The 56,521-nt window shown below is 62.4% G+C and carries 50 protein-coding genes, 1 tRNA gene, 2 rRNA genes and 1 pseudogene (2 of these 54 only partly in view); 36 read left to right on the forward strand and 18 right to left on the reverse strand.

All coding sequences use genetic code 11. The features are described from left to right. The 3 genes from I6L33_RS05785 to I6L33_RS05795 form a co-directional block, all read left to right on the forward strand. Window positions 1-2,590 (forward strand): 23S ribosomal RNA (locus tag I6L33_RS05785) (it extends 299 nt beyond the left edge of the window). A gap of 84 nt (window positions 2,591-2,674) precedes the next feature. Then, window positions 2,675-2,789: ribosomal RNA gene (gene rrf / locus I6L33_RS05790) — 5S ribosomal RNA — on the forward strand. 95 nt (window positions 2,790-2,884) lie between these two features. Then, window positions 2,885-2,961 (forward strand) — tRNA-Asp (locus I6L33_RS05795). A gap of 90 nt (window positions 2,962-3,051) precedes the next feature. On the opposite strand, the pseudogene I6L33_RS22180 reads toward I6L33_RS05795, so the two are convergent. The 6 genes and pseudogenes from I6L33_RS22180 to I6L33_RS05820 form a co-directional block, all read right to left on the reverse strand. Then, window positions 3,052-3,183: pseudogene (locus I6L33_RS22180) on the reverse strand (phosphoribosylaminoimidazole carboxylase); the annotation flags it as partial. Window positions 3,184-4,279: 1,096 nt separating this feature from the next. Beyond that, a complete protein-coding gene (locus tag I6L33_RS05800) occupies window positions 4,280-5,266 on the reverse strand; it encodes a YafY family protein (RefSeq protein ID WP_005308002.1) in 987 nt (328 codons plus the stop codon). 304 nt (window positions 5,267-5,570) lie between these two features. Continuing rightward, window positions 5,571-5,957: a SirB2 family protein gene (locus tag I6L33_RS05805; protein WP_042005460.1), complete on the reverse strand. Its 387-nt coding sequence runs from the start codon at window positions 5,955-5,957 to the stop codon at window positions 5,571-5,573. Continuing rightward, window positions 5,954-7,810, reverse strand: coding sequence for a monovalent cation:proton antiporter-2 (CPA2) family protein (locus tag I6L33_RS05810; RefSeq protein WP_005308005.1), 1,857 nt, complete (start codon window positions 7,808-7,810; stop codon window positions 5,954-5,956). The genes I6L33_RS05805 and I6L33_RS05810 overlap by 4 nt, the downstream gene beginning before the upstream one ends. 70 nt (window positions 7,811-7,880) lie before the next feature. Next, window positions 7,881-8,480, reverse strand: a complete 600-nt coding sequence (locus tag I6L33_RS05815; RefSeq protein ID WP_216973692.1) for an NAD(P)H-dependent oxidoreductase — start codon at window positions 8,478-8,480, stop codon at window positions 7,881-7,883. A gap of 56 nt (window positions 8,481-8,536) precedes the next feature. Further along, window positions 8,537-9,382, reverse strand: coding sequence for a LysR family transcriptional regulator (locus I6L33_RS05820; RefSeq protein WP_026141732.1), 846 nt, complete (start codon window positions 9,380-9,382; stop codon window positions 8,537-8,539). A gap of 143 nt (window positions 9,383-9,525) precedes the next feature. Between I6L33_RS05820 and I6L33_RS05825 the strand changes: the two genes are divergently transcribed. The 6 genes from I6L33_RS05825 to I6L33_RS05850 all read left to right on the forward strand — a co-directional run bounded on the left by I6L33_RS05825 (window position 9,526) and on the right by I6L33_RS05850 (window position 17,553). Then, entirely contained in the window at window positions 9,526-10,248 is a 723-nt protein-coding gene (locus I6L33_RS05825) for an SDR family oxidoreductase (protein ID WP_216973693.1), read from the forward strand. Window positions 10,249-10,335: 87 nt separating this feature from the next. Then, on the forward strand, window positions 10,336-10,659 hold the full coding sequence (locus tag I6L33_RS05830) for a hypothetical protein (RefSeq protein ID WP_005308010.1): 324 nt from the start codon (window positions 10,336-10,338) through the stop codon (window positions 10,657-10,659). Between the two features lie 47 nt (window positions 10,660-10,706). Further along, window positions 10,707-11,138 (forward strand): DUF411 domain-containing protein, encoded by a 432-nt coding sequence (locus I6L33_RS05835; RefSeq protein ID WP_017778467.1) that lies wholly within the window; start codon window positions 10,707-10,709, stop codon window positions 11,136-11,138. Window positions 11,139-11,362: 224 nt separating this feature from the next. After that, on the forward strand, window positions 11,363-13,516 hold the full coding sequence (locus tag I6L33_RS05840; protein WP_216973694.1) for a S9 family peptidase: 2,154 nt from the start codon (window positions 11,363-11,365) through the stop codon (window positions 13,514-13,516). 416 nt (window positions 13,517-13,932) lie between these two features. Next, window positions 13,933-14,904 (forward strand): TAXI family TRAP transporter solute-binding subunit, encoded by a 972-nt coding sequence (locus tag I6L33_RS05845; protein WP_206219285.1) that lies wholly within the window; start codon window positions 13,933-13,935, stop codon window positions 14,902-14,904. Window positions 14,905-14,991: 87 nt separating this feature from the next. Next, entirely contained in the window at window positions 14,992-17,553 is a 2,562-nt protein-coding gene (locus I6L33_RS05850; protein ID WP_216973695.1) for a TRAP transporter permease, read from the forward strand. A 184-nt stretch (window positions 17,554-17,737) separates the two neighbouring features. Here I6L33_RS05850 and I6L33_RS05855 read toward each other — a convergent pair whose 3' ends face one another. Further along, on the reverse strand, window positions 17,738-17,878 hold the full coding sequence (locus I6L33_RS05855) for a hypothetical protein (protein WP_216974157.1): 141 nt from the start codon (window positions 17,876-17,878) through the stop codon (window positions 17,738-17,740). A 188-nt stretch (window positions 17,879-18,066) separates the two neighbouring features. Between I6L33_RS05855 and I6L33_RS05860 the strand changes: the two genes are divergently transcribed. After that, window positions 18,067-18,693 carry a lysoplasmalogenase gene (locus tag I6L33_RS05860; protein ID WP_005308018.1) on the forward strand — a complete coding sequence of 209 codons (627 nt, stop codon included), beginning with the start codon at window positions 18,067-18,069 and terminating at the stop codon, window positions 18,691-18,693. Window positions 18,694-18,755: 62 nt separating this feature from the next. On the opposite strand, the gene I6L33_RS05865 is transcribed toward I6L33_RS05860, so the two are convergent. Together I6L33_RS05865 and I6L33_RS05870 are read right to left on the reverse strand one after the other, a co-directional pair. Further along, window positions 18,756-20,309, reverse strand: a complete 1,554-nt coding sequence (locus tag I6L33_RS05865; protein WP_017764707.1) for a DHA2 family efflux MFS transporter permease subunit — start codon at window positions 20,307-20,309, stop codon at window positions 18,756-18,758. Next, the gene (locus tag I6L33_RS05870; protein WP_216973696.1) at window positions 20,309-21,361 is read right to left on the reverse strand and encodes an HlyD family secretion protein; all 1,053 of its coding nucleotides are present in this window, start codon (window positions 21,359-21,361) and stop codon (window positions 20,309-20,311) included. The genes I6L33_RS05865 and I6L33_RS05870 overlap by 1 nt, the downstream gene beginning before the upstream one ends. Before the next feature lie 96 nt (window positions 21,362-21,457). Between I6L33_RS05870 and I6L33_RS05875 the strand changes: the two genes are divergently transcribed. Both I6L33_RS05875 and I6L33_RS05880 read left to right on the forward strand, forming a co-directional pair. After that, on the forward strand, window positions 21,458-22,360 hold the full coding sequence (locus I6L33_RS05875; RefSeq protein WP_005308024.1) for a LysR family transcriptional regulator: 903 nt from the start codon (window positions 21,458-21,460) through the stop codon (window positions 22,358-22,360). A 55-nt stretch (window positions 22,361-22,415) separates the two neighbouring features. After that, complete coding sequence (locus tag I6L33_RS05880; protein WP_005308027.1) at window positions 22,416-22,730, forward strand: DUF2007 domain-containing protein; 315 nt, start codon at window positions 22,416-22,418, stop codon at window positions 22,728-22,730. A 14-nt stretch (window positions 22,731-22,744) separates the two neighbouring features. Here I6L33_RS05880 and I6L33_RS05885 read toward each other — a convergent pair whose 3' ends face one another. Then, on the reverse strand, window positions 22,745-24,028 hold the full coding sequence (locus I6L33_RS05885) for a dicarboxylate/amino acid:cation symporter (protein WP_005308029.1): 1,284 nt from the start codon (window positions 24,026-24,028) through the stop codon (window positions 22,745-22,747). 208 nt (window positions 24,029-24,236) lie between these two features. On the opposite strand from I6L33_RS05885, the gene I6L33_RS05890 reads away from it, so the two are divergent. Together I6L33_RS05890 and I6L33_RS05895 are read left to right on the forward strand one after the other, a co-directional pair. Then, window positions 24,237-24,482: a YecH family metal-binding protein gene (locus I6L33_RS05890; RefSeq protein WP_017785721.1), complete on the forward strand. Its 246-nt coding sequence runs from the start codon at window positions 24,237-24,239 to the stop codon at window positions 24,480-24,482. A gap of 100 nt (window positions 24,483-24,582) precedes the next feature. After that, window positions 24,583-25,182 carry a YhgN family NAAT transporter gene (locus I6L33_RS05895; protein ID WP_010635400.1) on the forward strand — a complete coding sequence of 200 codons (600 nt, stop codon included), beginning with the start codon at window positions 24,583-24,585 and terminating at the stop codon, window positions 25,180-25,182. A 140-nt stretch (window positions 25,183-25,322) separates the two neighbouring features. On the opposite strand, the gene I6L33_RS05900 is transcribed toward I6L33_RS05895, so the two are convergent. After that, a complete protein-coding gene (locus I6L33_RS05900) occupies window positions 25,323-26,291 on the reverse strand; it encodes a LysR substrate-binding domain-containing protein (RefSeq protein ID WP_017408788.1) in 969 nt (322 codons plus the stop codon). 273 nt (window positions 26,292-26,564) lie between these two features. On the opposite strand from I6L33_RS05900, the gene tatA reads away from it, so the two are divergent. From tatA to I6L33_RS05915, 3 genes are all read left to right on the forward strand, one after another. Then, on the forward strand, window positions 26,565-26,726 hold the full coding sequence (tatA, locus tag I6L33_RS05905) for a twin-arginine translocase TatA/TatE family subunit (RefSeq protein ID WP_005308036.1): 162 nt from the start codon (window positions 26,565-26,567) through the stop codon (window positions 26,724-26,726). 14 nt (window positions 26,727-26,740) lie between these two features. After that, window positions 26,741-27,043, forward strand: a complete 303-nt coding sequence (locus I6L33_RS05910; protein WP_005308037.1) for a YfcZ/YiiS family protein — start codon at window positions 26,741-26,743, stop codon at window positions 27,041-27,043. Window positions 27,044-27,256: 213 nt separating this feature from the next. After that, on the forward strand, window positions 27,257-28,681 hold the full coding sequence (locus I6L33_RS05915; RefSeq protein ID WP_026141109.1) for a lytic transglycosylase F: 1,425 nt from the start codon (window positions 27,257-27,259) through the stop codon (window positions 28,679-28,681). Between the two features lie 7 nt (window positions 28,682-28,688). Here the strand turns inward: I6L33_RS05915 and I6L33_RS05920 are convergent, their stop codons facing one another. Beyond that, a complete protein-coding gene (locus tag I6L33_RS05920; protein ID WP_216973697.1) occupies window positions 28,689-28,835 on the reverse strand; it encodes a hypothetical protein in 147 nt (48 codons plus the stop codon). Between the two features lie 77 nt (window positions 28,836-28,912). Between I6L33_RS05920 and I6L33_RS05925 the strand changes: the two genes are divergently transcribed. Beyond that, on the forward strand, window positions 28,913-30,166 hold the full coding sequence (locus I6L33_RS05925; protein ID WP_216973698.1) for a phospholipase D family protein: 1,254 nt from the start codon (window positions 28,913-28,915) through the stop codon (window positions 30,164-30,166). Window positions 30,167-30,642: 476 nt separating this feature from the next. Here the strand turns inward: I6L33_RS05925 and I6L33_RS05930 are convergent, their stop codons facing one another. Continuing rightward, window positions 30,643-31,761 (reverse strand): fatty acid desaturase, encoded by a 1,119-nt coding sequence (locus I6L33_RS05930; RefSeq protein ID WP_139752476.1) that lies wholly within the window; start codon window positions 31,759-31,761, stop codon window positions 30,643-30,645. A gap of 149 nt (window positions 31,762-31,910) precedes the next feature. Here I6L33_RS05930 and fabR point away from each other — a divergent pair, with 149 nt between their 5' ends. Further along, entirely contained in the window at window positions 31,911-32,531 is a 621-nt protein-coding gene (gene fabR / locus I6L33_RS05935) for an HTH-type transcriptional repressor FabR (protein ID WP_005308043.1), read from the forward strand. A 20-nt stretch (window positions 32,532-32,551) separates the two neighbouring features. Continuing rightward, entirely contained in the window at window positions 32,552-32,917 is a 366-nt protein-coding gene (locus I6L33_RS05940) for a YijD family membrane protein (protein ID WP_005308044.1), read from the forward strand. A 38-nt stretch (window positions 32,918-32,955) separates the two neighbouring features. On the opposite strand, the gene I6L33_RS05945 is transcribed toward I6L33_RS05940, so the two are convergent. Both I6L33_RS05945 and rsmD read right to left on the reverse strand, forming a co-directional pair. Next, window positions 32,956-33,267 (reverse strand): DUF1145 domain-containing protein, encoded by a 312-nt coding sequence (locus I6L33_RS05945; RefSeq protein ID WP_201882157.1) that lies wholly within the window; start codon window positions 33,265-33,267, stop codon window positions 32,956-32,958. 121 nt (window positions 33,268-33,388) lie between these two features. Continuing rightward, window positions 33,389-34,018: a 16S rRNA (guanine(966)-N(2))-methyltransferase RsmD gene (gene rsmD / locus I6L33_RS05950; RefSeq protein ID WP_201882155.1), complete on the reverse strand. Its 630-nt coding sequence runs from the start codon at window positions 34,016-34,018 to the stop codon at window positions 33,389-33,391. A gap of 110 nt (window positions 34,019-34,128) precedes the next feature. On the opposite strand from rsmD, the gene ftsY reads away from it, so the two are divergent. The 10 genes from ftsY (at window position 34,129) to hutH (ending at window position 46,238) form a co-directional block, all read left to right on the forward strand. Next, the gene (gene ftsY / locus I6L33_RS05955; protein WP_201882152.1) at window positions 34,129-36,030 is read left to right on the forward strand and encodes a signal recognition particle-docking protein FtsY; all 1,902 of its coding nucleotides are present in this window, start codon (window positions 34,129-34,131) and stop codon (window positions 36,028-36,030) included. Between the two features lie 90 nt (window positions 36,031-36,120). Further along, window positions 36,121-36,789 carry a cell division ATP-binding protein FtsE gene (gene ftsE, locus I6L33_RS05960; RefSeq protein ID WP_005308049.1) on the forward strand — a complete coding sequence of 223 codons (669 nt, stop codon included), beginning with the start codon at window positions 36,121-36,123 and terminating at the stop codon, window positions 36,787-36,789. Next, the gene (gene ftsX, locus I6L33_RS05965) at window positions 36,789-37,745 is read left to right on the forward strand and encodes a permease-like cell division protein FtsX (protein WP_005308051.1); all 957 of its coding nucleotides are present in this window, start codon (window positions 36,789-36,791) and stop codon (window positions 37,743-37,745) included. The genes ftsE and ftsX overlap by 1 nt, the downstream gene beginning before the upstream one ends. 451 nt (window positions 37,746-38,196) lie before the next feature. Then, entirely contained in the window at window positions 38,197-39,051 is an 855-nt protein-coding gene (rpoH, locus tag I6L33_RS05970; protein WP_005308053.1) for an RNA polymerase sigma factor RpoH, read from the forward strand. A gap of 197 nt (window positions 39,052-39,248) precedes the next feature. Beyond that, window positions 39,249-39,908, forward strand: a complete 660-nt coding sequence (can, locus tag I6L33_RS05975) for a carbonate dehydratase (RefSeq protein ID WP_005308055.1) — start codon at window positions 39,249-39,251, stop codon at window positions 39,906-39,908. An 11-nt stretch (window positions 39,909-39,919) separates the two neighbouring features. Then, window positions 39,920-40,624, forward strand: a complete 705-nt coding sequence (hutC, locus tag I6L33_RS05980) for a histidine utilization repressor (protein ID WP_017783162.1) — start codon at window positions 39,920-39,922, stop codon at window positions 40,622-40,624. 155 nt (window positions 40,625-40,779) lie between these two features. After that, a complete protein-coding gene (gene hutI / locus I6L33_RS05985) occupies window positions 40,780-42,015 on the forward strand; it encodes an imidazolonepropionase (protein WP_025202367.1) in 1,236 nt (411 codons plus the stop codon). Then, window positions 42,008-42,946: a formimidoylglutamase gene (hutG, locus tag I6L33_RS05990; RefSeq protein ID WP_216973699.1), complete on the forward strand. Its 939-nt coding sequence runs from the start codon at window positions 42,008-42,010 to the stop codon at window positions 42,944-42,946. The genes hutI and hutG overlap by 8 nt, the downstream gene beginning before the upstream one ends. 45 nt (window positions 42,947-42,991) lie before the next feature. Continuing rightward, on the forward strand, window positions 42,992-44,701 hold the full coding sequence (gene hutU, locus I6L33_RS05995) for a urocanate hydratase (RefSeq protein WP_216973700.1): 1,710 nt from the start codon (window positions 42,992-42,994) through the stop codon (window positions 44,699-44,701). A 4-nt stretch (window positions 44,702-44,705) separates the two neighbouring features. Then, on the forward strand, window positions 44,706-46,238 hold the full coding sequence (gene hutH, locus I6L33_RS06000; protein ID WP_216973701.1) for a histidine ammonia-lyase: 1,533 nt from the start codon (window positions 44,706-44,708) through the stop codon (window positions 46,236-46,238). A 73-nt stretch (window positions 46,239-46,311) separates the two neighbouring features. Here the strand turns inward: hutH and I6L33_RS06005 are convergent, their stop codons facing one another. After that, complete coding sequence (locus I6L33_RS06005; protein ID WP_005308064.1) at window positions 46,312-47,409, reverse strand: calcium:proton antiporter; 1,098 nt, start codon at window positions 47,407-47,409, stop codon at window positions 46,312-46,314. 214 nt (window positions 47,410-47,623) lie between these two features. Further along, complete coding sequence (locus tag I6L33_RS06010; RefSeq protein WP_162518840.1) at window positions 47,624-49,153, reverse strand: EAL domain-containing protein; 1,530 nt, start codon at window positions 49,151-49,153, stop codon at window positions 47,624-47,626. Between the two features lie 547 nt (window positions 49,154-49,700). On the opposite strand from I6L33_RS06010, the gene I6L33_RS06015 reads away from it, so the two are divergent. After that, complete coding sequence (locus I6L33_RS06015; protein WP_005308066.1) at window positions 49,701-51,629, forward strand: RNase E specificity factor CsrD; 1,929 nt, start codon at window positions 49,701-49,703, stop codon at window positions 51,627-51,629. 89 nt (window positions 51,630-51,718) lie between these two features. Here the strand turns inward: I6L33_RS06015 and I6L33_RS06020 are convergent, their stop codons facing one another. Further along, window positions 51,719-52,666 carry a 1-aminocyclopropane-1-carboxylate deaminase/D-cysteine desulfhydrase gene (locus I6L33_RS06020; protein ID WP_216973702.1) on the reverse strand — a complete coding sequence of 316 codons (948 nt, stop codon included), beginning with the start codon at window positions 52,664-52,666 and terminating at the stop codon, window positions 51,719-51,721. A gap of 69 nt (window positions 52,667-52,735) precedes the next feature. On the opposite strand from I6L33_RS06020, the gene mshI reads away from it, so the two are divergent. From mshI to mshL, 5 genes are all read left to right on the forward strand, one after another. Then, a complete protein-coding gene (gene mshI / locus I6L33_RS06025; RefSeq protein ID WP_216973703.1) occupies window positions 52,736-53,599 on the forward strand; it encodes an MSHA fimbrial biogenesis protein MshI in 864 nt (287 codons plus the stop codon). Next, a complete protein-coding gene (locus I6L33_RS06030) occupies window positions 53,599-54,192 on the forward strand; it encodes a PilN domain-containing protein (RefSeq protein ID WP_216973704.1) in 594 nt (197 codons plus the stop codon). The genes mshI and I6L33_RS06030 overlap by 1 nt, the downstream gene beginning before the upstream one ends. Further along, window positions 54,192-54,839 (forward strand): MSHA biogenesis protein MshJ, encoded by a 648-nt coding sequence (locus I6L33_RS06035; protein ID WP_017778489.1) that lies wholly within the window; start codon window positions 54,192-54,194, stop codon window positions 54,837-54,839. The genes I6L33_RS06030 and I6L33_RS06035 overlap by 1 nt, the downstream gene beginning before the upstream one ends. Next, complete coding sequence (locus tag I6L33_RS06040) at window positions 54,832-55,158, forward strand: MSHA biogenesis protein MshK (RefSeq protein WP_005308073.1); 327 nt, start codon at window positions 54,832-54,834, stop codon at window positions 55,156-55,158. Before I6L33_RS06035 ends, I6L33_RS06040 begins: the two co-directional genes overlap by 8 nt. A 70-nt stretch (window positions 55,159-55,228) precedes the next feature. Beyond that, window positions 55,229-56,521, forward strand: partial view of a pilus (MSHA type) biogenesis protein MshL gene (gene mshL, locus I6L33_RS06045; RefSeq protein WP_216973705.1) — the 5' portion only. 438 nt of this gene lie beyond the right edge of the window; 1,293 of the gene's 1,731 nt are visible here — the first part of the coding sequence; the start codon lies at window positions 55,229-55,231; the stop codon falls past the right edge of the window.

Consider the following 56,521-nt stretch of genomic DNA (forward strand, 5'->3'; position numbering starts at 1 on the left):
CCTGGAAAGGCCGGCGATACAGGGTGATAGCCCCGTACACGAAAACAACCTTGATGTGAAATCGAGTAGGGCGGGACACGTGACATCCTGTCTGAATATGGGGGGACCATCCTCCAAGGCTAAATACTCCTGACTGACCGATAGTGAACCAGTACCGTGAGGGAAAGGCGAAAAGAACCCCTGTGAGGGGAGTGAAATAGAACCTGAAACCGTGTACGTACAAGCAGTGGGAGCCCTTCGGGGTGACTGCGTACCTTTTGTATAATGGGTCAGCGACTTACATTTTGTAGCGAGGTTAACCGTATAGGGGAGCCGTAGGGAAACCGAGTCTTAACTGGGCGTCTAGTTGCAAGGTGTAGACCCGAAACCGGGTGATCTAGCCATGGGCAGGTTGAAGGTTGAGTAACATCAACTGGAGGACCGAACCCACTAACGTTGCAAAGTTAGGGGATGACCTGTGGCTGGGGGTGAAAGGCCAATCAAACTCGGAGATAGCTGGTTCTCCCCGAAAGCTATTTAGGTAGCGCCTCGGACGAATACTACTGGGGGTAGAGCACTGTTTGGGCTAGGGGGTCATCCCGACTTACCAACCCCATGCAAACTCCGAATACCAGTAAGTAATATCCGGGAGACACACGGCGGGTGCTAACGTCCGTCGTGAAGAGGGAAACAACCCAGACCGCCGGCTAAGGTCCCAAAGTTCTGGTTAAGTGGGAAACGATGTGGGAAGGCTCAGACAGCTAGGATGTTGGCTTAGAAGCAGCCATCATTTAAAGAAAGCGTAATAGCTCACTAGTCGAGTCGGCCTGCGCGGAAGATGTAACGGGGCTCAAACCAGGCACCGAAGCCGCGGATTCACGCTAAGCGTGAGTGGTAGGGGAGCGTTCTGTAAGTCTGCGAAGGTGTGTCGAGAGGCATGCTGGAGATATCAGAAGTGCGAATGCTGACGTAAGTAACGATAAAGGGGGTGAAAAGCCTCCTCGCCGGAAGACCAAGGGTTCCTGTCCAACGTTAATCGGGGCAGGGTGAGTCGACCCCTAAGGTGAGGCCGAAAGGCGTAATCGATGGGAAGCAGGTTAATATTCCTGCACGACTTGTAATTGCGATGGGGGGACGGAGAAGGCTAGGTGGGCCAGGCGACGGTTGTCCTGGTGAAAGTGCGTAGGTGGTGTTTCTAGGCAAATCCGGAGACACAACACTGAGACACGAGACGAACACACTACGGTGTGGAAGCCATTGATGCCCTGCTTCCAGGAAAAGCCTCTAAGCTTCAGATTACAAGTCATCGTACCCCAAACCGACACAGGTGGTCGGGTAGAGAATACCAAGGCGCTTGAGAGAACTCGGGTGAAGGAACTAGGCAAAATAGTACCGTAACTTCGGGAGAAGGTACGCTCTTGTTGGTGAAGTCCCTTGCGGATGGAGCTGACGGGAGTCGCAGTGACCAGATGGCTGGGACTGTTTATCAAAAACACAGCACTCTGCAAACACGAAAGTGGACGTATAGGGTGTGACACCTGCCCGGTGCCGGAAGGTTAATTGATGGGGTTAGCGCAAGCGAAGCTCTTGATCGAAGCCCCGGTAAACGGCGGCCGTAACTATAACGGTCCTAAGGTAGCGAAATTCCTTGTCGGGTAAGTTCCGACCTGCACGAATGGTGTAACCATGGCCATGCTGTCTCCACCCGAGACTCAGTGAAATCGAATTCGCCGTGAAGATGCGGTGTACCCGCGGCTAGACGGAAAGACCCCGTGAACCTTTACTACAGCTTGGCACTGAACATTGAACCTACATGTGTAGGATAGGTGGGAGGCTTTGAAGGCGTGACGCCAGTTGCGCTGGAGCCGTCCTTGAAATACCACCCTTGTATGTTTGATGTTCTAACGCAGGGCCCTGAATCGGGCTCGCGGACAGTGCCTGGTGGGTAGTTTGACTGGGGCGGTCTCCTCCCAAAGAGTAACGGAGGAGCACGAAGGTTGGCTAATCCTGGTCGGACATCAGGAGGTTAGTGCAATGGCATAAGCCAGCTTAACTGCGAGACGGACAGGTCGAGCAGGTACGAAAGTAGGTCATAGTGATCCGGTGGTTCTGAATGGAAGGGCCATCGCTCAACGGATAAAAGGTACTCCGGGGATAACAGGCTGATACCGCCCAAGAGTTCATATCGACGGCGGTGTTTGGCACCTCGATGTCGGCTCATCACATCCTGGGGCTGAAGTCGGTCCCAAGGGTATGGCTGTTCGCCATTTAAAGTGGTACGCGAGCTGGGTTCAGAACGTCGTGAGACAGTTCGGTCCCTATCTGCCGTGGGCGTTGGATGATTGAAGGGAGTTGCTCCTAGTACGAGAGGACCGGAGTGAACGAACCTCTGGTGTTCGGGTTGTCACGCCAGTGGCACTGCCCGGTAGCTAAGTTCGGAATCGATAACCGCTGAAAGCATCTAAGCGGGAAGCGAGCCCTGAGATGAGTCATCCCTGACCCCTTGAGGGTCCTAAAGGGCCGTTGGAGACCACAACGTTGATAGGTGGGGTGTGTAAGCGCGGCGACGTGTTGAGCTAACCCATACTAATTACCCGTGAGGCTTAACCATACAACACCCAAGAAGTGTTCGAAGGCTTGTAGCAGATACCGAGAACGAAGAATTAAATCAGCTTTTTCAGATTGAAGATTTTTGCCTGGCGGCAATAGCGCAGTGGAACCACCTGACCCCATGCCGAACTCAGAAGTGAAACGCTGTAGCGCCGATGGTAGTGTGGCATTCGCCATGCGAGAGTAGGACACTGCCAGGCACCCAATTAAACGGTGATGTGAAAGACATGACCGGCTGCGAGGATGACACCTCATCAAGAAGCGGCAAAAGATTTAGCGAAAGCTAACCGAATGCGGAGCGGTAGTTCAGTCGGTTAGAATACCGGCCTGTCACGCCGGGGGTCGCGGGTTCGAGTCCCGTCCGCTCCGCCACTAACAAGAAGCCCAGTCGACAGACTGGGCTTTTTTCGTTTCCGACACCGTCCTAATTTCCCCCGAAATGCCTCTTTTTCCTCAAGCGACTCAGTAAAACACGCAGAGCCAGACAGTGGTCATGTCGGGATGGGTCCACTCGACCCTGTGCTTCTGGCGGGCAGGGATATTGATGTGATCCCCCGGACCCTGCTGGATCAGCTGCTAGCGCTGTCTCTCTTGCCTGCAATGAAATGAGAGGAGAACGACACTCCACTGAGTGTCGTGGAAGACTGCAGAGTGCCTCTATGCTCCGTCACGCATACGAAGTGCAGTTTGAATGTCTCGGCGCTTCTTTCAGGCCTTTAGAGAGGTCTTGTCGAAAGACTCAGTCAAGGTATGGACGAGAGTGACGAGCAGCAGGAACAAGCGCAGGGAAGTGGCATGCACAACATCTGCAGCGTGAGTGATGTGATTGGGTTGTTCCTAATAAAAAGCGCAAAAAGAAAAGGGGACGGCAGCTGCCGTCCCCTCGAGTCATTTCGTCCAGTCCCTGAACTGCAACGCTCCCTGCAATCCCTGACTTTATCCTGATCCTTCGGAATATCCCCTTCCCAATCCGTTGAGGTGTCCTGTGGCCATCCTAGCCTGGCAATCGGTCCTGATTGCTGCACTCTCTCCATCCTGGAGGTGTCCGTTACCACATCCCGTGGTGTTCCTTGCGTCATCCTGACAGATAACCATCCGGGTTATCTCGCTTCATCCTGAAGCTGTCCTGCTCGCCTCCAGCGAGGTTCCTGTTCGTCCTGAAGAGCAACCATCCTGCTGCTCTGCCTCATCCCGAGGTGTCCTCAACCACGTCCCGCAGTGTCCTGTATTCCCTTTGATAACCATCCTGGCTATCGGCCTCATCCTGAGGTGTTCCCTGCCCACGTCCTGTGGTTTATTCCCTGCTTATGCGCTGCTTCTGCATCCTGCCGAACCAGCTTCGTCCTTGTGAGACCCATATTAAGGGAACCAGAGGGCGGAACAAGGGAGGATCCGGCGTTGTCGGCGTGATGGGAACGCTTAAACGATCATTGTTGTGATAATAAATTCATATTAATCATGCTGTTAGTTTGTTTCACGGGAAAGCATAAGGATTCAAAGATGGCTTCGCGTACGGTTCGACACAGTGGCCTCTTACAGCGGCGATGGCTGATCTCTCACACGCAAAAACAGGACGAAAACGATGGTAAAAACAGGCTCAATTCGGAGGGTAAGGCTTAAAAATTAGTTGAATAAATATGCTCAAAAAGAATACAAAAAGCCGGGCTTGGCCCGGCTTTTTGAGAAGGTGTCAGCTGACGCGACTACCCGGTGTCGGATATGCCTTGCGCAAGGATTCTGGCGCCAGCACTTCCAGGTTCCCGCTCATGTTGTTGAGCCAGGTACGGAACTCCGGAGTGTCCTGCACCTCGGTTTCCACCACCACGCTGCGCTTGTCGTAGCGGGTCATGCGCGGGTTGTGGCCGGGGATCTGGCCGTCGACCAGGGTCGGGCAGTTGGCATCGATGCGGCCGACGAAGCGGATCGGCCCGCTGACATCCTGGTACCCCTGATCGCGGATCAGTTTCTGGATATTGAAATCCTTCGGCTGGGTCGCGCTGAAGTTGGTCAGCTCCACGTTCTTGATGTGGTCGAACGGGATGCCGTAGACCTTGGGATCCAGCTCGGAGAGGGTGCAGAGCAGGGTCGGCCCCTCTGCCTGGTTCAGAATGCCGAGCGGATTGATGCGGTCATAGCAGAGCCACACGGTGCGCTCCTTGATGACACGCTGGATCTCGGCGCTGAACTTGCGGCCACGCCACAGAGCATCGCGGATCAGGGTGCTGCGGCGGATCTCCGGATTGCCGGCAAACGGACGCGGTGACTGGTGCACGCTCTCGAGCCAGCGTTCCGCCAGTTCGCTCTGGCTGTCACGGATCACCTGGCTGGCCTTGTCGACCAGCGGGTTCAATTCGGTCAGGACACTGGCGGGCAGCAGCTGGCTGGCCTGGTCGCTCCAGGTTTTCAGCGCCACTGCCAGCGACAGCGGCATGATGTTGGCAAAATCGTTGAGGCCATGGCGCTCGAAGCACCAGCCGTGTGGTTTGCTGCGTTCATCCGAGGTGAGATCGAACAACCCCATGCCGGACATCTCTTCCAGGTCCCGTTGCACGGTACGCAGACTGACATGAATGCCTTCTTCTTCCAGTTTTACCTGGAGTTGGCTGGCGGTCAGCTTGTAAGGGCGGTGCGGGATGCAACGCGCCAAGGTCAGTTGTCGTAACAGCTTCTTACTCATGGTGCATGCCTTCACTGGTTTAGCGTTGAGTGTATCCTAGCCATGCCTTGCGACAGTCTATGTCGCAAGTTTTGCTGCGACAACTGTCGCCATTTTCATACAAACCAAGCTAACTGCATGATCATAAAAGAGAACGCTCTCTTTTCTGGCAGCAATTGAGGCTAAAAAATGATGAAAATTCGCCAAATGAAAGTGCTGTCTTACGGATTTGGCATAGAAGAAAAAACAGAAATGATGGGTAAGCGCAGAATATGATGTGGAGGAGAGGACTCTCCTCCACCGGGCGGGGATTTTTGCTGTCGGATCAGGCCAACCAGGACCAGGCCGACTTGGTGATGGCGGCGCCCACCATGTAGCCGAATACCGCCAGGGCAGCGAGGCCGGCCACCAGCTTCTGACTGCGCGCAGGGCGCTTGAGCGCCATGACGCCGAGGCCGATGTAAACCACCAGCGCGATCAGCTTGGCCATCAGCCAGGGCTGCTGACCCGGGCTCATCTGCAGGGTCACCGCCAGCAGCACCCCGAACAGCAACAGTAAGGTGTCGTTGACATGGGGCAGGATCTTCAGCCACTTCTGCTGCAGGCGGGCACTGCCCCCCAGGGCCAGCAGCCAGCGATAGAGGAACAGCAGCACGCTGACCAGTGCCAGCGTCATGTGCAGGTGTTTGAGCAGGGGGTAATAGGCAATCATATTGCTTCCTTGTCGTTGTCGGGCAGACCGCTGTTCCAGTTGTGGGCGTGAATGCGCTCCTGTCCTTCCTGATCGTCTTGCAGCAGATCGGAGAGGATGTCCCGGTATTGCAGGCTCTTGTTGATATAGGTGTGTTCGTCGTCCAGGTAGTTGACCTGCTCCCGCAGCAGCCAGTTGTCGTGCTGCTTGAAGGTCTGCCCGGCCCGCCAGGCCTGGTTGGCCCGAAAACCGAGCTGGGTCAGGGCTTCCACCCCCAGATCCACGGCGGAACCCAGGGTTTCCCGATACACGCTGCCCACGCCCTGACGCAGGATCTCGTGAGCGTGGGGACGATCCTGGGCTCGCGCCAGTATCTTAAGGTGCGGGAAGTGTTTCTTCACCATTTCAATCACTTCGAGTGACGTTGCAGGGTCGTTGATGGAGAGCACCAGCAATTTGGCCTTGTGGGCACCGGCGGCGTGCAGCAGGTCGAGCCGGCTGGCATCCCCGTAGAACACCTGATAGCCATACTTGCGCAGCATCTCGATCTGGCTGGCATCCTGTTCGAGGATAGTGGTACCTATGCCGTGGCCGTGCAGCAAACGTCCCACTATCTGACCGAAGCGGCCGAAGCCGGCGATGATCACCGGGTGCTCCACCAGCTCCGGCTGCTCGTGCTGCGGGACCTCGCTCTGGTTGCGGTAGTCGAACCAGGGCTGGATCACCCTATCGTTGAGGATCAGCAGCAGCGGCGTCAGCGCCATGGAGAGCGCCACCACCAGGGTCAGCAGGGCGATGGTATCCCCCGGCAACACCCTATTCTGGGCGGCGAACGAGAACAGCACGAAGGCGAACTCCCCCCCCTGGGCCAGCGCCAGCCCGAAGGTCCAGCGCTGGCTCGGCGAGATGCGGATGATGAAGCCAAGCGCCATCAACACCAGCCACTTGAGCAGCATCAGGCCGACCACCAGGGCCGGGATCAGCAGCGGATGTTCGGCAAACAGCCCGAAGTTGATACCGGCGCCCACCGACATGAAGAAGAGGCCGAGCAGCAGCCCCTTGAACGGCTCTATATCCGCCTCCAGTTCGTGGCGGTATTCGCTGTCCGCCAGCACCACCCCGGCGAGGAAGGAGCCGAGGGCGGGGGAGAGGCCGACCGATTCCATCAGCACGGCGATGGCGATCACCAGCAGCAGGGCAGCGGCGACGAAGATCTCCCGCATGTGGGACTGGGCGATGGCGCGAAACACCGGGCGCATCAGGTAATGACCACCCAGTACTATGCCGGAGATGGCGGCCACCACCAGCAGGCCGTGTTGCCAGCCGGCCAGCTCAGAGCTGCCGCTGCTGGCCACCGGCGCAATGGCCAGCAGCGGCAGGATCGCCAGGATGGGGATGACGGCGATGTCCTGGAACAGCAGCACGGCGAAGGCGGAGCGGCCGCTCTCGCTCTGCATCAGTTTGCGCTCCTGCAGGCTCTGCAGCACGATGGCGGTGGAGGAGAGCGCCAGGATGAGGCCGATGGCCAGCCCCTGTTGCCAGGGCAGGCCAATGAGGTGGGCCACGCCGGTCAGGGCTGCCGTGGTGAGCAGCACTTGCAGGCCGCCGGTGCCGAGAATGGGCCCCTTCAGCTGCCACAGCAGCGCCGGCCTGAGTTCCAGCCCGACCAGAAACAGCATCAGCACCACCCCGAACTCGGCGAAGTGCATCACATCTTTTTGCTCACCCACCAGCCCCAGCAGGAAGGGGCCTATGATGATCCCCGCCAGCAGGTAGCCGAGCACGGAGCCCAGCCCCCAGCGCTTGGCCAGCGGCACCGCGATCACCGCGGCTGAGAGGTAGATGAAGGCATCGAACAGCAAACCGTGTCCCATCAGCGGATCCTCCGCGCTGTGGTGGAGGCCGATGAAGGCAGGCCGGGACTACGCCCGGATCGGGATCGGGTCATGGGAGTACCTCCAGCAGATCGCGCAGATAGGGGGTGCCGCCGAGTTGTTCCGGGGTCAGCTGTTCGTCGCGCAGGGCGCACAGCAGCTGGCGATAGTCCTGGCCGCAGCGGCGCAGCGCCTCCGGGTCCCGGATCTTGTGAAAGGAGTGCAGCACGAACGGGGGCAGCCAGCTCATGCCACACAGCTGGGCCGTCTGCTGAAAGGGGAGCAGGAAGTCGAGCAGCGGGCGCTGGTTGTAGCCAGCGCTGCAGTAGGATTCGGGGGCACCGCCGGTGGTGATGGCCGACAGCCACTGCTTGCCGTTGAGGGCGTGGGCTTCCGGGCCATAGGCGTAGCCGTACTCCAGCACCAGATCCATCCATTCCTTCATGATGGCCGGACAGGAGTACCAGTAGAAGGGGTGCTGGAAGACGATGATGTCGTGTTCAGAGAGCAGGGCCTGCTCCCGCTTCACGTTGATGAACATGTCCGGGTAGTGCAGATAGAGGTCGTGCAGGGTGACGCCCTCCAGCCCGTCGATGGCCTGCAGCAGCTGCTTGTTGGCCCGGGAGCTCTGCAGCGCCGGGTGTGAGAAGATGACCAGAATGCGTTTCATGGGGTCCTGACCTGAAGAGGAGTGGATGCCGGCAAAAGATGCATTGCGCAGCGACGTTAGCAAGAAGCGCCGTGGCCCGCCAGCTCCGGGATCAGCTCGCGCAGCGCCGGATTGAGGGTCTGGTGGGCGGGATAGCAGAGACCGATGCGCCGGAACATCCGGGGCCCGCTCACGGGCACGGTGCACAGCCCCGCCTCGTCCTCCACCAGCCCGTCCGGCAGGAAGCTGATGCCGATCCCGGCCAGTACCAGCGCCATCACCAGCCCCTTGCTTTCGGCCTTGGCCACCAGATTGAGGGTGAGCCGATCACAGGCCAGCAGGCCTATGGTCTGCTGATGGGCCTCGCAGGGTGGGCACTCAATAAAATCATAATGTTGTAGCTCGGCCAGTTCGAGTTGCCGGCGGCCGGCGAGGGGATGGTCGCGGCGCACGCACAAGACATAGTCCTCTTCCCACAGCGGCAGAAAGATCTCGTCCTCCCGGCGCAGGGCATCCAGGGTCAGCCGACAGTCGGCAGGCGTCCCGTAATCGGAGAGGGTGAGATCCAGCTCGGGCAGCACCGCCTGTACCTGCTGCAGCAATCCCGCCAGCCGGCGCCGGCTCAGGTCCGGCATGATGGCAAGATTGAGCCGCGCACGCGTCGCCTTCTGGCGAAACAGCTCGGGCAGACGGCGCGCCTCCTCCACCAGCTTGACTGCGTGGGGATAGAGGTAGTGGGCCGGGTCCTTCGCCTCCACCCCCTTCTTGCCCCGAATGAACAGGCTGTCACCCAGGGTCTCTTCCAGCTGGCGCAGCCCCGCCGAGAGGGAGGGCTGGCTGACGTGGCAGCGTTCGGCCGCCGCCGTGATGTTCTTCTCTTCATAGATGGCGATGAAGAAGCGCAGCAGTCTCAGATCCAGCATAAGCCCAACCATAGTTTTTTCAGATGATAACCAGCGGAAAACAATATTTATCACTGATGGATGCAGTGACTATAGTGATCCCGTTCCGTGCTGGCCAGCCGCTTGTTTGCTCAAACCGACTCTTGAATCAGAAGGAAAACATCATGTCCAAGCCTCTCGTCGTGATCACCGGTGCCTCCGCCGGGATCGGTGCCGCCATCGCCCGCGCCTTCTCCGCCGCCGGCCATCCGCTGCTGCTGTTGGCCCGCCGGGTCGAGCCCATGCGGGCGCTGGGCCTGCCCGATACCCTCTGCATCGGGGTCGACGTGACCGACACCGCTGCCATGAAGGCCGCCATCCAGCAGGCCGAGGCGCAATTCGGTCCGGTCGGCTGCCTGGTCAACAACGCCGGCGTCATGCTGCTGGGCCAGGCCGACGTGCAGGACCCGGCCGAGTGGCAGCAGATGCTCAACATCAACGTGATGGGGGTGTTGAACGGTGTTCACGCCGTGCTGGCCGGGATGAAGGCGCGCCGCAGCGGCACCATCATCAACATCAGCTCCATCGCCGGTCGCAAGACCTTCCCGAACCATGCCGCCTACTGCGCCACCAAGTTCGCGGTACACGCCCTGACCGAAAACATCCGGGAAGAGGTGGCCGATGTCGGCGTGCGGATGGTGACCATAGCCCCGGGCGCGGTGGAGACCGAGCTGCTCAGCCACACCACGGACGAGAGCATCAAGGCCGGCTACCACGACTGGAAGGATCAGATGGGCGGCGTCATTGCGCCCGAGGTGATCGCCGAGGCCGTGCTCTATGCATGGAACCAGCCGGCCAATGTCTGCGTGCGCGAGATCGTGCTGGCGGCCACCCGTCAGCAACCTTGATGGAGGCTGACTGGAAGAGGGGGAGGGCTTGACCCTCCCCCTGGGCCAGGGGTTACCATAGGCCACCTTTCGTCAATGAGTCGTCTCATGGTTCTGACCCGTCGCCAACTCGCTCGCGCCCGCCGCTGGCTCCCCCTGTGGAGTCTGCTGATGGTGCTGATGTCGTTTGGCAGCAGGGCGGCGACCGATCTCTGTACCCTGACGCCTCATTGCAGCCAGAGCGAACGCACCCTGGAGAAAGCCATGCCCTGCGGCAGCTTCACCTCGGCGCTCGCCATGACGGTACTCAGCAGTGACAGCCTGACGGTTGCCATGCTGGAGCCCGATGCCCCGGATTTCATCTCCCCTTCCCAGTTCATGCCGGATGTCCCGACCGACCGGCTGGAGCGTCCTCCCCGCACCCTGGCTTGAATCTGACCCCCGTTCCCGGGCATGTTTCATTCAATCTGAGGTGAGTTATGTACAAATCCCTGCTACTGGCCGTGCTGGCCGGTACCGTCAGCTTTTCTGCTCTCGCGGCCGAGAAGATGACCGTCTACAAATCCAAGTACTGCGGCTGCTGCCAGGCCTGGAACAAGCACATGGAAGAGAATGGCTTCGAGCTCGAGGTCATCGAAACCGAACAGCTTGCACCGGTCAAACAGCAGTACGGCATCACTCCGCAGCTGGCCTCCTGCCACACCGGCGTGGTCAACGGCTATGTGATCGAGGGACACGTGCCCGCCGCCGATGTGCAGAAACTGCTCAAGGAAAAACCGGCGCTCCGCGGCCTGACCATTCCGGGCATGCCCCAGAGTGCGCCGGGCATGGATATTCCGGGTCAGCCCTATCAGGTGCTGAGCATCAGCAATGAGGGCGCGACCAGGGTCTGGTCGAGCTACCCCGGCTGATGAAGACTGGCCGTGAGCGGACACACTTCCATCATGTGAGGCACACCTGAGCGAGCCTGTGTTGCTCACGGTCAGGTATGGGGGCCGCCATCGCGAGATGGCGGCCCTTTTACATCCCGGCGCGGGAGAACTTGCAACTGAAGGCGACAAGGGGCAGATTGGTCCCCTGTCCAAGGAGCCAAGGCTCAGGTCCGCCAACCCTTTTAAAGCGCAAAGGATGCGACATGTTCACCTTTTCCCGAGGGCTTCTGCTGCTGGCTTGTCTGGCCGCCGTTCCCTGTTCATATGCCAATGATGAGTCCGCCATGCCCACACGCGACACCCAGATCCAGCCTCCCGTGGCCGCCAAACACCCTCACGCCATCAAGAAACACGGGGATACCAGGGTCGACAACTACTACTGGCTGCGCGATGACGAGCGCCAGAAACCCGAGGTGCTGGCTTACCTGGAGGCCGAAAACGCCTACACCGACGCCATGCTCAAACCGGTCAAGCCGCTGCGCGACCAGCTCTATCAGGAGATGGTTGCCCGCATTCCCCAGCAGGACGAGTCGGTGCCCTATGTGAAGAACGGCTATCGCTACCAGACCCGCTACGAGCCGGGCAAGGAGTACGCCATCTATTCACGCAGCAAAATTGGTGAAGAGGCTACAAGCCTGCTGCTGGACGGCAACCAGCGCGCCGAGGGCCACGAGTTCTACGCTCTGGGGGCGCTCGAGGTGAGCCGCAACAACCGCTGGCTGGCGGTGGCGGAAGATTTCCTCTCCCGCCGCCAGTACCAGATCCAGTTCTTCGATCTGGAGAGCGGCAAGTGGGCCGCCGATACGCTTCCGAACACCTCCGGCAATCTGGTGTGGGCCAACGACAGCAAGACGGTGTTCTACGTGCGCAAGCACCCCAAGACCCTGCTGCCCTACCAGGTCTATCGCCACGAGCTGGGTACGGATCCCGCCAAGGACACCCTGGTCTACGAGGAGAAGGACGACACCTTCTATGTGAGCCTCTATGCCACCACCTCGGAAGATTTCATCGTCATCGCCCTCTCCAGCACCACTACCGGCGAGGCGCGCCTCATCGATGCCAACGTGCCGACCCAGGCGCCGCGGCTGTTCCTGCCGCGCCAGGTGGATCACGAGTACAGCCTGGATCACTACCGCGGCCGCTTCTATGTGCGCTCCAACAAGGACGGCAAGAACTTCGGCCTCTACGAGACCAAAGAGAGCCCGGTGGAGCGCTGGAAGGCGGTGATCGCCCCCAATCCGGATGTACTGCTGGAGAGCTATGCCCTGTTCAAGGAGTGGCTGGTGCTGGAGGAGCGCAGTCAGGGGCTGACCCGGCTGCGCCAGGTCAACTGGCAGAGCGGCGAGCAGAAGGAGATCGCCTTCGACGATCCCGCCTATGTCACCTGGCTTGCCTACAACCCGGAGCCGGACACCAGCGCCCTGCGCTATGGCTACTCCTCCATGACCACGCCGTCTTCCACCTACGAGCTCGACTTGAACAGCGGCAAGCGCACCCTGCTCAAGCAGCAGTCGGTGGCGGGCTTCAAGGCCGATCAATATGCCAGCGAGCGGCTCTGGATCGCCGCCCGTGACGGCGTGGCCGTGCCGGTGTCGCTGGTCTATCGCAAGGACCAGTTCAAGAAGGAGGGGACCGGCGCAGGCACCAATCCGCTGCTGGTCTACGGCTATGGCTCCTATGGCGCCAGCATGGATCCGGACTTCAGCAGCGCCAGGCTGAGCCTGCTGGACCGCGGCTTCGTCTACGCCATCGCCCACATCCGGGGTGGCGAGGAGCTGGGCCGCCACTGGTATGAGGATGGCAAGCTGCTGAAAAAGCAGAACACCTTCAATGACTTCATCGACGTGACCGAGGCGCTGGTGGCGCAGGGCTATGGTGCCAGGGATCAGGTCTACGCCATGGGCGGCAGCGCCGGCGGCCTGCTGATGGGGGCCGTCATCAACCAGGCGCCCCAGCTCTATCGCGGCGTGGTGGCCCAGGTGCCCTTCGTCGACGTGGTCACCACCATGCTGGACGAGTCCATCCCCCTCACTACCGGCGAGTATGACGAGTGGGGCAACCCGAATCAGAAGCGCTACTACGACTACATGAAGGCCTACAGCCCCTACGATCAGGTCAAGGCGCAGGCTTACCCGAATCTGCTGGTCACCACGGGTCTGCACGATTCCCAGGTGCAGTATTGGGAGCCGGCCAAGTGGGTGGCCAAGCTGCGCGAGCTGAAGACGGATGATAACAAGTTGTTGCTGAGTACCGACATGGACGCCGGCCACGGCGGCAAGTCGGGCCGCTTCAAGGCCTACGAGGATATCGCGCTGGAGTTTGCGTTTATCCTGGATCTGGCCAAGCCAAAAGCATAAGTCACCAAGGTCGCAGCCCTTGCCAGACAAGGGCTGCAAAAGAATCTCCTTTCTCTCTTCCCGCCTGCCGTCCGGTAGCACAACCAATTAATCTTCGATCGGCAAATTAATGATCGGCTTCAAACTTCTGGCGCCTGATATTCCTGATTTTGTGTTTTTTGTTTGATTTATGTTGGCGCCGTGTGCTTAATCGATGCCGTTATAACTCTTTAATTGGCACCCTCGGTGCCAATTATCTCTGGTTGGCATGAAGCCGACTGTCTCACCACAGGATGCTGGTGGCTTTTTGGGGAACGCTGGTCGTTCACCCATTTCCTCATCGCGAGGTCACGGACGACCGCCGACGCAGCACGGCGGTTTGTCTTGCATTCGCCCGTGGAACGGGCGAGCTGAATCAATCAAAAAGGATGAACAACATGAAAGGATTATCCCTGGCGTGTGCCCTGTCGGCAGCTCTGGTCGGCGTTTCGTTTGGTGGTCCGGTACAGGCGCAGGAGCGCTTCGTGACCATAGGCACCGGCGGTCAGACCGGTGTCTACTACGTGGCGGGCCAGTCCATCTGCCGCTTCCTCAACCGCGGCGCCGCCGATCACCAGATCAAGTGCAACGCCCCGGCCAGTGGCGGCGGTGTTGCCAACGTCAACGGCATCCGCTCCGGCGAGTTCAACTTCGGCATCATGCAGTCCGACCACCAGTACAAGGCGATGAAGGGCGTCGAGCCGTTCAAGGCCGAGGGTCCGATGGATGACATCCGCGCCGTCTTCTCCCTGCAGAGCGAAGTGTTCACCATCCTGGCCCGCAAGGACGCCAAGATCGCCGGCTTCGACGATCTGAAGGGCAAGCGCGTCAACATCGGCAACCCGGGCTCCGGCCAGCGCGACACCTTCGAAGAGATCATGGCCGTCAAGGGTTGGGACAAGTCCGCCTTCAGCCTGGTTTCCGAGCTGAAACCCGCCGAGCAGGCCTCTGCCCTGGGTGACAACAACATCGACGCCATGAGCTACTTCGTTGGCCACCCGAACGGTGCCATCCAGGAAGCCTCCACCACCACCGACACCGTGCTGGTGCCGGTGACCGGCCCCGAGATCGACAAGCTGCTGGCCGAGAAGAGCTACTACAGCAAGGCCGAGATCCCGGGTGGCCTGTACAAGGGCAGCCCGAACCCGACCCCGTCCATCGGTGGCAAGGCCGTACTCTCCACCAGCGCCAAGGCCGATCCGGAAGTGGTCTACCAGCTGGTCAAGTCCGTGTTCGACAACCTGGATCGCTTCAAGCGCCTGCACCCGGCCTTCGCCGACCTGAAGGAAGCCGACATGATCAAGGTGGGTCTCTCCGCCCCGCTGCATGAAGGCGCGGTGCGCTACTACAAGGAACGTGGCTGGATGTAATCCGGTTGCGGTTTCGGATGTGCCCCAGACTCGCTCCTCCCTCGGGGGGGCGAGTCTCATTTATTGCAGTACCAACAGAGCCACACTATGCAGCAAACACAACAACAAGAGGCGCTCTCGGCCGAGGAGCTGATCGCCCAGGATGTGGGAGCCCGCCTGCCGGTGGGCACCATGAGCTGGATCATCGCGGGTCTTGCGCTGATCTGGTCCCTGTTCCAGCTCTGGATCGCTTCGCCGCTGCCGTTCTCTCTCGGCATCGGTGTTCTCAACGACACTGAAACACGCTCGATTCACCTGGCTTTCGCCATCCTGCTCGCCTATCTGGTGTTCCCGGCCATGCGCAGCTCGCCGCGCGACCGGGTGCCGCTCGGTGACATCGCCCTTGGCCTCATCGGCGCCGCCGTCGCCAGCTACCTGTTCATCATGTATGAGCAGCTGGCCCAGCGCCCCGGCAACCTGACCACCATGGACTTCGTGGTCGCCTGTATCGGCATTCCGCTGCTGCTGGAAGCCGCCCGCCGTGCCCTCGGCCCGGCCCTGGCGGTGATCGCCATCGTCTTCCTGGCCTACAGCCTGGCCGGCCCCTGGATGCCCTCCCTGCTGGCCCACCGTGGGGTGAGCCTGCACGCGCTGGCCAACCACCAGTGGATCACCACCGAAGGGGTGTTCGGTATCGCCCTCGGGGTCTCCACCAGCTTCGTCTTCCTGTTCGTGCTGTTTGGCGCCCTGCTCGAGCGCGCCGGTGCGGGCCACTACTTCATCCAGCTCGCCTTCAGCCTGCTCGGCCACCTGCGCGGCGGCCCGGCCAAGGCGGCTGTGGTGGCCTCGGCCCTGACCGGCGTCATCTCCGGCTCCTCCATCGCCAACGTGGTGACCACCGGCACCTTCACCATCCCCATGATGAAACGGGTCGGCTTCTCCAAGGAGAAGGCCGGCGCGGTGGAAGTGGCCTCCTCGGTCAACGGCCAGATCATGCCCCCGGTCATGGGGGCCGCCGCCTTCCTGATGGTGGAGTACGTCGGCATTCCCTACGTCGACATCATCAAGCACGCCTTCCTGCCGGCGGCTATCTCCTACATCGCCCTGCTCTACATAGTGCACCTCGAGGCACTCAAGCTCGGCATGCAGCCCATCGGCAACCGTCAGCCGCGGCCCTGGTTGCGCCGCCTGACCGGCTTCGCCTTCGGTGCCGCCCTTATCAGCGGCCTCTCCATGGCAGTCTACTATGGCCTGGGCTGGCTCAAGCCGGCGCTGGGCGACTACGCCCTGCCGGGGATCAGCGTGCTGCTGGCCGCCGCCTATCTGGGACTGCTGAAGATCGCCGCCAGCAACGAGCCGTTGCCATCGGAAGATCCGGACAAGCCGCTGGACGAGCTGCCGGAGACCCGCGCCGTGCTGCTCTCCGGCCTGCACTTCCTGCTGCCGGTGGTGGTACTGGTGTGGTGTCTGATGGTGGAGCGCCTTTCCCCCGGCCTGTCGGCCTTCTGGGGCTCGGTGATGCTGATCATCATACTGCTGACCCAGCGCCCGCTGCTGAACTGGCTGCGCACCGATGGCAAGCATGACTACGGCAGCTTCACCGACGGTATGGTGGATCTGCGCGAGGGGCTGATCGCCGGTGCCCGCAACATGATCGGCATCGGCATCGCCACCGCCACCGCCGGCATCATAGTCGGGGCCGTCTCCCAGACCGGCGTCGGCCTGGTGCTGGCGGATCTGGTGGAGTTCCTCTCCATGGGCAACCTGCTGCTGATGCTGCTGCTGACCGCCCTGCTGAGCCTGATCCTCGGCATGGGCTTGCCCACCACCGCCAACTACATAGTGGTGTCGAGCCTGCTGGCGCCGGTAATCGTCACCCTGGGGCAGCAGAATGGCCTCATCGTGCCGCTCATCGCCGTACATCTGTTCGTCTTCTACTTCGGCATCATGGCCGATGTGACCCCGCCGGTGGGGCTGGCCTCGTTCGCCGCGGCCGCCGTCTCCAAGGGAGATCCCATCAAGACCGGGATCACGGCGTTCTACTACAGCCTGCGCACCGCGGCGCTGCCGTTCCTGTTCATCTTCAACACCGACCTGCTGCTCATCAACGTGGACTTCGCCCACGGCGTGCTGATCTTCATCGTGGCCACCATCGCCATGCTGATCTTCGCCGCCGCCACCCAGGGTTACTTCCTGGTGAAGAGCCGCTGGTACGAGAGCGTGCTGCTGCTGCTGGTGGCCTTCACCCTGTTCCGTCCCGGCTTCTGGATGGACATGCTGCACGACCCGTATCGCGACGCCGCGCCGGCCGAGTTGGCCCAGACCATGGGCCAGGTGGAGGCCGAAAGTACCCTGCGCCTGCGGATGGAAGGGGAAGATGCGGTGGGCAAGCTGCGCCGCTTCACCGTGCTGCTGCCGGTGCCGGATGGCGCGAGCGGTGAGGATCGTCTGACCAAGCTGGGGATCCAGACCTATGAGCAGGATGGCAAGATCCTGATCGACAGCATCACCTTCGGCAGCCAGGCCGCCGAGCTGGGGCTGGAGATGGATCAGCAGATCCTGAGCGTCAAGGCGCCCACCGAGCGCTGGCCCAAGGAGCTGATGTGGCTGCCGGGCTTCCTGCTGTTCGGTGCCGTGATCTGGCTGCAGCGGCGCCGTCAGGCACGCTGATCCCGCACCCAATAAAAACGGCGCCACGATGGCGCCGTTTTTATTTACCCCGTGTGGGGTTATTCCTGCGGAGCTTGCTTCTGCGGCAGGTTGAAAGGCTGTTGCTTCACCTGGCTCAGTTCCGGCTGCTCTCAGACCTATTCAACTCGGCACATCATGATATCTATACGGGCCGCGGGAGGGCTTATTCTTGCGGATCCTGCTCCTGCAGCAGGCTCAGGATCTGTTGCTCCACCTGGCTCAATCCCAGCTGCTCACAGGCCTGCTCAAAGCTGATTCCCAAGTGGCACATCATGATGTCGATGGCGGGCAGATAGTTTCTCATTGCTTCTTCCATGGTGATCCTCCGAACCCGTTCCTTATGCCCGAACCGGGTGTGCGGGACAATTAGACTTTAGGCGTAGAGTGCTCGTTTGCTGAGCGCCTCTGCCACTGGCCGGGGGAATTTGTTACTCTCCCTGTCAGCAAGAAGATGTTGCCGTATGACTGCGAGCGACACGTGAGGAGCAGGGCATGTTATTGAGTTTCTTGATCATCGCATCGGGCTGGTGGCACATTCGTGCGGCCTACGGCTCAGACTCCCGTCAGTTCTACATCAGCAAGCCGCTGACCATGCTGCTCATCATAGCGCTGGCGTTCGGCTATCAGGGCTATGACCACGACGGCTCCCACGCCTGGATCCTGCTCGGTCTCTGCCTGTCGCTGGCCGGCGATGTGCTGCTGATGCTGCCGAGCGACCGCTTCATCCAGGGGCTGGCGGCATTTCTTGTCGCGCACCTCTGCTACATCGTCGGCTTCGCCCAGGGGCCGCTGGTGCTGAACCTGGTGGATGGCCTGCTGTTGCTGCTGGTGGCCGGCATGGTGTTCGGCCTGTTGTGGGGCAAGCTCGGGGAGATGAAGATCCCCGTCTTCTGCTACATGCTGGTGATCATCGGCATGGCCTGGGTGGCCGCCGGTGCCTGGCACGCCTCCCTCACCGCCGGCAGCGCCGCTGCCCTGGTGGGGGCGCTGATGTTCCTCTTCTCCGACAGCATGCTGGCGCTGGACCGCTTCCGTCGCCCCTTCCCCCATGCCACCGCCTGGGTGATGAGCAGCTACTTCGCCGCCCAGTTCCTGATCGCCGCCTCGCTGGCGGGTTGACCGGCGGGCCGCAATAAAAAACGGGCCTGCCGGCCCGTTTTGCTACTCCCTTCTCACTCTTTTCACGCCTCGACCGGTTCGGCATCCGGCGCCCTCGGGGCCGGCTGCTTGAGCAGCAGCATCAGGGCGCTGGCGATCAGCAGGAAGATACCCATCACGAAGAACACCTGGTTGTAGGCCATGATGGCCGCCTCGCGGCTGATGGTGTTCGACAGCATGGCCTGAGCCTGCAGACGGGCCAGCTCGGGGCCGGAGCCCTGGGCCATCATGCTCTGGGCCAGCTGCAGCAGATAGGCCTGTCCCTCTATGCTGGTGGCGGCCAGGGTACTGCCGATCTGGCTGACGTGGGTGCGGGTATCGTTGTCGATCAGGGTCGCTATGATGGCGATGCCGAAGGCCCCCCCCAGGTTGCGCAGCACGTTGAGCAGGGTGGAGGAGGAGGGGATCTCGTCCGGCGTCAGGCTGGCGGTCGCCACCAGGGAGAGCGGCACCATGATGAAGGGTTGTCCCAGCGCCCGCACGATGAGCGACTGGATCAGCTGGGGCCCGGCGTAGTCCGCGCTCATGTTCATGTTCATGAAGCAGCTGACGGCGAACACCAGAAAACCGAAGCTGACCAGATAGCGCGGGTCTATCTTGTGGGTCAATTTGGGCACCAGTGGCAGTACCAGCAGCTGGGGCAACCCCATCCACATCAGCACCTCGCCGATTTCCAGCGCGTTGTAGTTGTGGATCTGGGTCATGTAGAGGGGCAGCACATAGATGGAGCCCATCAGAGCCATGCCGAGTACCAGGTAGGCGAAGCAGGCCAGCGCGAAGCGCGGGTTGTGCAGCAGCCGCAGGTTGACCAGCGGGTGGCGGCGCAGCAGCTGGCTGATGACGAAGAACACCAGCGCCACCACCGAGATGACGGTGAGCCGCACGATGAAGCTGGAACCGAACCAGTCCTCCCGGTTGCCCTCTTCCAGCACCACTTCCAACAGGCCAAGCCCCACCGCCATGGTAAGGATGCCGATGAGATCCACCCGCTTGATCACTTCCCAGTCCACCGGCTTCTTGTCCAGCCCGTGGGCCAGCATGGCCATCACCAGCAGTCCCGGCGGCACGTTCAGGTAGAAGATGTAGTGCCAGGACATCTGCTCGGTCAGCCAGCCGCCCAGGGTCGGGCCGATGGCAGGGGCGAAGGTGGCGCACAGGCCGAACAGCGCCATGCCGGTGGCTCGCTTGTGCAGCGGCAGCAGGCTGACGATGAGGGAGAAGGCCATGGGGATCAGCGCCCCGCCGGTGAAGCCCTGCAGCGCCCGAAAGACGATCATGCTGGTGAGGTTCCAACTGAACGAGCAGAGCACGGAGGCGACGATGAAGGCGCCGGTGGTCCACAGCAGGTAGCGCCGCACGCTCAGCCCCCGGCTCAACCAGCCGCTCAGCGGGATGGCGATCATCTCCGCCACCAGATAGGAGGTGGAGATCCAGGAGCTCTCGCTCAGGGTGGCCGACAGAGCCCCCTGAATGTCCTTCAGGGAGGCGTTGGTGATCTGGATGTCGAGGATGGCCATGAAGGCGCCGATGAGGCCCCCCATGACCGCGATCCAGTTGCGGCGTGGTATGGCGTCCATCAGTTGGCGGCGACCACGGGATCAGGGCTGCGGGTGTCGACGATCACCTCGGTGGAGAGGCCTGGCAGCAGCTTGCCTGCCAGCGCGCCCGGATCCGGAATGCGGATCTTCACCGGTACCCGTTGCACGATCTTGGTGAAGTTGCCGGTGGCGTTCTCCGGCGGCAGCAGGGCGAACTTGGCACCGGTGGCCGGCGCCAGGCTGTCGATGATCCCCTCGACCGGTTGATCCGGATAGGCATCCAGGATCACCTCCACCTTCTGGCCGGGCTGCATGTGGAGCAGCTGGGTCTCCTTGAAATTGGCCTCGACCCACACCTGCTGCAGCGGCACCAGACTGGCCACCTGCATGCCGGACTGGACGTAGAGCCCGGCCCGCAGGCTGCGCTTGCCGATGATGCCGTCGGCCGGTGCCCGCAGCTCGGTGTAGCCAAGCTCCAGCCTGGCTTGTTCAAGCTGAGCCTCACTCAGGGCCAGCTTGGCCTGGTTCTGCTTGGCCTCGGCATCCAGCACCAGCAGCCGCTCGCGGGCGGCCTGCAGGGCCGCTTTGGCCTCCTGCTCCTGGGCCTGATTGACCTGCAAACCGGCACGCACCTCGTCCAGGCTGTCCTGGGAGCTGTAGTGGCGCTGGTTGAGCTGGCTGACGCGGCGCACCTGCTGCTGGGCCCGGACCTGTTCGGCATTGGCCGAGCTGACCTTGGCCTCGGCCTGGCGAATGAGGCTCAGCTGCTGGGTGCGGGTGGCGGCGAGATTTTCCGCCGTCGCCTGGTTGAGACGCAGGTCGGCTTCGGCCTCGGCCACCTTGGTCTTGTACTCCCGGTCGTCGAGACGGGCGATGAGCTGGCCGGCCTTCACCGGCTGGTTGTCGGTCACCAGCACTTCGCTGATGTAGCCGGAGAGCTTGGAGCCGATGCCGGTCACCTCGCTCTGCAGGTAGGCGTTGTCGGTGCTCTCGAAGTAGCGGCCGTGCAGATACCAGTAACCGGCAAACAGCAGGCCGAGCAGGGCCAGTATCATGGCGGCCAGCAGGGGGATCTTCTTGTGTTGACTCATGTGGGGGATTCCTGAACTTAAGAGAGGCAGGCTAACACTGGCCAACTGTTTCGATTAGTATCCATTTATGAGATATACAGTTTCACTGGTGCAACAATGGATCTGAACGCTGCATTGATTCTAGTGCGGATCGTCGACAAGGGTTCCTTCACGGCGGCCGCCCAGGAGCTGGGCATGACCAAGGCGACGGTGAGCCGGCGCATCGCCGAGCTGGAGCAGCGCCTCGGCGTGCGGCTGCTCTACCGCTCGACCCGCCAGCTCACCCTGACCGAGGCCGGCGAGCAGTACTATCTGCGTTGCAGCAAGGCGGTGGACGAGCTGGCCCAGGCCGAGCTGATGGTGAGCGCCAGCCAGCAGGAGGTGACCGGCACCCTCAAGCTGGCGGTGCCTATCGAGGCAGGGCAGCTGGTGGTGGGCCGACTGGTGGCGGAGTTTCTGCAGGCCTATCCCGGCCTGCAGGTGGAGCTGGAGCTGACCAATCGCATCGTGGATCCCATCAACGAGGGGCTGGATGCGATCGTGCGGATCGGCGACATGAGCGATTCGAACCTGGCGGCGCGGCGGCTGTGGAGCAATGCCCGCCTGATCTGTGCCAGTCCGGCGTACCTGGCACGCAGCCCCGCCATCACTCATCCCGAGGATCTGGTACAACATGAGCGGGTGGCGGTGACCAGCGGCTTTCTGGCCTCGCACTGGTGCTTCGAGCGGGATGACAAGGAGGTGCTGGTTGACCCTCCCTCCCGCTTTCGGGTTAATAATATAACCTGTGCCAGAGAGGCGGCGAAGGCCGGGTTGGGGCTCGCCTCTCTGCCCGCCATGCTGTGCCACGAGGAGCTGGCGAGCGGGACCTTGGTGTCCGTGCTGCCCGAGTGGCAGCAGCCTCGGGTGCCGATTTACCTGCTGTTTCCGGAGCGGCGGCTGATGCCGCGAAAATTGCGGGTGTTCATCGATTTCATCGTGGCCAAGGGGGCCGACTACGGCATAGACACCCTGCTGTAGCCGGCCAGAGTCGGTGCCGTGGTAACGGCATCGCGGGGGATCTAAGGGGGAAGACATGGATCACTGGATCAATCTGTATCGGGCTTCCCATTCGCTGGAGGCCCACGCCCTGAAAGGGGCGCTGGAAGTGGAAGGAGTGCCGGTGCGGCTCAATGGCGAGGCGCTGTCGGGCGCCCTGGGCGAACTGCCGGTGGACATGCTGCAGGTGACCCTGATGGTGCGCGAGCAGGATCGCAGCAAGGCGGGGCGGGTCATCGAACGCTATCAGCAGCGTCAGGGCAACGGCTGGCTGTGTGGTCAGTGTGGGGAGGAGAACGGCGCCAACTTCGATGTCTGCTGGCGCTGCCACCACGATCCCCACGAAAATTAATCGCTCGCCCTGCCTCAGCGCAGGGTGAAGTCGATGTCCTCCCCTGCGCTGGCGTCGTGATAGGTCGCCAGATCCAGCTCCCGCTCGCTGCGGGCAATCAACACGGAAACCAGAATATCGCCGGAGACGTTGACCGTGGTGCGCGCCATGTCGAGGATCCGGTCGATCCCGGCGATCAGTGCCACCCCCTCCAGCGGCAGTCCCACTGCGGTCAGGGTCAGCGTCAGCAGCATCAGGCCGGTGCCCGGCGTGCCCGCCGTGCCGATACTGGCCAGGGTGGCGATGCTGATGATGGTCAGGTAATCCACCAGGTGCAGATCCACCCCGAAGGCCTGAGCCACGAACAGGGCGGTCACCCCCTGATAGAGGGCGGTACCGTCCATGTTGATGGTGGCGCCGATGGGCAACACCTTGGCGGTGATGGCGGGGGAGACCCCGAGCCGGCGCTCGGCGCAGGCCAGGCTGATGGGCAGGGTGCTGTTGCTGGAGCTGCTGGTGAAGGCCACCGCCTGGGCATCGACGATGCTCTTGAAGTAGTGCAGCGGATTGAGGCGGGCCAGCAGGATCAGCAGGCTGCTGTAGACGCCGAGCACGTGCAGCAGGCAGCCGAGGTAGACGGCGCCGATCACCTTGAGCAGCGGCAGCAGCAGGCTCATGCCGTACTTGCCGGTCATCCAGGCCATCAGGGCGCAGACACCGTAAGGGGCCAGCGCCATTACCATCTGGGTCAGCTTGAACATCCCCTCCGCCAGCGAGGTGAAGAAGAGGATGGCGGGGCGGCCGCGCCGACCGGTGGCGTTGAGGGCGAGGGCGAGGGCCACCGCGAACACGATCACCTGCAGGATCTTGCCATCCACCATGGCCTGCACCGGGTTGCGCGGCACCAGGTGGCTCAGCACGCTGGCCAAGGTGGGGGACTCCGCCATGCCGACCCGCTCATAGGGCCCCATATTGGCACCCATGCCGGGTTCCAGCAGCCAGCCCATCATCAGGCCGATGCAGATGGCGACAGCGGTGGAACAGAGGTAGAGGCCGATGGCCTTGCCGGCGATGCGGTCGAGGGCCTTGCCTTTGAGCAGCGAGGTGAGGCCGGCGATGACCGAACAGAAGATGAGGGGCACCATCAGCATCTGGATGGTGTTGACGAACAGCACGCCAATGGGTTTGAGCAGCAATGCCTGTTCGCTGAAAAGGGCGCCGAGCCCGATCCCCGTCAGCATGCCGAGCAGGGTCTTCAACCAGAGCGGACGGCGGGTCCAGATCCGCCAGGGTTTGAAAGCCAGTCCATGGAACAGCATGACGCCAATGTCCTTATATTCGGTCTGCGGTGGCAAAAAGGGGCGTTAGTGTAGCCATCCCCTGCTCAGGTTGCCACATTATCGACAAAGCCGTGACCATCACCAGTACGGGGGCAGGGAAATCGGCAATTTGTTGGCCTATATCAAGGTCGTCGGCAGTGGGGCCGGATTTAATAGGCATCAAATATGTCTATTAAAGAGGTTTGCAATGACTCAATCGGTACACGGTCACGAAGTGATGGAGATGATGTTGGCGCAGGGCGGCCAGTTCACCCGGGCCAGCCTCAAGCAGGCCATAGATGCACGCTTCGGGGCGGATGCCCGTTTCCACACCTGCAGCGCCAGCGAGATGGATGCCGAGGCCCTGATCGACTTCCTGGCCAAGCGCGGCAAGTTCGTCGAATCGGAGCAGGGTTTCCAGACCCGCGCCGACAAGATCTGCAACCACGGTTGATCCCCGCCGGCGAGCGCCTGCTGCGCTCGCCGAATCCCGCCGCCTTTGTTATATTCGCCCTCTTTCCCCTCCTCTGTTGAAGGCTTGGCCTGGGCGTTGTATGGATACTTTCTCCGCTGCCGTCATGTTGTTTCTGATCATGGATCCGCTGGGCAACCTGCCGGTCTTTCTGTCGATCCTCCGCCATATCGATCCCAAGCGACGCCGTAAGGTGATGATGCGGGAGCTGCTGTTCTCGCTGGTGATCATGATGGCCTTCCTGTTCGTCGGTCAGCAGATCCTCAATTTCCTCAATCTGCGCCAGGAGGCGGTCAGCATCGCCGGCGGCATCATACTGTTCCTCATCGCCATCAAGATGATCTTCCCGAGTGAAGGGGGGGTGACCGGGCTGGCCGCGGGGGAGGAGCCCTTCCTGGTGCCCATGGCGATCCCCATGATTGCCGGCCCCTCGATCCTGGCATCCTTGCTGCTGCTGGCCAACCAGGAGCCGACCCGGATGGCGGACTGGTCGCTGGCCCTGCTGATGGCCTGGGGCGCCAGCGCCGTGATCCTGATGTTCTACGAGGTCTTCAACAAGCTGCTGGGTGAGCGAGGACTCACCGCGGTGGAGCGGCTGATGGGTATGCTGCTGGTGATGATCTCGGTGCAGATGCTGCTCGACGGGGTGCACCACTACCTGGCGGTGACCGGTCAGAACTGACTGGCTAACAGGAAAGACGCGGGGCTCGACGAGCCCCGTTTTTTTTGTTTGTGATCCGGCGTTTTGGCTATCAGGTGCCTGCGGCTGCCGAAGGGGCCAGCTTGCTCATTCTGTCGGGTGCTCGCGGCCTAGCACCTGTATCAGGCCGGTTCGGCAGCAGTGGGCTCCAGCTTGCCCATGATGAGGGTTAGCAGGGTTTCCCGCAGCCAGCGGTGGCCCGGATCCTCCTCGTGGCGCTGATGCCAGATCAGCAAATGGGAGATGCTGTCGAGGGCGATGGGCAGCGGCAGCGGCACCAGCGGATAGACCTGGGTGGCGTGGCGGGCGTAGAGCCGGGAGAGGGTCACTATCATGTCCGAATGCATGCCCATCCGCAGCGCCGCCTCGAAGGAGGGCACGGTCGCCTCGATGCGGCGGTAGAGATCCTGCTCCGCCAGCTTGTGATCCAGCATCCAGCGGTCGCGCCCCTCGCAATAGGTCTGCACGTGGGGATAGGCCAGGTAGCGGGTGAGATCCCATTCGGGCTCGTGCAGGGCCGGGTGGTCGTGCTGCACCAGACAGGTCAGATCGTCGATGGCGAGCAGTCGCTGACAGATGGCGTTGGGCAGGGTATCGAGCCGAAAGTCAGAGTTGATGCAGTTCTCCCGCACCGTGAAGGCGATGTCCACCTGGCCCTGGCTCATCTCGGTCAGGCTGTTCTCGGTCCACTCCTCGTAGCGCAGCCGGATGCCGGGGGCCTGCCGTTTCAGCTCGCTCAGGTAGAGCGGCGCGAACAGGGTGAAGGCGCTGTCCATGCTGGCGATGACGAACTCCCGCTCGGTGGTGGTCGGGTCAAAATCCGGCGGCTGGATCAGGTTGTCCAGCGACAGCAGGATCGGCTGCAGTTGCTGCTGCAGGCTGAGGGCGCGTGCGGTGGGTTCCAGCCCGTAGGCCGAGCGTACGAACAGGGGATCGTCGAAGGTTTCCCGCAGCCGGCCGAGGGCCTTGCTGACGGCAGACTGGCTCAGATGCAGGCGACGGGCAGCCCGGCTGCCGTTTCGTTCCTCCAGCAAAACTTGCAGTATTATCAATAGATTGAGGTCGATACGCCCCAGCTGTTCCAGCAACATGATATGAATCCTCTTCAATTCTTAGATGAATTTATACCATTTGTTTTCATATCTAGGCGAACTTATGCTCGAAACGTCTCTCGCCTTCAATGGCGGCTGGTACAGGATGTAGTGGTTGAGGGGACAAGTAGCATCAAGCAATACGGCGGCCTTCGGGTCGCCGTATTTTTTGGTGATTTATTTGCAAACTTGCGCCTGTCTTGATTTTGCCCAACAATCTTTGCGCCTTCTTTTGATACAAACGATCGGTATCTATCAGTCAGGAGTATCCCTATGGGACTCGGTGGAATTCATATCTGGCATTTGTTGATCCTGCTCGTCGTCGTGGTCGTGGTGTTTGGCAGCAAACGCCTGGCCGGCGCCGGGGAAGATCTGGGCACCGCCATCAGGGATTTTCGTAAAGCCTTGCGTGACGATGAATCACAGCCGAAATAAGTGGGAGTTGAATGATGTCCGTAGAAGAGAAAGTGGAATTGAACGAGACCTGTGACAGCTGCGGCTGCTTCGCCGAAATTGGCACCATCATCGGCGAGGGCGATGATGTGATGGAGCTGGTGATCGAGGCCGCCGAAGAGGCCGACGCCCGCGCCAAGCTGGCCGCCTACGAGGCGCTGGCCAAGCAGGTCACCGCCGAAGCCAAGAGCAGCAGCGAACTGAGCCAGGGCGCCAACGGCGTGATCCTGAAAGCCCGCCTGCAATTCACCTGCACCGCCGAAAAACTCATTTTCGAGATGCGTGCCCGCTCTATCTGAGCCCCCTGAAAACACGGCAGGTTCGCCTGCCGTGCTGACCCTTCTGCTGTGGGTCTGCGTTCTATAGTTAGTTATCCCACAGACGGTTTTGCCCGACGCGAGTCGGCCAACAGAAGGCGATCTCATCATGGTTCAGCGCAGGCTCTTCGCCACCCCCCTCCACGTCGCTCATCACCCGTTTGACCTGCCCGGACAGCCACTGGCGGTGATGCCATGAGGCGGCGCTGGCTCTGGAGCCTGCTCTTCCTGTGGGCGCTGCCGCTGCTGGCGGCGGATCTCAAGCCGCAGCGGCTGCCCCAGCCAGGGGATCTCGCCAGCATATTGCAAAAGAAAGAGCTGAGGGCCCTGGTGGTCTATGAGCGGGGCTTTTTCTTCCTCGACAAGGGGACCCAGCACGGCATCCTGGTCAACCAGCTGCAGGGGTTCGAGCGCTGGCTGAACCAGACCTACCTGGCCAAGGAGAAGATCAAGCTCAAGATCATCTACATCCCGGTGCGCCAGGACAAGCTGCTGGACTATCTCGCCGAGGGGCGGGGGGATCTGGTGGCTGCCAACATGACGGTGACGCCGACCCGGCGCGAGCAGGTGACCTTCTCCAACCCGGTGATCGCCCCCATCGAAGAGTGGGTGGTGAGCCAGCACAGCCTGCCGACCTTCAACCGCATTACCCAACTCTCAGGCCGGCGGGTCTGGGTGCGGGCCAGCTCCAGCTATTACGAGAGCCTGCGCCAGCTCAACTGGCTGTTTCGCGAGCTGGGGCTGCCCCCCGTCTATATCGAAACCGTCCCTGAATACCTGCAGGACGGGGATCTGCTGGAGATGGTGGCGGCCGGCATCATACCGCTCACCGTGACCGACAGCTTCAAGGGGCGGATCTGGCTCGGCATGATCAGCGGGCTGCGAGCCCACAAGTTGATCCCGCTGCGGGACAACGGCCGCAGCGCCTGGGCCCTGCGCAACAACAGCCCAGAGCTGCTCAAGGCGGTCAACGACTATCTGGCCGATGCCGGCAAGCGCACTCTTTACAGCGACATGGCCCTGCGCCGCCTGCTTGCTCGCAACGACCAGATGAGCAACATATTGGCACCGGATCCGCTGGGCCGGTTGTCGACCATCCGCAAGGTGCTGGAGCAGCAGGCCGACAAGTACCGGCTGGACTGGCTGATGCTGGCGGCGCTGGCCTACAAGGAGTCTGGCCTCAATGCCAATATCCGTTCCGAACGGGGGGCGGTGGGGATCATGCAGCTGTTGCCGAGTACCGGCAGCGAAGTGGGCATTCGCGGCGCCCGCCTCGCCAGCCTGGAGGGTAACGTGGAGGCGGCCTGCCGCTACATGCGGTTGATCCTCGACACCTATTTCAACGATCCCAAGCTGGACGTGCTCAACCGCCACCTGTTTGCACTGGCGGCCTACAATGCCGGCCCGAATCGGGTGCAGGCGCTCAGGGCCAAGGCCGAGGCCGCCGGGCTGGATCCCGACGTCTGGTTCGGCAACGTGGAGCAGCTGGTGGCCAACGAGGTGGGTCAGGGACCCATCAACTATGTCAGCACCATCTACAAGTACTATGTGGCCTACCGCTTCAGTCTGCCCCAGCTGGAGGGCAAGGCGGCCGCCATCGAGGCGGTGGCCCAGCCCTGACGTCCGGCTAGTGCGATGGGGCGGGCGAGTTGAAGGGCTGCCAGGCCTGATCCCTGTGTTGCAGATACCAGGGGGTCAGCTGGCCGCTCGGCGAGGGATCCGGCTCACTGGCCTGCGGTCTGTGACTGATGGCGGGGCGATCCGTGAGTTCCATGGTAAATTCCTTCATCCTGTTGCTACGAGGCCCTTAGCCAGCGTTATGCCATTTCCTCATGACAGGCGGATGACGCCATGATCCCCGCTGAATTCGCTCTGATAGACCAGCCCGAGCTGGCGCTCAAGCTGCGCTGTCAGCTGATCCGCGGCGCCAGAAGCCGGATCCAGGCCCAGTACTACAGCTGGGAGGAGGACAGCAGCGGCAAGCTGCTGCTGTCGGAGCTGCTGCATGCCGCCAAACGCGGGGTGCGAGTGCAGCTGCTCATCGATGACCTCTATGCCGGCGACAACCGCTTCCTGGAGATGGTGGCCCACCAGCCTGGCATCGAGGTGCGTCTGTTCAATCCCTTCTGGTTGCGCGGCTGGCGGCCACTGACCCTGCTGCTGGAAGGGCTGCTCAGCTTTCGCCGCATCAATCACCGCATGCACAACAAGCTGCTGCTGGTGGATGGCAGTCAGGCGGTGATCGGTGGTCGCAACATCGGGGATCATTACTTCGGACTCGGCGGTGCCCCCCAGTTCGTCGATCTGGATCTCGCCTGCCGCGGCCCGCTCTGCCAGCGGATCGAGCAGGGGTTCGATCAATTCTGGCGCAGCCGCTGGAGCCACCCGATCCGCCGTCTGTTGCGCCGCCCGCTGCAACGGGCCGAGGTGCAGGTGGTGAACGACTTCCTGCTGACCCTGAACGAGCCGCAGATCGCGGCCGTCTATGACCTGCCGGCCAGCCTGTTCGATCCCGAGCCCATCCCCCTGCGCTGGCATGCCGGGCGGGCCGAGGTGTGGTTTGACCGCCCCGGCAAGGGGCTGGTATCCCGGCCCACCACGGCGCGCTTGCTCTGGCGCAAACTGGCCGACAATCAGGGCACATTGCGCCTGGTCACCCCCTATCTCATCCTGACTCGGGGTCTGCGCCGCCGACTCAGGCAGCAGCGCCAGGCGGGGGTGACCATCGACATCCTGACCAACTCCCTGGCCAGCACGGATGTGCCGCTGGTGTACGGCGCCTACCGCCGTCACCGTCCTTGGCTGATACGCCAGGGCATAGCGCTGTCGGAGCTGGAGGGGACATCCCTCAGCCTGCACGCTAAGCTGATCCTGGTGGGGGAGGAGGAGGCGCTGCTCGGCAGCTTCAATCTGGATCCGCGCTCCCTGTTGCTCAACACCGAGCTGGTGCTGCATCTGGCCTGCCCCGCGCTGTGCGCCGAGTTGCAGCAGTGGCTGACGACCTGGCAGCAGCGTTCATCCCACTCGGTGGCTGCCCCGCCCTCGACCCTGCGCCGCCTGCTTGCCAGGGTCAGTGACTGGTTACCGTTGCAGCGTTGGTTGTGAGTGGATCACGGCTTGTGCGAGATCTCGCAAAGCCTTGTGCGCCTTCGAGGATAACGTTTGCCATCCAATGGCGATGGAGTGATTTATCGTATTGTTTTTAATCAGATTGTTTTCTGGTTGAAGTTGGATGAGCGGCAGATGCTTGCATAGATGACCGAATATATCGGTTTTTTATTTTATTTATCTGCGTAATATTTCAACTGCAAGGACAACACGGCGGCTTGCCGTCGTGCGGAAGAGGGTCGTGAAGGGAATCGGCCGACTGGATCGCTCCAGCCGGAGCCTGCTTCAGATGGGTAGCGGAAACTCAGGAAGCAGGAGAGGAACCCGACGGGACCGGATTCCAATATGGAACATGCTATTTGCGAGGGGGTGACATGCGAGTGTCACCCCATTTTTTATGGCCTGCTGGCTGGGCTGAACAAAAAGACCGCCGATTGGCGGTCTTTTTGTTTGTGTAGTCTGACGGTCTATGGTCAGGCGATGCCTGCCAACAGGCGGCTCCAGTTGCGCTTGGCCACGGTGAAGGCATCGTGCAGGCTGCGATACTCCAGCTGCAGTTTCAGCTGGTCATAACGGGCCAGTGCCTTGCGCTTGCGCTGCTCCAGCAGGCGTTTGCGGCTGGCGTAGTAGTGCTGCAGCTGCTGGCTCAGCTTGTCGTACTCCTCCTGCAGCAGCGCCTGCCACAGCTCCCTGTCGTCCTGTCTGTGCAGCCTGGCCTGGGCCCGTTTCAGCTGCATCTCCAGCCTGGCCTGCTCGATCCGCTCTTCCGGGCAGGCGCGCAGATCCCGTGCCAGCCCGCACCAGGCGGCACTACGGATCAGCCACTTGGTGGGATCGTACTGCCACCAGCGGATGCCGTTGCGATAGTCGTTCTCGAACAGGTGGTGGAAGTTGTGGTAGCCCTCGCCGAAGGTGAAGAAGGCCAGGATGCCGTTGTCCCGCGCGCTGTTGCGGTCGGTGAAGGGCTGGCTGCCCCAGATGTGGGCCAGGGAGTTGATGAAGAAGGTGGTGTGATGGGTCATCACCATGCGCAGCACACCGGCCAGCAGCAGCATGCCGAGCAGATCGCCGTGGACGAGCCCCAGCAGCAGCGGGATGCCGATGTTGGTGGCCAGGGTCAGCGCCAGATAGTGCTTGTGCTGGAAGGCGACCACGGGGTTGTTCTGCAGATCCCGCACGTTGCTGTAGTCGTGGTAGATGTCGCGCTGATATTCCCGCAGCATCCAGCCGATGTGGGAGAACCAGAAGCCGCGGCCCGCACTGTAAGGATCCTTCTGGTTGTCATCCACGTGGCGGTGGTGGCGACGATGATCGGAAGACCAGTGCAGCGCCGAGTTTTGCAGGGCGAGGGCACCGCCGATGGCGAAGATCCACTGCAGGATCGGGTGCGCCTTGTAGGCCTTGTGCGACCAGAGCCGGTGGTAGCCGGCGGTGATGGAGATGCCGCAATAGCAGAACAGCAGCAGGAAGCTGCCCCACTGCCAGAGGTCATAGCCATGGGTCATGCCGTACCAGGGCACGGCGATCAGTGCGGTCAGCCCGGAGAGGGCGAACAGCAGGGTGTTGGTCATGATGATCGGGGGGCGTTCCATCTCACTCGGTTCCTTTCAGCGAACAGCTGTGCGCTATTTTCCATGCAGCCGGAATTGGGGTCAATGGTAAAAAAGTAGGAGACAAACCTGATCCTGGCGCAGCCTTCGGGTTATCATTTGGCCTCGATAACCTGAAGGTGACTGTTTTCGTGGGTATTCGCGCGCAACAAAAAGAAAAAACCCGGCGTACTCTGATCGAGGCGGCGTTCAGCCAACTGTGCGCCAATCGCAGCTTTTCCAACCTCAGTCTGCGGGAAGTGGCGCGGGAGGCCGGCATTGCGCCCACCTCCTTCTATCGTCATTTTCGCGACATGGAGGAGCTGGGTCTGACCCTGGTGGATGAAGGCGGCCTGACCTTGCGCCAGTTGATGCGCCAGGCTCGTCAGCGCATTGCGGGTGGCGGCAGCGTCATCAGCACCTCGGTACAGACGTTCATGGAGTTCGTCGAGAACAACCCGAACATCTTCCGGCTGCTGCTGCGCGAGCGCTCCGGCACCTCTGCTGCATTTCGCCAGGCGGTGGCGCGGGAGATCCAGCATTTCATCGCCGAGCTGACCGACTACCTCGAAGCCACCACGGGGGCGCCGCGGGAAGAGGCCTACATCCAGGCCGAGGCCATGGTGACCATCGTCTTCAGTGCCGGTGCCGACGCCCTCGACATGACCAGCGAGGAGTGCCGGGCCCTGTCCGATCGCACCATCCGTCAGCTGCGCATGATCGCCATGGGCGCCGAGGTCCAGAACCAGAAGCGCCGTGAACCTCTCTCTTAAGTCAAAGGATGGACAGCTCCATGCATGACCAGAACACGATTCCGAAGAAACCCCTGCTGCTGGCCCTGCTCATCGGCATCTGTGGCGATGCCTCCCTGACGGTCTTGTCAGAGTCTGCGGTGCCCTTCTCCTTCTTCCCGATGATCGCCTTCGTGCTGGCCGCCTATCAGCTCTACCAGCACTACCGTCATGTCTCGCTGGAGGGCAACACCCCGGTCTGCATGCTGCTCAGCTTCTTCATCGGCGTGTTCGGCCATTCGGCGCTGGTCAAGGTGCAGTACCCAGAGCTTGGCAGCAACTTCTTCTCGCTGATCATGATGTTGCTGCTGCTGGCCGTGCTCTCCATCAAGCTCGGTATCAGCGTGGGGAAAAAAGAGAAGGAGTGACCAGCACTCCTTCCATCACCACCATGACAAAGCCGGGATCACCCGGCTTTGTTGTCTTCGCCGCGCCGCTTGGCATCGACGATGGCTTGCAGCCTGGCGCGGATCTCAACCATGCCGAATACCCCGAACACCAGCACCTGGGTGAACTCGAGCCGGCTCACCGCGAAGTAGGGCTTGCAGGCTGCCTTGACCATGCTGGCCTGCACCCAGTGCATCAGGATCACGATCACGCCGCACACCGGCAGGAAGCCGTTGAGCTTGCCCGGCAGCGGGGCGAACAGGCTGACCAGCACGCCGAACCAGAAGAACAGGATCAGACCCATCGCCAACAGATTAAACACCCGCTTCATCGTTTACCTCCCGCACACAGTGTTGATAGCAGACCAGATTTGATCGGCCTGTTTGTCCTTGAGTTGTTGTCCAGATTGACGGGGAGGAGCTCTGTGCCCATCTTCCCCTGCCATCCGGTTGTTAAACCGCAGCGTCATTCTTGATCTCCCGCAGATAGAGCTGGTAGCAGACTTGACCTGCCTGTTTGTCCTTGAGCAGTTGCCAGCTGGCCGGCAGCGGCAGATCGGCCATCTCCTTCTCTCGCTCCAGATAGACGAGGGCGTCCGGCGCCAGCCAGCCGCGCTGCTCCAGCAGCTCGCACACCTGGGGCAGCAACTCGCGGCGAAAGGGGGGGTCGAGAAACACCAGGTCGAACGGCGTGGCCGGCCCCTGCAGCCAGCTGACGGCATCGGCCTGGATCACCTGACCCTGGCTGCTGCCGAGGGTGGTCAGGTTCTTCTTGATCTGCTCGGCGGCGCCCCTGTCCATCTCGATCAGGGTGACCTGCTCGGCGTAACGCGACAGCGCCTCCAGCCCCAGCCCGCCGCTGCCGGCGAACAGATCCAGGCAGCGGGTGCCGCGTACATGGGGAGCCAGCCAGTTGAAGATGGTCTCCTTGACGCGATCCGTGGTGGGTCTGAGTCCTTCCACATCCCTGACCGGCAGTTTGCGGCCTCGCCACTGGCCGCTGATGATTCTTACAAAGCCCGATTTCCCCTGCGGGGTTGGGCTCTTGCTCGGGCCGTTACGGCTGGATTTCACTCTGGGCATCGCGTTTCGTCGTCAGAAAATAAAGTGATAGTATAAGGCGGTTCATTTTTATGCCGACCCGCCGAGGGACGGCTATCTTAGCAGTCAGCCTTTGATGTGAGTATTTTTAGATGGCAAAAGGTTTGTTTTCCTGGCTGGGTTTCGGCCGCAAGAAAGAAGAGGCTGAGGCTGTCCAACCACAGACACCGCAAGCCACCCCGACTACCGTTGAGTCCGAGGTAGCGGCTCACCCGGATCCCGTTTCCGAGACGACTGTTTCCGATAGTACGCCGGCCGTCGCTGCTGAAGTGCCCGCCAGCGCACAGAATTCCGTTTTGCACGATGATTGCTGCCCGCCTGCCGAGCTGGACGACCATGGTCCGCTGGTGGTGGAGGAGTGTGCCTCCGATCTGGAGCCGGTGATCGTCAATGAAGCCCTGATCGCGGAAGAGGAGCGCGCAGCTGCCGAAGCTGCCCGGGTTGCGGCCGACCTCAAGGCAGCGGAAGAGGCCCGCCTTGCCGCTGCTGCTCAGGCTGCCGAAGAGGCTTGCCTTGCTGCCGAGGCCCGCGCGGCAGAAGAGGCTCGCGTTGCCGCCGAAGCCCGCGCCGCAGAAGAGGCCCGTCTTGCCGCCGAAGCCCGCGCAGCGGAAGAGGCCCGTATCGCAGCCGAAGCTCGCGCGGCAGAAGAGGCTCGCGTTGCTGCCGAAGCCCGCGCAGCGGAAGAGGCTCGTCTTGCTGCCGAGGCCCGTGCCGCAGAAGAGGCTCGCGTTGCCGCCGAGGCCCGCGCTGCCGAAGAGGCTCGCCTTGCTGCCGAAGCCCGTGCCGCAGAAGAGGCTCGTCTTGCCGCCGAAGCCCGCGCAGCAGAAGAGGCCCGTATTGCCGCTGAAGCTCGCGCCGCAGAAGAGGCCCGTATTGCCGCTGAAGCTCGCGCCGCAGAAGAGGCCCGTATCGCAGCCGAAGCTCAGGCTGCCGAGGAGGCCCGGATCGCCAAAGAGGCCCAGCGAGCGGAAGATTTGCGCCTGGTGGCCGAGATGGAGGCTGAGGCCGCCGCGCTGGCCGCACTGCCACTGGCAGCCAAGGTGGACGACGACACCCAGGACAAGCCGCAGCGGGAGGGCTTCTTCGCCCGCCTCAAGCGCAGCCTGGTGCGCACCAAGGAGAATATCGGTTCCGGCTTCTTCGGCCTGTTCCGTGGCAAGAAGATCGACGACGAGCTGTTCGAGGAGCTGGAGACCCAGCTGCTGACTGCGGATCTCGGCGTCGACACCACCACCCGCATCATCGAGGGGCTGGTGCAGCACGCGGATCGCAAGCAGCTCAAGGATGCCGAGGCGCTCTACGGCCTGCTCAAGCAGGACATGGGCGAGATGCTGGCCAAGGTCGAGCAGCCGCTGGTGATCGACACCAGCAAGAAACCTTACGTGATCCTGATGGTGGGCGTGAACGGGGTCGGCAAGACCACCACCATCGGCAAGCTGGCCAAGCAGTTCCAGGCCGAGGGCAAGAGCGTGATGCTGGCCGCTGGCGATACCTTCCGCGCCGCCGCCGTCGAGCAGCTGCAGGTGTGGGGTCAGCGCAACAACATTCCGGTGATTGCCCAGCACACCGGCGCCGACTCCGCCTCCGTCATCTATGATGCCATCGAGGCAGCTCGCTCGCGCGGGGCCGACGTGCTGATCGCCGATACCGCCGGCCGCCTGCAGAACAAGAGCAACCTGATGGAAGAGCTCAAGAAGGTGGTGCGGGTGATGAAGAAGCTGGACGATGCGGCCCCCCACGAAATCATGCTGACCCTGGACGCAGGCACCGGCCAGAACGCCCTTAGCCAGGCCAAGCTGTTCAGCGAGGCGGTGGGCCTGACCGGCATCACCCTCACCAAGCTGGATGGCACCGCCAAGGGCGGCGTCATCTTCGCGGTGGCCGACAAGTTCCAGATCCCGATCCGCTACATCGGGGTGGGCGAGGGGATCGACGATCTGCGTCCGTTCGTGGCCAACGACTTCATCGAGGCGCTTTTCAGTCGCGAGGAGTGAGTGTCTTCGCGATGAGCAAGCTCGGGCGCCGTGAGTTGAGCGCCCCCTGCCCCGACCCAGGTCGGGGCTTGTCACTGTCAGGGAACCGTTATGATCCGTTTTGACAAGGTCAGCAAGGTTTACAGCGGCGGCCATCAGGCGCTGCAGAAGGTCAGTTTTCATCTGCGCAAGGGGGAGATGGCCTTTCTGACCGGGCACTCGGGCGCAGGCAAGAGTACCCTCCTCAAACTCATCAGCGTAATGGAACGGCCGACCGACGGCCGTGTCTTCTTTCATGGCGACGACGTCAGCCACATCAAGCGGGGGGAGATCCCCTATGTGCGCCGCCAGATCGGCATGATCTTTCAGGATCACCGCCTGCTGATGGACAGAACCGTGTTCGACAACGTGGCGCTGCCGCTGGTGATCGACGGCTACAGCCATGGGGACATCAACAAGCGGGTGGCCGCGGCGCTCGACAAGGTGGGGCTGCTCGGCAAGGAGCGCTACCAGCCGCGCATGCTCTCCGGCGGTGAACAGCAGCGGGTCGGTATCGCCCGCGCCATCGTCAACAAGCCGCCGCTGCTGCTGGCGGATGAGCCGACCGGCAACCTGGATCCCCAGCTCTCCATGGACATCATGCGGCTGTTCGAGGAGTTCAACCGCTTCGGCGTCTCCGTGCTGATTGCCACCCACGATCTGGGGCTGATCGCCCGCATGCGCTATCGCACCCTGACCCTCAAGGCGGGTCGCATGTATTCGTCCGGGGAGGAGCTCTGATGGCCATTCGTGCGCGTCACAAACAGCCGCCGCTGCGGCGTTTCATGATGTACTGGGTTGACCACGCCCGCCAGGCCTTTGCCAGTCTGGGGGAGCTGTGGCGCAATCCGCTCGCCTCCCTGATGACGCTGGCGGTGCTGGGGGTCAGCCTGGCGCTGCCCTCCTGCTTCCACGTGCTGCTGAAAAACGCCGAGGTGGTGGAGGGGAGCTGGCAGACCAGTTCCCAGATCTCCCTCTACCTGCGCAAGGATCTGCCCGAGCAGAACATCCTCGACATGAAGCAGCGGATCCTGCTCTACCCTGAGGTGGAGTCGGTCACCTACATGAGCCGGGATGAGGCGCTCAAGGAGTTTCGCGAGATCTCCGGCTTTGGCGATGCGCTCGACTACCTCGACAGCAACCCACTGCCGCCGGTGCTGAGCGTGATCCCGGATCCGCGCTGGCAGAACCCGGAAGGGGCGGCCGAGCTGCTCAACAAATTGAGCAATGAAGACGGGGTCGAGCAGGGCAAGCTGGATCTGCAGTGGCTGACCCGGTTGCAGGGGATCATGAACCTGCTGCGCCACACCATCACCGGCATCGCCGTGTTGCTGCTCTCCGCGGTATTGCTGATCGTCGGCAACACCCTGCGCCTGAATATCCTCAACCAGCGCTCCGAGATCGAAGTGCTCAAGCTGGTGGGGGCGACCGATGCCTTCATCCATCGTCCCTTCCTTTATACCGGCATCTGGTTCGGGGTCATTGGCGGCATGCTGGCCTGGTGGCTGACCGAGGTGATGGTGATCTGGAGCGAAGGGGTGGTGAAGGAGCTGGCGGGTCTCTACAACAGCAACTTCAGGCTGGTGGGCATGGGAGCGGTGGACGGGATCAACCTGATCCTGCTGGGGGCCCTGCTGGGTCTGATCGCCTCCTGGTTTTCGGTCCATCGCCACATTCGCGACATCGAACCGTCCTGATTAATTTATCAGCGTTTCAAAGCGCTGGATTTTGCGACCTGGATCAAGTAAAAGAGTGGCCGTTTCTGGCACGGCCACCGTTCTGGGAGTAATCTGGATAGCACCAGTCTTCAGGATCTTCTCTGGATCCTGTGAACCTTCTGATTTATAAGCAGTCTACAATTGAGAAGAATTTATACGGGTGTGGCCCCTATGCCTTGCTCGTCTGACTTGGCAAGCATGTGAAGGTTGCGAGCTCCGCAACAATGGACTTAGCATGCTACTTTTCGGGGGTCCTTCATTGTGACCCCCTTTTTTTGACTGTTCATTCATGATTCATCCTGCCGGCCTAAGATAATTCCGGTTCAGACATGCCCGTCATGTTTGATGCAGGCCGCAGAATGGCGTCCGGTCAGTAGACAGGCCCTCTCAGGGTGTTAGACTGATTCGATTGAAAAGTAAGAGGTAGAACATGGGAACTTCATTGCAGCGCACTATGGCTCTGATTCCGCAAGGTAGTCTGGAAGGCTATATCCAGGCAGTAAACTCGATTCCGGTGCTGAGCGCAGAGGAAGAGCGTGAGCTGGCTGAGCGTTTGCAGCAGGAAGGCGATCTCGAGGCTGCCCGTCAGCTGGTTATGTCGCACCTGCGTTTTGTCGTTCACGTCGCCAAGAGTTATGCCGGTTACGGTCTGCCCCAGGCCGATCTGGTGCAGGAAGGCAACATAGGCCTGATGAAGGCGGTCAAGCGCTTCGACCCGAGCGTCGGCGTGCGTCTGGTCTCCTTCGCGGTGCACTGGATCAAGGCCGAAATCCACGAATACGTGCTGCGCAACTGGCGCATGGTCAAGGTGGCGACCACCAAGGCCCAGCGCAAGCTCTTCTTCAACCTGCGCAAGTCCAAGAAACGCCTCGGCTGGCTGAACCACGAAGAGGTGCAGGCCGTGGCCGCCGACCTTGGCGTCTCCGCCGCCGACGTCACCGAGATGGAAGCGCGCATGAGCAACTACGATCAGGCGTTCGATCTGGTCGGTGATGAGGACGAAGAGGGCGGTTTTGCGCCGGTCCACTATCTGGAGGACAAATCCTCCGATCTGGCGGCCACCATCGAGAACGACAACTGGGACGATCACGCAACCCGTCGTCTGAGCTCGGCCCTGGCCACCCTGGATGAGCGCAGCCAGCACATCATCCGTGCCCGCTGGCTGGATGATGACAGCAAGACCACCCTGCAGGAGCTGGCCGATACCTACGGCGTCTCCGCCGAGCGGGTGCGTCAGCTTGAGAAAAACGCCCTCAAGAAGCTGAAGGATGCGATGGAAGCATAATCCTGTGCGCCGGGCGGATTCGTCAGCTTGAGAAGCTCGTGCCCAAACAGCTGAAAGATACAAGGGAGGCCTGAGCCTCCTGATGAAAACAGGGCCCGATGGCCCTGTTTTTGTTTGGCGGGGATCTGGTCGGCCTTGCCTTGGTTACCCTTGTGTATGGTATGTTGCCGCCACTGCCACAGTAGGGAGAGCAGATAGTGAAACTCTTGAACGACTTGTTTACCAACAACCGCGAGTGGGCGGAACGGATCAAGGCCGAGGATCCCGAATTCTTTGCTACCCTCTCCGCCCAGCAGGCCCCCGAATACCTCTGGATCGGCTGCTCCGACAGCCGAGTACCCGCCAACCAGCTGATGGGGCTGCTGCCGGGGGACGTATTCGTCCACCGCAACGTCGCCAACCTGGTGGTACACACCGACTTCAACTGCCTCTCGGTGCTGCAATACGCGGTCGAGGTGCTCAAGGTGAAGCACATCATCGTCTGCGGCCACTACGGCTGCGGCGGCGTCAAGGCGGCGATGCAGAACCAGGAGCTGGGGCTCATCGACAACTGGCTGCGCAACATCAAGGATGTCTACTTCAAGTATCGCGAGCAGCTGGATGCCATCGAGGATGAGCACGAGCGCTTCGACTACCTGTGCGAGCTGAACGTGGCCGAGCAGGTGGCCAACGTCTGCCACACTACCATCATCCAGAACGCCTGGCGCAAGGGGCAGGAGCTGGCGGTGCACGGCTGGATCTACGGCATCAAGGACGGTCTGCTGCACGATCTCGATCTCTGCATCAGCGGGCCTGAGCAGATCCCGGACGTCTATCGCGCCTGGCCGGACATGCGTCCGCCCCACCGCCGTCGCTGAGGAGCATTCCGTTGGCACCGGCCCTCTATCTGCAGATCAAGCAGCACATCCTGGACGGGATCCGCGAACGCCACTATCAGGCGGGCGACCGGATCCCGACCGAGGCCGCCCTGTGCGAGCAGTTCACCGTGAGCCGGATGACGGTCAACAAGGCGTTGCGCGAACTGGTGGCTGAGGGCTGGCTGGTGCGCACCGCCGGCTCCGGCAGCTTCGTGGCGGACCGGCGCACCGAGTCGCCGCTGCTGGCCATTCGCAACATCGCCGACGAGATTGCCGAGCGGGGCAGCGAGTACAGCGGCCGGGTGATCCGGCTGCAACGCCAGGCCGCCGACGAGAAGGTGGCGGTGCAGCTGGGGCTGCGGGTCGGGGCGCCCATCTTTCACAGCCTCATCGTCCATCAGGCCGACGGTGAGCCGCTGCAACTGGAGGAGCGCTTCGTCGATGCCGAGCGGCTGCCGGAGTATGGCGAGCAGGATTTTGCCAGCCAGACCCCCAACCGTTATCTGATGGAGGTCTGCCCCCTCTCCGAGATGGAACACGTGGTGGAGGCGGTGCTGCCGAGCGCCGGAGAGGCCGGCTTGCTGCAGGTACGGGTCGACACCCCCTGCCTGTTGCTGCATCGGCGTACCTGGTCCGACGGTTATCTGGTCTCCTATGCCCGCCTGCTCTCGCCAGGCTCCCGCTACAAGTTGAGCTCCAAGACCAGTCTCATCTAATTGTATATACATATCATTTTTGACAAAGCCCGCCTCTGGCGGGCTTTTTTGTGTTTAAGCTCTAATGAACACGCTGTTATCAAGATGTGAACTTGATCCTTTCTTTCCCGTCAGAGATCAGATATAAGTTAATGTATATACATTTAGAGGTCGGTATGAACAAGGAACTGTTGAACTGCGAGCGGGTCTGGCTCAACGTGACACCCGCCACCCTGCGCTCCGATCTGGCTGACTACGGTCTGCTGGAGCCCCATGCCCTCGGCGTTCATGAGGGGAGGATCCACGCCCTGGTGCCCATGCAGGATCTCAAGGGCCCCTATCCCGCCCATTGGCAGGACATGAAGGGCAAGCTGGTTACCCCCGGCCTCATCGATTGCCACACCCACCTCATCTTCGCCGGCAGCCGTGCCGAAGAGTTCGAGCTGCGCCAGAAGGGTGTGCCCTATGCAGAGATCGCCCGCAAAGGCGGCGGCATCATCAGCACGGTGCGCGCCACCCGTGCCGCCAGCGAGGATCAGCTGTTTGAGCTGGCGCTGCCACGGATCAAATCGCTGATCCGGGAAGGGGTCACCACGGTGGAGATCAAGTCCGGCTACGGCCTCACCCTGGCAGACGAGCTCAAGATGCTGCGGGTGGCCCGCCGACTGGGAGAGGCGCTTCCGATCCGGGTCAAGACCACCCTGCTGGCAGCCCATGCGGTGCCGCCGGAGTATCGCGACGATCCCGACTCCTGGGTCGAGACCATCTGTCAGGAGATCATCCCGGCCGCCGCCGAGGCGGGCCTGGCCGATGCGGTGGACGTCTTCTGTGAACACATCGGCTTCTCGCTGGCCCAGACCGAGCAGGTCTATCTGGCGGCGGATCAATATGGCCTAGCGGTGAAGGGGCACATGGATCAGCTCTCCAACCTGGGCGGCAGCACGCTGGCTGCCAACTTCGGGGCCCTCTCGGTGGATCATCTGGAGTATCTGGATCCGGAAGGGGTCCAGGCGCTGGCCCATCGCGGCGTGGTGGCCACTTTGCTGCCCACCGCCTTCTATTTCCTCAAGGAGACCAAGCTGCCGCCGGTCGCCGCCCTGCGCAAGGCGGGAGTGCCGATGGCGGTCTCCTCCGACATCAACCCGGGCACGGCCCCCATCGTCTCCCTGCGCATGGCCATGAACATGGCCTGCACCCTGTTCGGCCTGACCCCGGTGGAGGCCATGGCCGGGGTGACCCGCCACGCCGCCCGTGCGCTTGGCGAGCAGGAGCTGCTGGGGCAGCTCAGGGTCGGCATGCTGGCGGATTTCCTGGTCTGGAACTGCGGCCATCCAGCCGAACTCAGCTATCTCATCGGCGTCGATCAGCTGGTGAGCCGGGTGGTCAACGGGGAGGAGACCTTGCATGGATAAGATCAACGGGATCGACATGTCGGTCTGGCAGGGGCGTCAGGATCCGGAAGACGGTGAACTGGCCCTGCGCTGGCACGACAAGGTGCAGCCCTGGCAGGGGCGCGGTGAACCCGGCGTGGTGCTGCTCGGCTTCGCCTGCGATGAAGGGGTACGCCGCAACAAGGGGCGTGTCGGCGCCGCCGGTGCGCCGCTGGCGGTGCGCAAGCTGCTCGCCAACACGGCCTGGCATCTGGGCCAGCCGGTCTATGACGGCGGCGACGTGCACTGTGAGGATGGCGATCTCGACGCCGCCCACGAGCGGCTGGCCGAGCGGGTCGCCACAGCCCTGGAGCAGGGCCAGTTCCCGCTGGTGCTGGGGGGCGGCCACGAGGTGGCCTTCGGCAGCTGGAGCGGCCTCAACCGCCATCTGGGCGGCCGTGGCAGGGTGGGCATCATCAACTTCGACGCCCACTTCGACCTGCGCATGAAGCTGGAGCAGGCGAGTTCCGGCACCCCCTTCTTCCAGATTGCCGAGCAGTGCGTCGCCCAGGGCACGCTCTTTAACTATGCCTGCCTCGGGGTGGCCGAGACCGCCAACACCGCGGCCCTGTTTGCCCGCGCCGAGGCGCTGGGGGTGTGGCACGTGCTGGACGAGGCGATGACCCCGACCGAGCTGCCAGCCTTGCTCAACGGGCTGGATGCCTTTATCGCCCGCTGTGACCACCTCTATCTGACCATCGATCTGGACGTGCTGCCCGCCGCCGTGATGCCGGGGGTAAGTGCCCCTGCGGCCCGCGGCGTGGAGCTGGCGGTCATCGAACCGCTGATCGCCCATATCCGGGCTAGCGGCAAGCTCAGGCTCGCCGATCTGGCCGAGTACAACCCGAACCTGGATCAGGACAACCGCAGCGCCCGCGTGGCCGCGCGCCTGGTCCACCAGTTAACCAAGTAGCGGCGCACCGCGCCGCCTGACCGTATCGCTAAACAAGGAGTGTCTATGTCTGTACAACACCAGGATCCCCGCCACGATCCGAGCCGGATCATCCGTGCTCCCCACGGCACCCAGCTGATTGCCAAGAGCTGGCTCACCGAGGCGCCCCTGCGGATGCTGATGAACAACCTGGATCCGGAAGTGGCCGAGCATCCCCAATCCCTGGTGGTGTACGGCGGCATCGGTCGCGCCGCCCGCAACTGGGCCTGCTACGACAAGATCGTCGAGGTGCTGACCCGCCTCGAGGAGGATCAGACCCTGCTGGTGCAATCCGGCAAGCCGGTTGGCGTGTTCCAGACCCACAAGGACGCCCCGCGGGTGCTCATCGCCAACTCCAACCTGGTGCCGCACTGGGCCAACTGGGAGCACTTCAACGAGCTCGACAAGAAGGGCCTGATGATGTACGGCCAGATGACCGCCGGCTCCTGGATCTACATCGGTACCCAAGGGATAGTGCAGGGCACCTACGAGACCTTCTTCGCTGTGGCCAACCAGCACTTCAACGGCGAACCCAAGGGGCGCTGGATCCTGACCGGGGGCCTGGGTGGCATGGGCGGTGCCCAGCCGCTGGCCGCTACCATGGCCGGCTTCTCCATGATCGCCGTGGAGTGCGACGAGACCCGCATCGATTTTCGCCTCAAGACCCGCTACGTCGACAAGAAGGCCCATAGCCTGGATGAGGCGCTGGCCATGGTCGAGGAAGCCAAGCAGAGCGGCAGCGCCGTCTCGGTCGGCCTGCTCGGCAATGCCGCCGACGTCTTTGCCGAGTTGGTGGCCCGTGGCATCACGCCGGACGTGGTGACCGACCAGACCTCAGCCCACGACCCAATCCACGGCTACCTGCCCCAGGGCTGGAGCGTGGCCCAGTGGCGCGACCTGCAGAAGAGCGCGCCGCAAGAGGTCAATGTGGCCGCCCGCCGCTCCATGGCTCGCCAGGTGGAAGCCATGCTGACCCTACAATCCCGCGGCGCCGCCACGCTCGATTACGGCAACAACATTCGCCAGATGGCGCTGGAAGAGGGGGTCAAGAATGCCTTTGATTTCCCGGGCTTCGTGCCGGCCTACATCCGCCCGCTGTTCTGCGAGGGCATTGGCCCGTTCCGCTGGGTGGCCCTCTCCGGCGATCCGGAAGATATCTACAAGACCGACCAGAAGGTGAAGGAGCTGATCCCGGACGATCCCCACCTGCACAACTGGCTCGACATGGCCCGCGAGCGCATCGCCTTCCAGGGCCTGCCGGCGCGGATCTGCTGGGTCGGGGTCAAGGATAGGGTGCGCCTGGGCCTGGCCTTCAACGAGATGGTGAAGAACGGCGAGCTGAAAGCCCCCGTCGTCATCGGCCGCGACCACCTGGACTCCGGCTCGGTGGCGAGCCCGAACCGCGAGACCGAGTCCATGATGGACGGCTCCGATGCCGTCTCCGACTGGCCGCTGCTCAACGCCCTGCTCAACACAGCCGGCGGGGCGACCTGGGTCTCCCTGCACCACGGTGGCGGGGTCGGCATGGGCTTCTCCCAGCACTCCGGCGTGGTGATCGTCTGTGACGGCACCGACGACGCCGCCAAGCGGGTCGGCCGCGTGCTGCGCAACGACCCGGCCACCGGGGTGATGCGTCACGCCGATGCCGGCTACGAGATTGCCATCAACTGTGCCGTTGATGAGAAACTGGATCTGCCGATGATTGACGGCGCCAACGGTGTCAAAGGAAAGGTGTAACACCATGTTTGAACTGACTATTACCCCGGGCGAGCTGGATCTCGCCACCCTGCGCCGCGTCAGCCGCGAGCCGGTACACGTTTCGCTGGATCCCGCCGCTCTGGCGGGGATCCACGCCTCCGCCGCCGTGGTCACCAAGGTGATCGAACAGAATCGCGTGGTGTATGGCATCAACACCGGCTTCGGCCTCCTGGCCAACACCCGCATTCCGGTGGAGCAACTGGACGAGCTGCAGCGCTCCATCGTGCTCTCCCATGCCGCCGGTATCGGCGAGTACATGGATGACGCCACCGTGCGGCTGATGATGGTGCTCAAACTCAACTCCCTGGCCCGCGGTTTCTCCGGCATCCGGCTGGTGGTGCTGGAGGCCCTGATGCGCCTCATCAACGCCGAGGTGTATCCGGTGGTGCCGAAGAAGGGCTCCGTCGGCGCCTCCGGCGACCTGGCGCCGCTGGCCCACATGAGCTGCCTGCTGATCGGTGAAGGCAAGGCGCGCCACAAGGGCGAGCTGATCGACGCCACCACAGCCCTCAAGATTGCAGGCCTGGAGTCCATTGCGCTGGCACCGAAAGAGGGATTGGCCCTGCTCAACGGCACCCAGGCGAGCACCGCCTTCGCGCTGGAAGGGCTGTTCCACGCCGAGGATCTCTACGCCGGCGCCATCACCATAGGGGCCATGAGCGTGGAGGCGGCCCTCGGCAGCCGCCGTCCGTTCGATGCCCGCATCCACGCGGTGCGCGGCCAGCGCGGCCAGATCGATGCGGCTGCCTGCTACCGCCACCTGCTGGTGGATGGCAGCGAGATCGGCATGTCCCACCACAACTGCGAGAAGGTGCAGGATCCTTACTCCCTGCGCTGCCAACCGCAGGTGATGGGCGCCTGCCTGACCCAGATCCGTCAGGCGGCCGAGGTGCTGGTGTGCGAGGCCAACGCGGTCTCCGACAACCCGCTGGTGTTTGCCGAGGACGAAGACATCCTCTCCGGCGGCAACTTCCACGCAGAACCCGTGGCCTTTGCCGCCGACAACCTGGCGCTGGCCATCGCCGAGATAGGCTCCCTGTCTGAGCGTCGCATGGCACTGCTGATTGACTCGCGCATGTCCGGTCTGCCGGCTTTCCTGGTCAACAACGGCGGCGTGAACTCCGGCTTCATGATCGCCCAGGTCACCTCGGCGGCGCTCGCCTCCGAAAACAAGACCCTGGCCCACCCGGCCTCGGTGGACAGCCTGCCCACCTCCGCCAACCAGGAGGATCACGTCTCCATGGCCACTTTCGCCGGTCGCCGGCTGGCGGATATGGCCTTGAACACCCGCGGCATCCTGGCGGTGGAACTGCTGGCGGCAGCGCAAGGGTTGGATTTCCGCGCACCGCTGCGTTCCACCGAGCTGGTGGAGCTGGCCAAGGGCCGTCTGCGCGAAGAAGTCAGCTTCTACGACAAGGACAGGTACTTCGCGCCGGACATCGAGGCGGCCGCCGCCCTGCTGGGCCGTGCCAGCTACAACGACCTGATCCCGGCCGGCGTGCTGCCGAGCCTCTAAGCAGCCATCCAGCCCATGACAAAAGACCGCCCATCGGGCGGTCTTTTCGTTGCTGGGGTTGCTGATTTAGCGGTTATTCGTGCTCGAACATCAGGAACAGGTAGACCACGAACAACACCAGGTGGGTAGCCCCGTGCAGCGCATTGGTGCGGCCGCTGCTGAAGGTCACCTTGCACACCATGAGAGTGGTGATAAGCAGTACCATGTCGGCGGCGGAGAGGCCCAGGCGCACCTCCTGTCCCAGCATGGCGCCGATGAACAGCACGGCGGGCACGGTGAGGGCGATGGTGGCCAGCACAGAGCCGAAGTAGAGGTTCATGGCCCGCTGCAGCTGATTGTTGAAGGCCGCCTTGATGGCGCCGACCGCCTCGGGGGCCAGCACTATACAGGCGACGATGAAGCCCCCCAGCGCCGGCGGCGCCGCCAGCACCTTGACCCCGTGGTTGATGGGAATGGCGAGGGTCTTGGCCAGCAGGATCACCACCACCAGGTAGGCCAGCAGCAACAGGGTGTGGTAGACGTTGCTCTGCAGCGGGCCGTGGTGCTCTTCGTAATCCTCGTGATCGCTGTCGATGAAGAAGTGGCTGTGGCTGCGGGTCTGGATTAGCAGGAAGACGCCGTAGAGCAGCACAGAGATGATGATCAGCATCCAGGACATGGCGCTCGACATGCTGCCGATGTTGCCCCCTTCGGTGAAGTTGGGCAGCACCAGACAGAGCAGTGCCAGCGGAATGATGGCCACCAGATAGGATTTGACCCCGTCCAGATTGAAGCTCTGGGTGTGGTAGCGCCAGCCGCCAAACAGCAGGGTGAAGCCCACCAGGCCGTTGGTCACCAGCATCACCACCGCAAACATGGTGTCGCGGGCCATCACCGGATTGGGTTCGCCGGTCAGCATGACCGAGGAGATCATCACCACCTCCAGCGAGATGACCGACAGGGTCAGGATCAGGGTGCCGAAGGGTTCGCCCAGCTTGATGGCGAGGGCATCGGAGTGGCGCACCACCGAGAAGATGGCCCAGGTGACGATGGCAAGCAGCACAGCCGACACCGGAAGATAGATCCCGAGCGGAGTTGTCTCTGTCAGCAGGTCGCTACCTAGCGTCTTGAAGAAGAGCAGGGTGAGCAGGCCGACGGGCAGGGCAATCTCTTGCCGGATAAATGACTTCATAGGCAGTGGTTCTCATCTCGGGGCGGCGTGAGCCGACGGGTATGGAGCAGGATGGCACGTCACCGCAGTGACGGCCCTGCCAATGATAAAGGCTGTTGTCCGCGCAAGGAAAAAACATTTTGTTGCAAGATATGAGGGGAGCCGCATCCTCACCCGCTGCCAGCACAGAGTGGTGCTCGCCTGTGCGGTCGAGGGGGCAGAGGCTGGCTCAGCGCTAGCCCCCGTGGTTCTGGTACCAGGCCAGCAGCCAAATCTTCAGCTTGGTCAGGGCCATGGGCGGGGCATAGACATAACCCTGGATCAGGTGCACGCCGTGCTGGTCCAGATAGTCCACCTGATCCTGGCGTTCGACCCCCTCGGCGATCATCTCCATGCCCGACTCGCGGCCAAAGGCGATGGTGGCATCCAGCACGCTGCGTTTGAGATCGTCTGTGCCTATGGTGTCGACGAACATCTTGTCGATCTTGATCTGGCGGATGCCGAGCCGCTGCAGGTAGGCGAAGCCGCCGTAACCGGTACCGAAGTCATCCAGCTTGAAGCGGTAGCCCCGCTGCTGCAGGGCGCCGATCTCGGCGCTCGCCGTCTCGATGTCGGTGATGGGCTTGCGCTCGGTCAGCTCGAAGGTGAGCTGGGCGGGAGAGGGCCAGCCGTGGCGCAGCAGCAGGTTGCGCAGGTGCGGTTGCTCCAGGTGGGAGGCCACTATGTTGACGCTGACCCACTGGCCGGGGATGAGCTTGGGCAGGTCGGCGATGACTTTTTCCAGCAGCTGGCTGGTCATGGGCAGGATCAGCTCCTGCTCTTCTGCATAGTCGATGAAGGCTCCTGGCGGGATCAGGCCGCCGCCCCGCTGCCAGCGCAGCAGTGCCTCGAACCCCACCACCTGCTGGCTGCGGCTGTCCACCACGGGTTGGTAGAAGGGGACGAACTCCCGCCGCGCCAGTCCGGCCTGCAACAATCCCTTGAGAGAGCGCCGGTAGTTGCGCAGCCCCCAGTAGGCCGCGACCAGCAGGGCCCCGATGGCGGCGCCGCACCAGAGCCCGTAGTAGCGGGCCTGCTGCAGGGCGTACTGCTCGAGCGCCCGGCCGGCCCACAGGGTCTGCCGGATCTGCTCGTGGGGATCGAGAAAACTGAGGCTGAGGCTTTGACTGCCCGCCTCCTCCTTGATGGCGCTGTCGCCGCGGGGGAAGGTCGGGCTGGAGCCCCCCGGTTGCAGCTGGCTGAATTCGAGGTAGAAGCAGTTGGCGCAGGGATATTGCAGCAGAGCGTGGCTCCAGCTGTTGCTCAGCACCCAGTAGACTATGTTGCCGCCGCTGCGGTAGTAGGCGACTATCTCCTGTTCGGTGTTGAAGCGGGCCTGGGTGGCCGCGATCCCGAAAGCATCCTGATTGGGGTAGGGGGGCAGCTCGGCCAGGGTGAAGGGCAGATCCATCCCCAGGCTGGAGCAGCCGCCACCGGAGGCGAGCAGCAGCCCCTGAATGCGGATGTGTTCGTTGTAAAAACGGGGGGCCCGCAGCAACGCCATGTCCTGCTCGCCGCAGTCAAAATGGAACTGCACCAGCTGGTTGCGGATGCTCTCGTCCAGTACCTGATGGCGTTCCACCAGGGCGGCATTGATCTCCTCTTTCTTCTTCTGCAGCAGCTGGTGGGCCAGGGTGCCGCCGAGCAGCTGGCTGAGGGGCAGACTGGCCAGCAGCGGCAGGCAGAACAGCAACAGAGTGAGCCAGAGTGGGGAGATAGTTCGCAAGGGGCACCTGCCTGATGGGCGAATAGGATGCATATGAGTGGCATCATCATAGTGCATTAGCTGCATCGATTTGAGCGGAGGCGATCACACTTGTGTCGTAGATTTATAATCTTCTGATAAATAATGGTTTTATAAAATCGGCTGCTGAAGATTCAATCGCTGACCTGTCATAAATGACAATTGTCCAGCTTATCTGAAGTGGCTAGAGTAGCCGTGCGGTTTGACTCACCGTGTGTTCAATACTCCTGTATCTGTTTTTTTGTCAGTAGCACAGAGTGTTAGTTTTGATATGAGTGTTTCTTTTGGTCCCCTCTGCGGGACCATTTTTCTGCCTGTCATTCGGCCATGGCCCTGAGCCCTGCCTCCCTTTCTCTTCCTTGATCCTCCTTTTTTGGCCGCCACCCTGTCCGGGGCTTGGTGTTCTCGCACCTGTTTGGGTATGCTCGCCCGCTTAATTCCAGAAGCGGGATCTTCGTCCATAGGCGCGCTTCAAGGTTGGCTGATACGATGAAGCCACATGGAAGTTGTCGGGCATACGGAAAGGTACATGAAACTGACCACCCAGCTTGTCTCGTTTATTACCCTGTGCGTCATCGCGGCCATGGCCATGGTGCTGCTTGGCGGGGTGTTCAGCTTTCGCGAGCTGGGCATGGAGCTGCAGCAGAAGAAGGTCAACTCCCTGGTGGAGATCATCGACAAGCAGCTGGAGATCGCCGACGATCATCAGGATCTCACCCGCTGGCTGCCGACCCTGCTGCGCTCGGCCCACGTGGTTGAGCTGGAGATCCGCCAGAACAAGCAGCGGATCTACTGGTTTCGCGACGTGCAGCAGCCGACCGACGAGAGCCTGCTGATCCCCTATCACCAGGCCATTCCCCATCAACCCGACATGCAGGCCGACTTCAAGCTGGAGCGGCCGTTCAAGGAGTTCGAGTACTCCATCAAGGCCATGTCCGGCATCTCCCTCGGCATCTTCATCGTGGTGTTCGGGCTCTGGTACTCCATCCGCTGGCTGCGTCTGCAACTGCGCGGGGCCGAGCTGCTGGCAGAGCGGGCCCAGCTGATCCTGGACGGCAAACTGACCAAGCTGGCCCACGATCCGGCCGACGAGTGGCCGCAGTCAGCCAGCCAGGCCCTCGATTATCTGCTGGCCGAGCTGGCGGATGCCCGCAAGGAGCGCAGTCGCTTTGACAACTTCATCCGCAGCAACGCCTTCGTCGACAAGCTGACCGGCATCGGCAACCGGCTGTTCTTCGACAACCGGCTGGAGAGCGCCATCATGGAGGCGAGCGTGATGAGCGGCGGCGTGCTGCTGATCGAGCTGGCCGGGCTGGAGGAGCTGGATCCCGAGCTGAACGGCCGCCAGAGCCAGGATCTGCTGATGGAGGCGAGCGCCTCCATTGCCGCCTTCGTGCGCAAGCACAGCGGTGCCCTGCAGGCGCGCTATGCCGGTCAGGTGTTTGCGGTGCTGCTGCCCAACATGTCGGAGAGCGAGATGGTGGATGCCGCCGGCCAGCTGCACAAGAGTCTGCAGCGGCTGCACTGGCCCGAGGCGGTCAATGCCGACACCGCCGTCTATCTGGGGGCGGTCTGCTATCAGGCCGAGGACTCCCTGCTCAAGGTGCAGGAGGAGGCGGAGCTGGCGCTCAAGAGCGCGCAGCTGCAGGGCCACACCGGCTGGTTCCTCTACGAGAAGCAGCTGGACGAGGAGCAGAGCAGCAAGGGCACGGTGCGCTGGCGCACCCTGATCGGGCGGCGCATCGAGGAGCACGGCATCGACTTCTACGTGCAGCCGGTGCAGCAGGAGCGGGATCAGGTGGTGCTGCAGCAGGATCTGCTGATCCGGATCCACGACGAGCAGGGACGGGAGCTGCAGGCTGGCGTCTTCATGCCGATGGCGGAGAAGGCGGGGCTGCTGCTGCCGCTGGATCGGCTGGTGGCACAGCAGACCCTCACCCTGTTGCGTCAGCGCTCCGAGCAGAGCTGCCCCATCAGCCTGACCCTCTGCGCCCAGAGCCTGCTGCACCGGGAGTTCCAGCGCTGGCTGTTCTTCGATCTGTTCCAGCTGCCGCGCAGCACCAACGAGCGGCTGATCCTGCAACTCTCCGAGGCCCAGGTGACCCGCCACTACGAGGCGCTCAAGCGGCCACTGCGGGCACTGCGCATGCTGGGCTGCCAGCTGGCCATCGATCATGCCGGCCAGGACGTGGTGAGCACCCAGTACATCAAGGAGTTCGAGATCAACTTCCTCAAGCTGCACCCCAGCCTGGTGCGCGAGATCCACACCCGCCAGGTCAACCAGATGGCGGTACGCAGCCTGGTGGGGGGTTGTGCCAATACCCGCACCCGGGTCATCGCCGTGGGGGTGGAGAGCGGCGACGAGTGGAAGATGCTGCGCCACCTCGGAGTGCACGCCGGGCAGGGCCCCTGGTTCGCCGAGCCACAGCGACTGGTGTTGGAACCGGCCGGCGCCTGACGGAGGCAAGAGAGGGTCGCCTGGGCGACCCTCTCTTTTTTTGTGGTCAAGAGCGGTGGTTCAGCGCCTGCGCCGCGCCCGACCGTCCGTCACAGGCGCCCCTGCTCTCTCAGTCCCGCCAGCCCCTGCATGCCGCCGGTGTGGATGAAGACGATCTTGCTGCCGCGCGGGATGCGACCGGCCGCCAGCTCGCGAAACAGCCCCCACATCGCCTTGCCGCTGTAGATGGGCTCAAGCGGCAGACCGGTCTCGGCGCTGAAGGACTGCACCCACTGCCAGAGCGCCGGAGTGAATTTGGCATAGCCGCCGTCGTGGTGATCCAGCGCGATCCGCCAGCCGGGCGTGTCGGCGGCGGCCGGGTGGAGGCGGCGCACCTCGTCGGCGATGAAGCTCCCCCCCTTGAGCACGGCGATGGCGAGGATCTGTTCCGGCTCCCGCTTGCCGGCGATGAGTCCGGCCAGGGTGCCGCCGCTGGCACAGGGCAGCACCCAGAGATCCGGCGAGAAGGGCACCTCGTCGACCAGCTCGGCCACCCCGGGGATGGCCAGCGGGCTGCTGCCCCCCTCCGGCACTATCAGGGTCTCTTCATCTTCGAATTGGTCCAGCCAGGCGGGATCCTGCCGCCGCCGGTAGCTCTGGCGGTCGACAAAAATGAGATCCATGCCCCAGCCTTTCGCCGCGCTCAGGGTAGTGTTGCTGACGGCCTCCGGTTCCCCGCGTATGATGCCGGTAGTACGCAGGCCAGATTGGCACCCGGCCGCCGCCAGGGCATGGATGTGATTGGAGTAGGCGCCGCCAAACGAGAGCAGATGGCGCTTGCCTTGCTCCTCGGCATACCGCAGGTGGTACTTGAGCTTGCGCCACTTGTTGCCCGAGATGGCGGGGTGGATCAGGTCGTCCCGTTTGCACCAGAGCTGGACATCATGGGCGTTCAACAGCGGGTGCGAGACAGCGTGCAGCGGCGAGGGCAGCAGGGCCGGTTGCAACGGCAACGACAAGCCGGATTGGGGCTGGGGTGGCAATGAGTAATCCGTCATTTATCTGGAGGCTAATGCTCTGTTTATGCTAAGGTTTAATCCATTTTTGGCGGCCAGGTGCGGGTTTCAATGAAACAACTTTTCAGACGTTCGACCCCGGGTGGACAGGTGGGACTCCTGCTGGCCGGCGATCGGATCATGCTGGCTTCGCTCGGCAACCCACCCATCTTCGCCACCCGCGCCATCAACGGCCCGCAAGAGTGGTCCCAGGCCATGGGCGAGCTGTTCAGCCGCAACGGCCTCGCCAAGTCTAAGGTGCGAGTCGCCCTCGCGGCCAGCCTTTATCAACAGGTCCAGATCGACAAGCCGGCGGTGCCCGATGCCGAAATGGCCGGCGCCCTGCCCTGGGCGGTCAAGGATTACGTCAACGAGCCCGTGCTGCAGCTCGCCATGGATTATGTGGACCTGCCCACCCCGCCGGCCGGCCGGCCGCGCATCAACGTGATCTGCGTGCCCAAAGCCCGGGTGCAGCAGCTGGCGGATGCGGTCAATCAGGTGGCTACCCTGGAGGCCATCGTCAGCGACGAGCTGGCGATGACCGCCCTCTACGAGCCGGATCAGACGGTGCGCATGCTGCTGTGGCAGCCGAAGGGGCAGGATCTGCAGTTGTTGGTGTTCCATCAGGGGGGGCTCTGCTTCTCCCGTCAGTTGCGTGGTTTCACGGCCCTCGCCGGCGAGCACGAACCGGACGCCATGCTGCTCGACTCGCTGGCGCTGGAGATCCAGCGCTCCCTCGATTACCTGGCGGGCCAGCTCAAATTGCCGGAACTCGGCCAGATGCAGCTCGCCATCGCCTCGCCCTTCATCGGCACCCTGGTGCGCCACATGGAGCAGACCTTCGGCTTTGCCGTCTCCGCCATGGCCAACAAGGCGATCCTGTCTGGAGTCGAATATCTCTCGGCCTATGCAGCTGCTCTGGGGGAGGATGCCTGATGAAACGCCAGATCAACCTCTACGGCGCCGAGTTTCGGCCCAGACGGCAGTGGGCCAGCCTCAACCAGATGGCGCTGGTGTGGGGCGCTTGCGTGCTGGTGCTGCTGTGCGCCGCCGCCGTCATCGGCTGGCAGCAGCACGGGGTCGCGCGCGAGCTGGCCCAGCTGCGGGCTGAACTGGAGGTCAAACGCGGCGAGGCGCAGCGGCTGGATGCCGAGCTGGCCCGTCACCAGGCCGATGGCCTGCTGCAGCAACAGCTTGTCACCAAGCAGGAGGAGCTGACCGCCAAGCAGGGCCTGATCAGGCAGCTGGGCAGCCTGGCGCTGCAAAAATCCAGGGGCTATGCCGGGCTGATGGCCGATCTCTCCCGCATCCGGGATCCGCAGCTCTCCTTGCAGCGGATCGAGATCGCCGACGGGCGTGTCAACCTGTCCGGTTTCGCCGGCCGCAGCCAGGACGTGCCGGCCTGGGTCAACCGTTTCAAGCAGACCCCCAGTCTGGCGGGCAAGCAGTTTGGTGAATTGACCTTGAGCCGCGACAAGGAGGGCCGGCTGGCCTTCCAGCTCAGCGGCATCGAACGGGAGAAGCCCTGATGAGCCTGAAAGCGCAGTGGCAGGCTTGGGCAGACAAGCTGGCCGCCCTCAGCCAGCGTGAGCGGGTGCTGATCATGCTGACCGGCGTGGTGCTGGTCGGCTCTATCGCCACCTATGGCTGGCTGGATGCCGCCGTCGTGCGGCTGGAGCAGGATCGGCTGGCGCTGAGCTCTGCCCAGCGGGATCTGGAGATCATGGATCTCGAGAACCAGGGCAAGCAGGCCAGGCTGGCGCGGGATCCGGATCAAAACGTGCGCACCCAGCTGGCTGGCGTGGATGAGGAGATCGGCAAGCTGGATGCGGCGCTCAAGGCCCAGACGGTGGATCTGATCCAGGCCCACGAGATGCCGGAGGTGCTGGAGGCGCTGCTGTCGCGCTCCGCCAATCTGCACATGGTGGCGCTCACTTCGCTGGCGCCCGAGCCGCTGATGGCGGGCGAGCAGCGCATCAACCTGTTCAAGCACGGCATCCGCCTCAAGCTGGAGGGTGGCTATTTCGACGTCTACCAGTACCTCAAGGCGCTGGAGGCGCTGCCGCGCCACTTCTACTGGAAGCAGTTTGACTATCAGGTGCAGGAGCACCCCAGGGCCGTGGTGGAGATGGAGATCTACACCCTCAGCACCAGCAAGGAGTTCATTCGTGGCTAGATGGTTTCCCCTGTGGGCGTGTCTGTTCACCCTGCTGGCCCAGGCACAGACCGAGGTGTTGCAGGATCCCACCGCTCCCTTGAGCGGCGTCACCAGTGGCGCCAGTGCGACCGGTTCCCGCGAGGCCGGTCTACCCAGGCTGCAGAGCATCATGCTGGGCAACGGCCCGGCGCTGGCGGTGCTCAACGGCAGCAGCTATCGAGTCGGCCAGCAGGTCGAGGGCTATCGCGTGGTGGCCATCAGTGCAGATGCCGTGGTGCTGGAGAAGGGGGGCAAGCGCCAGTCGCTGACCCTGTTTGCCAGCAAGATCCGCATCTGAACACGCTCCGTCCGGGATGGGCGGGGCCAGGTTTGTCGAGTTTAATTGCAAGTCAGGGCGCACTAATTACATGAAAAAACATCATCTCTGCCTGATTTCCGTGGCCGTGCTGACGGCAGGCTGTACCAGCTACCGCCACCCAGAACCCGTGCAGGCCAAGGACGCGCTTCGGCATGCCATGACCGAGCAGAGCAAGGCTGGCGCATTGACCAGCGTACCCAAGTCGGTACAGAGCGAACTGCTGCAACTGAACCGCCCGCCCCAGGCCATCAGCATGCCGGAGCCCAGGCTGCGCATCGCCGCGCACGATGTGGATGCGGTGGAATTTTTCGGCTCTCTGTTCAAGGGCTCCCGCTACAGCGTGGCGGTGCATCCCGGGGTGGCCGGCCAGATCTCGGTCGAGCTCAAGGACGTGACCCTGACCGAAGTGCTGGCGGTGGTGGGGGACATGTACGGCTTCGACGTGCAGCGCAAGGGCAACGTGTTTCACGTCTACCCGGCCGGGCTGCGTACCGAGACCATTCCGGTCAACTACCTGATGATGTCCCGACGCGGCCTCTCCCGCACCTCGGTCAGCACCGGTGGGGTGGCCTCTAACGACAGCAACAGTAGTAATAACAACAACTTCGATAACGCCAACGGCAGTACCAACAACAACACCAGCAATCGCTCCTCCAATGGCGGCTCGGGCAGTGACGGCAACGGCACCCGCATCGAGACCGACACCAACAGCGACTACTGGACCGATCTGCGCGATACCCTGCAGACCCTGGTCGGCAGCGGTGACGGTCGCGCCGTCATCACCAGCCCGCAGGCGGGTCTGGTCACCGTCCGGGCCTATCCGAAGGAGCTCAAGGCGGTACGCGAGTTCCTCAGCCAGTCCGAGAGCCACCTCAAGCGCCAGGTGGTGCTGGAGGCGCGGATCCTGGAGGTGGCCCTCAGCGAAGGCTACGAGCAGGGGGTGGACTGGAGCGGATTGACGGCCAGCTGGGATGGCAACAAGGGTATTCCGACGGTGGCTCAGCCCATCCTGACTGCTCCGGGCAGCGACCCTGCGTACAAGCTGTTGAACGGTGCCGGTTCGCTGGGAACCAGCCTGGTGGGCGCAACAAACCCGATTTTCAAGGCAATTGGTGGCGGTGCCGGTTTTACCATCACGGATGGCAACTTCAACGTGGCGGTCAACCTGCTCAAGACCCAGGGGGACGTGAATACCCTCTCCAGCCCGCGGGTGACGGCGACCAACAACCAGAAGGCGGTGATCAAGGTGGGGACTGACGAGTACTACGTCACCAACGCCTCCACCACTATCACTACGACCCCCACGGGCACAGACAAGACCCCCAACGTGGAGCTGACTCCC

This window comes from Aeromonas sp. FDAARGOS 1403 (assembly GCF_019047325.1).
Taxonomy (GTDB): domain Bacteria; phylum Pseudomonadota; class Gammaproteobacteria; order Enterobacterales; family Aeromonadaceae; genus Aeromonas; species Aeromonas dhakensis.

Bases quoted from the DNA above. Each gene is read 5' to 3' on its own strand.
- I6L33_RS05800 (WP_005308002.1), bottom strand. From the start codon at position 5,266: ATGAGTAAGAAGCTGTTACGACAACTGACCTTGGCGCGTTGCATCCCG.
- I6L33_RS05805 (WP_042005460.1), bottom strand. From the start codon at position 5,957: ATGATTGCCTATTACCCCCTGCTCAAACACCTGCACATGACGCTGGCA.
- I6L33_RS05810 (WP_005308005.1), bottom strand. From the start codon at position 7,810: ATGGGACACGGTTTGCTGTTCGATGCCTTCATCTACCTCTCAGCCGCG.
- I6L33_RS05815 (WP_216973692.1), bottom strand. From the start codon at position 8,480: ATGAAACGCATTCTGGTCATCTTCTCACACCCGGCGCTGCAGAGCTCC.
- I6L33_RS05820 (WP_026141732.1), bottom strand. From the start codon at position 9,382: ATGCTGGATCTGAGACTGCTGCGCTTCTTCATCGCCATCTATGAAGAG.
- I6L33_RS05825 (WP_216973693.1), top strand. From the start codon at position 9,526: ATGTCCAAGCCTCTCGTCGTGATCACCGGTGCCTCCGCCGGGATCGGT.
- I6L33_RS05830 (WP_005308010.1), top strand. From the start codon at position 10,336: ATGGTTCTGACCCGTCGCCAACTCGCTCGCGCCCGCCGCTGGCTCCCC.
- I6L33_RS05835 (WP_017778467.1), top strand. From the start codon at position 10,707: ATGTACAAATCCCTGCTACTGGCCGTGCTGGCCGGTACCGTCAGCTTT.
- I6L33_RS05840 (WP_216973694.1), top strand. From the start codon at position 11,363: ATGTTCACCTTTTCCCGAGGGCTTCTGCTGCTGGCTTGTCTGGCCGCC.
- I6L33_RS05845 (WP_206219285.1), top strand. From the start codon at position 13,933: ATGAAAGGATTATCCCTGGCGTGTGCCCTGTCGGCAGCTCTGGTCGGC.
- I6L33_RS05850 (WP_216973695.1), top strand. From the start codon at position 14,992: ATGCAGCAAACACAACAACAAGAGGCGCTCTCGGCCGAGGAGCTGATC.
- I6L33_RS05855 (WP_216974157.1), bottom strand. From the start codon at position 17,878: ATGAGAAACTATCTGCCCGCCATCGACATCATGATGTGCCACTTGGGA.
- I6L33_RS05860 (WP_005308018.1), top strand. From the start codon at position 18,067: ATGTTATTGAGTTTCTTGATCATCGCATCGGGCTGGTGGCACATTCGT.
- I6L33_RS05865 (WP_017764707.1), bottom strand. From the start codon at position 20,309: ATGGACGCCATACCACGCCGCAACTGGATCGCGGTCATGGGGGGCCTC.
- I6L33_RS05870 (WP_216973696.1), bottom strand. From the start codon at position 21,361: ATGAGTCAACACAAGAAGATCCCCCTGCTGGCCGCCATGATACTGGCC.
- I6L33_RS05875 (WP_005308024.1), top strand. From the start codon at position 21,458: ATGGATCTGAACGCTGCATTGATTCTAGTGCGGATCGTCGACAAGGGT.
- I6L33_RS05880 (WP_005308027.1), top strand. From the start codon at position 22,416: ATGGATCACTGGATCAATCTGTATCGGGCTTCCCATTCGCTGGAGGCC.
- I6L33_RS05885 (WP_005308029.1), bottom strand. From the start codon at position 24,028: ATGCTGTTCCATGGACTGGCTTTCAAACCCTGGCGGATCTGGACCCGC.
- I6L33_RS05890 (WP_017785721.1), top strand. From the start codon at position 24,237: ATGACTCAATCGGTACACGGTCACGAAGTGATGGAGATGATGTTGGCG.
- I6L33_RS05895 (WP_010635400.1), top strand. From the start codon at position 24,583: ATGGATACTTTCTCCGCTGCCGTCATGTTGTTTCTGATCATGGATCCG.
- I6L33_RS05900 (WP_017408788.1), bottom strand. From the start codon at position 26,291: ATGTTGCTGGAACAGCTGGGGCGTATCGACCTCAATCTATTGATAATA.
- tatA (WP_005308036.1), top strand. From the start codon at position 26,565: ATGGGACTCGGTGGAATTCATATCTGGCATTTGTTGATCCTGCTCGTC.
- I6L33_RS05910 (WP_005308037.1), top strand. From the start codon at position 26,741: ATGTCCGTAGAAGAGAAAGTGGAATTGAACGAGACCTGTGACAGCTGC.
- I6L33_RS05915 (WP_026141109.1), top strand. From the start codon at position 27,257: ATGAGGCGGCGCTGGCTCTGGAGCCTGCTCTTCCTGTGGGCGCTGCCG.
- I6L33_RS05920 (WP_216973697.1), bottom strand. From the start codon at position 28,835: ATGGAACTCACGGATCGCCCCGCCATCAGTCACAGACCGCAGGCCAGT.
- I6L33_RS05925 (WP_216973698.1), top strand. From the start codon at position 28,913: ATGATCCCCGCTGAATTCGCTCTGATAGACCAGCCCGAGCTGGCGCTC.
- I6L33_RS05930 (WP_139752476.1), bottom strand. From the start codon at position 31,761: ATGGAACGCCCCCCGATCATCATGACCAACACCCTGCTGTTCGCCCTC.
- I6L33_RS05940 (WP_005308044.1), top strand. From the start codon at position 32,552: ATGCATGACCAGAACACGATTCCGAAGAAACCCCTGCTGCTGGCCCTG.
- I6L33_RS05945 (WP_201882157.1), bottom strand. From the start codon at position 33,267: ATGAAGCGGGTGTTTAATCTGTTGGCGATGGGTCTGATCCTGTTCTTC.
- rsmD (WP_201882155.1), bottom strand. From the start codon at position 34,018: ATGCCCAGAGTGAAATCCAGCCGTAACGGCCCGAGCAAGAGCCCAACC.
- ftsY (WP_201882152.1), top strand. From the start codon at position 34,129: ATGGCAAAAGGTTTGTTTTCCTGGCTGGGTTTCGGCCGCAAGAAAGAA.
- ftsE (WP_005308049.1), top strand. From the start codon at position 36,121: ATGATCCGTTTTGACAAGGTCAGCAAGGTTTACAGCGGCGGCCATCAG.
- ftsX (WP_005308051.1), top strand. From the start codon at position 36,789: ATGGCCATTCGTGCGCGTCACAAACAGCCGCCGCTGCGGCGTTTCATG.
- rpoH (WP_005308053.1), top strand. From the start codon at position 38,197: ATGGGAACTTCATTGCAGCGCACTATGGCTCTGATTCCGCAAGGTAGT.
- hutI (WP_025202367.1), top strand. From the start codon at position 40,780: ATGAACAAGGAACTGTTGAACTGCGAGCGGGTCTGGCTCAACGTGACA.
- hutG (WP_216973699.1), top strand. From the start codon at position 42,008: ATGGATAAGATCAACGGGATCGACATGTCGGTCTGGCAGGGGCGTCAG.
- hutU (WP_216973700.1), top strand. From the start codon at position 42,992: ATGTCTGTACAACACCAGGATCCCCGCCACGATCCGAGCCGGATCATC.
- hutH (WP_216973701.1), top strand. From the start codon at position 44,706: ATGTTTGAACTGACTATTACCCCGGGCGAGCTGGATCTCGCCACCCTG.
- I6L33_RS06005 (WP_005308064.1), bottom strand. From the start codon at position 47,409: ATGAAGTCATTTATCCGGCAAGAGATTGCCCTGCCCGTCGGCCTGCTC.
- I6L33_RS06015 (WP_005308066.1), top strand. From the start codon at position 49,701: ATGAAACTGACCACCCAGCTTGTCTCGTTTATTACCCTGTGCGTCATC.
- I6L33_RS06020 (WP_216973702.1), bottom strand. From the start codon at position 52,666: ATGACGGATTACTCATTGCCACCCCAGCCCCAATCCGGCTTGTCGTTG.
- mshI (WP_216973703.1), top strand. From the start codon at position 52,736: ATGAAACAACTTTTCAGACGTTCGACCCCGGGTGGACAGGTGGGACTC.
- I6L33_RS06030 (WP_216973704.1), top strand. From the start codon at position 53,599: ATGAAACGCCAGATCAACCTCTACGGCGCCGAGTTTCGGCCCAGACGG.
- I6L33_RS06035 (WP_017778489.1), top strand. From the start codon at position 54,192: ATGAGCCTGAAAGCGCAGTGGCAGGCTTGGGCAGACAAGCTGGCCGCC.